Here is a 57671-nt window from a genome sequence, read left to right on the forward strand (position 1 = left end):
GAAGCTTTAGAGTAGTTTGAATATTCATTGCTGCTTCCAAACTTGACGCTGACACCGGCGTTGAACATGTTTTCCCCGCCGCCCATGCTGGTGCCGATGGAGAAGAGGACGTCGTTCGTCGGCCGATAAAAGGCGCCGATGGCGACGGCATTGGCCGATTTGTAATTGCCGTAACCGGCTGCAAAGTCCCACTTCGCACTGGGATCATAGTCCTGGGGATGAAGGGCCGCTAAGGCTGCGGAACCGGCACCGACGCGGTTGATGCGCGTATCGAGGTTGCTGACCCGACTGTTCAAGTTGGTCACGTTATTTGAAATGTTGGTGATAGATTCCGTGTTGGTTTTCACCTGACTATCCAAGACCGATAAGTTTTCAGCGGCAGAATTAGCCTGTTTTACGTATTCACCGTCTTTAGCCACGCGGGTTTCCTGGTACACCGTGTCGCCGGTGACGATGCCCGTATTGCCCGATTCTACCTTGCCGTCGGTCACGACGTCGAGGGTGTATTCCGTGCCGCCGTAGTCATTGGTTTTTTCCGTGTAGTCGATGTGTTTGCCCTTGGAAATGGTGTTCTTGGTATCAATGGCCGATCCGATTTTATCCAACTCGACGCTGCCCGACACCTTATTGCCGCTCGTATCTTCGATTTCCAGTTTCAACTTATTGCCGTTGAGGCTGAGAGCACTGTCGGAGTCCTTAAGTGTCGTATCCTTCGCGGTAATCTTGTAGCTGTTTTCCGTAGAGCCTTTTTCAACGGTAATATTATCACCCGCTTCAATAGTTGTCTTACCTTCCTTCACAGCATCTGAAATAGACTGTTGAACCTGTTTCAGCTGGGCCACGTTGACCGCATCCGTGTCAGCACTGCCGGCAGCAACATTGGTAATCTGGCGAGTCGCTTGCCCGGTTGTTCCATCACTATAATTAACTTGTCCACCGACAGATACGGCACCGAGAACGGATTTCCAAGCAGCCGTGTTGCTGGTGGATTCTTTTTTAGTCAACGGATCATAGCCAAAAATACCACCGACTCTATCAGCCGTGCTAAAGGAACCTAAAGCAACCCCTTGGGTGACTGTGGCTTTGGCTGCAGTACCTAAGGCAGTAGCATAAAATCCGCTTACCACACTACTGGTTCCCAATGCGAGTGCCGAAGTATTCGTAGCTTTCGCATTAGTACCAAGCGCAATGGCATATGCACCTTGAGCCATTGTCGTTGTTTCATCACGATTATTATTACCAATCGCAATGGCCCAATCGCCATCAACCTTGGCAGAGTTACCCACCGCTAAGCCCATTTCACCTTTTACCGTCAAATAGTTACCTAAAGCAATGCGCAATTGACCGCCTTCCAGCATACTGCCTTCAATGGAGTTCCCATGACCAAAGGATGTACCTAAGGTATTTACATGAGAACTTGTACCGACAGCAATACTGCCGCCACTTACGGTATTCAATAACCCTACGGCAACGTTCTGATCGGAGCCGTAATCATTCTTTGTATAGGTCCAGCTATTTCCATTTTGCACAGCCGTATAGCCGACCAAGTTACCGACGCCGAGAACGGTATTCTGCTCGCCAAATACTTTAGTCGTTTTATAATCGCCATTTTCGTAATCCGTAGCAAACACGGCATTATGCGTACCGTCGACATCGATATTTTGACCGACGACGATGCTGCTATTAAAATTATTTTTGTCCCCTACGACACTGACATTATTGCCTAAAACAGTACTGTTATTCCCGCTCGACTTAGAAGAAATACCGATAACGATACTGTCTGTACCGGTTGCCCCATCGTTTGCGTAATTCGTGCCGGTAGAAGTTTGAGAACTCTTGGTAGAGAAATAATGAACGGAATTAGAATCAAGCTGTGTCTGAACTTTCTTCAGCTGGGCTACGTTGACGGCATCCGTATCGGCGCTACCGGCCGCAACATTGGTAATTTGACGAGTTTTAACATTAGCACTATCGGTGCTGTCCCCAACAGAAACAGCAGCTAAGGTCGATTTCCAAGTACCGGTTGTATCCGTCGAAGCATCTTTAGTCGCCGGATCATAACCGGCTTTACCGGCTGCCGTACTGGCTACCGCTTCAGCCCCTAAGGCTACACCGCCGCTTTGGGTTACATCTGTATTGTAGCCGAGCATGACGGCGTTTTCGATGTTATCCGTATGTTTGGAAGTCGGTGTGCGTTTTGTTACCTCATATTCGGCATCAAACAATGGATAATACGGCGAAGAGTACGTTATAGTTTCTTTCGTTTCTGTATAATCACGAGAGCCTAGAATTACATTGTGATTACCACCGCTCATTTGATGATAATCACCTAAGATAACATTATCCTCACTATTCGTTACAATATTTCCAGTACCTACAATAGCAGTGCGTTTAATATTTGTACCAGTATTTTCATAGCCACTCATCATATTATAGGCACTAATGCTGTCAGAACTCCCTTTTATAATATTACCGGTCCCTATAATTTGAGATAGATTAGAATAATCCGATTGATTCGCATTCCCGAATACTACCGTAGAGCCACCAGTATATTTAAGTGCATCAAGGGCCGTATTTCGAACGGTATCATAGTCAAGAGCTTTACCGGCAGACATATTTGTAGAGTCCATGGCTAACCCAAACGCGATATTGCTTAAATTACCAACATCCCCTGCCCCCACAGAATTCGTAACATCATTCCCCGAGCCTAAGATAAGGGTTCCTCTCGCATTTTTAGTATCATTAAAAGTACCTACAACACTATTAGCGGTACCATCAATTCCTGAATTATCAGTGCTGTCATCGAAACCATATCTTGATCGGTTAAATGCGCCATATATTGTGGCAAACTCAGCTGACATACGCTGATTACCACCTTCGATAATGGAATTAAATCCACTAACTGTTTGGAACATGCCACCAACATAAGAACTATTCCCTAACAATACACTACCGCCACCTTCTGATAATGTATCATATCCAAGAATAACATTAGCACCAGCGGAGGCTTCACCGGTATATGGTTGAGCAAGCGAACCAATAACGATAGATTTACTCCCAAAAATATATTGATTGTCCCCAATAATAATGGCCGAAGTAGGATTTCCTAATCTATTATTATTTCCAATGATAGTCAATGATTCATTACCGGTCATATACGTATCATTGCCAGTTATTTTATTTCCCTTACCGATAAGTATATCCATTACGGTATCAGTTCTGGTTTCTTGTTTACCGGATACAGTTCCCTGATTTCTATCCTGAACAATATTTTTATCGCCAATAACAACTTGGCTCTTACTGTTAGTTACGGTATTTTCATCACCAATTATCGTAGAGTTATCGGCTCCTGAGACTGTATTTACGGTTCCATTATCCGAATTAATGACAATTGGATCCGCTGCCAACGACTGGGATCCTAAGGACAGGCTCAATCCCGCCAAAACCAAAGCCGTCAAGGCCGTCCTTCTGATACCACGGCTTCCGCTGCCGTTACTTTTAGTCCGACTTTTGGCCATTTCCGATACGACGACGTAGCAATGTTTGGCCCGACTCCAAATGACGCGATAAATCTTGTTCATAAAAAAGCTCCTTTCCATTCCGTTATTATTTTCGCTTTATATATAAGTATATATAATTTATAAACAATAGTAAATATTGTCGTTATTTTGTCGTTTTTATAATATTTTCGAGCCATTTTATCGGTTATCGGCGAGAGTCCTCTAAATACTTTTTTTCATATAAAAAAGAACGACAGAAACTTCACTCTTTCCAGTGACGATTCTGTCGTTACTTTATACGGTTTACCTTCAATCATAAAACATGTAACATAGCCTTAATCCACGTATCCGCCAAATTAACGGCCCCTTCCGCCGGCCTCATCAACACACGAAGTGCTGCCATCTATGCGGCTGAATAGGATGCCCGGCATAATATCGCGATTTAACTCCATTTATCACAGTTCAGCCCTCGTAGAATAAATTGCAGGATTCTTTTTTGCAGGCGATACCACTCGTTTTCTTTTAGTGCCAATAAATTTCGGTTAACCGCACTGCTTCCATTGACGATAAATTGAAAAAGGAGTTCTGCCTCATCTTGGCTCATATGCAGCTCTTTCATGAGTACCGGAACAATTTTAGGACTTTCATGCTGATAGATTTTCTCAACGATCATCGGAGCTACATCCCGATCCTTTACCAGAAAGCGATAGTCTTCAAGTTCCAAATATTTATGGCAGGGAGGGAACAGAGACCGATCCCTCGGTAATTCGGCATCATTCGTTTGGTTTAACATGGCTTGCAATTCTTTAAGAGAACCCTTCTTTTCATTTGGCGTCATATGATCGATGAGATGGAGGCTATCGTTAATAATCTCCTCTAATAAGTCATCAATCGTGTTGTAATATAAATAGAAAGTACCTCTGGCAATATGTGCTTCTTGGCAAAGGACGGTAATACGGATGTCCCGGAAAGGCTTTGTTTTCAACATACGCAGTAATGTTTCTTTTATGTGATTTCGAGTATAGCTGGATACGTGTCGTTTCGTTTCTGTCTTTTTATTTCGGCTTTGAGTCAATGTGTTTCTCCTTACTGTTGAAATCATAGATGAATGATTATCTTTTATTTTATCACGGAGAATAGGGTTTCTGTAAAAATAGAGACCAACTCTAGACACATTTCAATTTCTGTATATTATTTTGAGAACCTATCATCTAACTATATACATATTCCAATTTCTGTATATTGTTTTCGAATATAGCCATTATTATAATCAAGGTGTAAGGCTTACTTATTGATGGTTGTTTTAGACGAAAGGAGATTACTATGGAACTTTACAAAAACTTTGATGGAAAAGCCCCCATGATTGACGTGAATGATGCGGCCATGCTGCTCATTGACCACCAGAGCGGTTTATTCCAATGTATTGGCGATATTGATTTCCTGCGCATTCGTGACAGAGCCATTGCGCTGGCTGAAGCGGCGACGTTAGTAAATATGCCCGTTATTACCACCGCTTCCGTCCCCCAAGGTCCAAACGGTCCGTTGATTCCGGAACTCCATGAAGCCGCTCCCCATGCGGTATATGTAGCTCGCCGCGGAGAAGTTAATTCTTGGGATTGCAAAGAATTCGTAGACGCCGTAAAAGCAACCGGCAAAAAGACCTTAATCATTGCCGGTACGGTAACCAGCGTTTGCATGGCCTTACCGGCTCTTTCCGCGGTAAACGAAGGATACCGTGTATTTGCAGTGCCCGACGCTTCCGGTACGTATTCACAAGAAGCAGCTATCGCTACCATGATGCGCCTTACCCAAGCGGGGGTCGTTATAACTGACGCCGGTGCCGTATTAGCCGAATTACAGCGCACCTGGCATACACCAAAAGCCGACGCCTGGGCTCAGATTTGGGGCCGTATTTTCACCAACTATCGGCTGCTGTTAGAAAGCTATGCCAAAGCCGTAGAAGTAACGAAAACAGGCGAACCGATGGATAACGAACGGGAAGACTAATCTTTTACTCGTTCACCATTGATTGATAAAATGTAAGCCTCTCATAAAGTAAGGCCGACGGAGCTAGTTTGTACTAGTTCTGTCGGCCTTTTGTGTCTTTCTGCTACTCCTTGAGCAGTCCTTTCGATACTAAGTACGCCCGCGCTACGTCGGCGGCCGGCTTGCCTTCGATATCGACTTCGTAATTCATCTTGAGCATTTCTTCCGTCGTAATCATGTTGGCCAGCTTATTCAACACCGGTACCAATTGAGGATACTTTTTGATGGTGTCGGCCCGAAGGAGAGGTGCTCCCTGATAGGGCGGGAACAGGCCTTTGTCGTCTTCCAGCATGACTAAATCATGAGTTATGATTTCCGGGTCTGTCGAGAAGACGTCGATGACGTCGACATTGTCCTTGTCGATGGCTTCATAACGAAGGCTCGGCTCCATGGTGACAACGGAAAGATTCAGGTCGTACAGGGATTTCAGGCCCTTATTGCCGTCTTCGCGGTCGTTAAATTCTAAGGAGAAACCGGCTCTGGCCGTGTTTTCCACCTTTTTCAAATCGGAAATCGTCTTGAGGCCGTACTGCTCGGCATAGGAGCGTTTCACGGCAATGGCATAGGTATTTTGGTATTCCATCGGTTCCAGCAGGATCAAGTCATCTTGTTTCAAGATTCCCGCTTTAGCCGCTTCATAAACGGTTTCCGGATTGTTCGACAAGCCCGTCATAGGCGGCTTAATCAAGGACGACGTGACCGTTCCCGTAAATTCGGGGTACATGTCGATGGAGCCGTTTTTCAGAGCTTCATATAAGAAGCTGGTCTTCCCGAAACTGGGCTTTACGGTCACCTTGATATCCGTTTCGTCTTCGATCAGGTCTTTGTACATGTTGATTAAAATTTCCGGTTCCGACCCTAATTTTCCGGCCGCGATGAGGGTATTCCCGGACAGGCCGCCGATGTTGACTGTCGATAAGACCAAGAGGGCCAAGGCCGTCACGAAGGACAGGCCGATGACTTTTAACGAGCGTTTTTCTAAGAACTTGATGAGGGCGCTGACGACGACAGCCAATAAGGCCGCCGTAATGGCCCCGATGAGGATGAGGGCCGAATTGTTCCGATCGATGCCGAGGAGAATGAAGGTCCCCAATCCCCCGGCACCGATCAAAGCTCCGAGGGTCGCCGTCCCGATGAGCATGACCGACGACGTGCGGATGCCGCCGATAATAGACGGCATGGCCAGGACGAGTTCAAATTTTTTCAGCTTTTCCATACGGCTCATGCCGAAGGCTTCGGCCGCTTCCTGAAGGAGGGGATCGATGCCCTGAAGGCCCGTAATAGTGTTCTGCAAAATGGGAAACAGGCCGTAGATGACCAAGGCCACGATGGCCGGCACCTTGCCGATTCCCAGGAAAGGAATGAACAGCCCCAACAGTGCCAGGGACGGGATGGTCTGTAAAATTCCTGCTAGCTGCAGGGTTACTTCCGAGGCTTTCTTATACTTTACGACAAAGATGGCAAAGGGCACGGCCAGTAAGATGGCCACAAAGAGGGCAATCATCGAAATCTGCACGTGTTCCAACAATAATTGTACCAATTCGCCCTGTCGTTCACTAAATGTACTCATTAAGTTTTCCATAGTTTACCCCTCGTAGAAAAAACGTTTGACAACTTCATGGGCCGGATGGTCCTCGACCGCCTGCGGCGTGTCGAGCTGTACGACTTCACCGCTGCTCATGACGCAGAGGCGGTCGCCGAGTTTTACGGCTTCGGCCATATCGTGGGTGACAAAGACGATGGTCATTTTAAAGGTTTCGTGGAGGTGCTTGATGAGCTCCTGCAATTGATTGCGGCTGATGGGATCGAGGGCGCTGAAAGGTTCATCCATGAGGAGGATGTCCGGTTTGGCCACGATGGCCCGCAGGATGCCGACGCGCTGCTGTTCGCCGCCGGAAAGGTCACGGGGATAGCGGTTCATATACTGATCGGCATCGAGGCCGACCAAGGACAGATAGGCGCGGATTGTCTTCTGCCGCTCTGCCTTGGGCCAGCCCTTCATTTCCGGGATGATCTCGATGTTTTCATAGACCGTCAAATTGGGAAAGAGGGCCCCGGTCTGGAGGACGTAGCCGATGTTCATGCGCAGCTTTCTCGGCTCGAGCTGACTGATGTCGCTCCCATCGATGAGGACCGTCCCTTCCGTCGGCGTCAAGAGGCGGTTGATCATCTTTAGGGTCGTCGTCTTGCCGCTGCCGCTGGTCCCGACGATGACAAAGAACTCGCCGCTCTTAATGGTTAAGCTCATGTGCTGTAAGGCCGGTTTCTTGTCGTAAATCTTACTCACATTTTTAAATTCAATCATGGTAGTCACCTATATTCCTTGCCAGTGCATCATTAAACTTACGACTAACGCGTAATAAAAGATCTCGCTCATCTGGTGTGAGCTCACTCATGGCCAGCATTTCCGCTTCTTCCAATAAGTCCAGGACCGACGCCGCGTAAGCTCGCCCTTCTTCAGTCAGTTTGATTCGTTTGATGCGCTTGTCGCCGGGATTTTCTTCAAAACGGAGGTAGCCCTTTTCTTTAAAAGACTTGATCGTCGCATTGACGACTTGCTTCGTCGAATAGGTCTTTTGGGCAATCTCATTTTGGGGAATCCCTTCGGGATTGTAGTAAATCCACATCAAGATGAGCATGGACTTGCTCTGAAGGCCCCGTTTTCTGGCGTAATTCTCAAAAATCGACAGTTGATGGTCCCGAATCCGAGAATAGGCCTTCGTCTGTTGATAAATGTCAGTCATTGATTACCACCACCTTACCGAAACTTTTGGCACTGTCCAAATAAGCCTGAGCCTCTCGAATGTCCCGTAAGGAGAAGATTTTCTCCGGCGCCGCGTCGATATGGTATTTCGCAATCATGTCGAACAAGGCCTGCAAAGCCCCTTCATCGACGAGTCCGGAATAGAAGCCCGTAATGTACTTGCCGCTCCCCAATTCCATAATGACGTCGAAATCGTCGAGGGTCCATTTTCCGCCCAAGAGGCCGGTATTGCAGAGAATTCCGTCATCTTTCAGATGGGCCAAACTGTCGGCCATGGCGGATGGACCGACTAAGTCGGCAATTTTATCAAAGGATAATTCCGTATCGAGGCAACCGCTATGGTCGACGATGACTTCGTCAAATCCGGCTTCCATCAGCCGGTCGGTCTTGCCGGCATTGCGCGTCGATCCGTACAAGTGCGCCTTTGGGTATTTCCCTTTCAGGAGTTTGGCAAAGGCCACGCCTACGCCGCTTGAAGCACCGCGGACGAGGACGGCATCGGAGTCTTCGATCTTCAAATTTTTCAAGGTTCCAAAAGCCGTGTGGTACGTTTCCGGAACGGCGGCCATGGTCGGCCAATCTAAGTCGGTCTGCACCTTGTAAATCTGTTCGTTCGGCAAAAGAACGTATTCAGCGTAAGAGCCGTCAAAGGCCCGCCCCATTTCCCCCATAATAGACACGACTTTCGTCCCTTCGGGAATCCTTTCCGGTTCCGTGCTGTCGGTGACGATGCCGACACATTCAATGCCCAAAATCCGCGGAAAGTGCACCGATTCCGAATAGCCCTCTCGGGTGAATATTTCCGAGCGATTGATGCCAAAGCCCTTTACCTTCACCAAGGACCAGCCCGGTTTTACCGTCGGCGTATCGACGTCCTGATAGATGAGCTTGTCGACGCCGCCGGCTTCATAGATGACGACCGCTTTCATGACATTCCCCCCTTATGTTCCAAGCTATCCCGACGCCTTTCATCACCCGGGATTTTAAATATGAGTGGATGAGTCCAACATCGGGATATAATTAGTCAAAACTTTTTACTATTTAACTATAAAACAAAAGGAGCCCATTAGTCAAATGATTTGACCAACAGACTCGTTGACGATTTTGCAATTTTAAGTCAACTGCTCACCACCTAACACCTACGGTGTTTGAGGTGGGAGCTTGTAAGTCGGAGTTACATAGGTATTAGCGATATTATCTCCCTAATTCCGCCTACATCATCGGGCAGTTGACAATGCCCGTTTTGCCAAGGAGTTTACTCCGAGGCAGTTGTTATTCTTTCGTATCGAGGGTTGTTGTCTCCAGAAATCCACAGTGTACCAAGAAGTTGAATATTCATAGCTCCGATACGATCATCGTTGGACCGATATCCACACTGACAACTATATAGATGTCTGTGATGGTCACGGTTTTCTTTGTGGATAGTTCCACACTTTGGACAACGCTGTGAAGTGTATTTTGCTGAAACTTTTAGCACTTCTGAACGATTTTCGTGCGCTTTGTAAGTTAGAAATTGTTCTAATTGGTAAAATGACCAGCTTCGTAGATCGTATTTCTGTTTTGCAGTTCTGGATAGATTCGATTCCTCGAAACTCACGCCTGTTAAATCTTCAAGTACAAATAGCGTATCTTTACCATATTTCTGAACGAGTGTCTTAGAAATCTGATGATTTACATCAGACATCCAACGGTTCTCTCGTCCTGAAATAGCTTTTAGTTTACGCTTTGCTGATTTCGTGCCTTTGGATTGAAGCTGGCAACGAACTTCCTGAAATTTATGTCGTTTTATGGCAACCTTTCGCCCAGAAATAAATTCAGTTTTGCCCTGTCCATCGTAGCTGACAGTTAAAAAACGCAATCCACGGTCAATACCGACAACGTGGCGGACGTTCTCTGTCTGAAACTCTTCGACAACCTTAGTAGCAGGAATATGCAGATACCATACTCCTTTGAGTTCAACTAGTTTTGCCGTTCCAAGGCTCCACGAACCGTCAAGATATTCGGCGAAATGCTCACCTCGAAATGTACATTTCGTTCGTTTGTTAAGGGTATTAATGGACAGTGTTTTCCCATCATCAACAAAGCTATAGTCACGATTACGAACTAAATCAGCTTGCGGACGGCTGAACAATACAGGTTTCCAAAGCCACTCAAGTGTCTTGGTACTATATTTCCAGTTGCCATTTTCATCCTTGTATTTGTATGGATTTTGGAAAAGCTGTTGCTTGACTGTCTTATAGCGGGCAATAGTTGTCTTGATTGCAGACTGTGCTAGCTGTGACTTTAAACCAAACTGACTACGAAGGTTACTGTATAACTCTCTATTAAGGCTTTGGTAAGCCAAATTAAATTGATTATCAAAAATATGCTTTGACACAAAGTTACAAGCCTGACGATATTGTTCAGTCATCTGTCGAAGAAGGAGTTCCTGTTCTGGAGAAATATTGATGCGAAGTTTTATAGTTTTGGTTAGGTCGGACATTTTATCACCTGCCTTTCTAAAGTTATATTACTTTCATCAAAAATATTATACAATATATTTTGCTGATATCATAGTATTTTTAGAAAGTGAGGTGAGGGGGGCATTCCTCCCCGACCTAAGAGGTCGGAGTATCCTGCCCGCATTTTAGATGAAACCGAGGAGATAATGCAGATGCTAAAAGAGCGACGCCTCGAAACGTTCTCCTTCACGGGTACGGCCCTTCCCATGGGATATTTCGGATTACGTTTTAAGGAGCGTTAATACCGCGTCAAAAACTGTGGCTCTACCCGTTTCGTCAGCCAGACACCGTTTACCGAGCGGTAAAAGACAAGGCCTTTTCGATGCATGTCGCCGCTGCTCACGCAAAAGATGACGGGTCTTCCATGGCGGCGGCCGACGTTTTCCGCCGTCTTCACGTCGCCCGAAAGGTGGACGTAGAGCCGTGACTTCGGTACCAAGCCTTCTCGCTCGATAGCCTCGGCGTATTTTTCACCCGTCCCGTGATAGAGGATGTCCGGCGGCGTCACGATGGGAAGCTCGACGTCGACATCGATGGAATGGCCTTGATTGGCCCGTATCTTAGTCTTGTCTTCGTTGAAAGAATACCGCTGCTTGTTGTCCGTCCTGACGATTTCTTCTAACATCTGCCGGTCGAGAGGATATTTTTTCCCCACGCCCTGTATGAGTTCATCCACATCGGCCCAGCCATGCTCGTCGAGTCGGACATCGGCCGCCCAGGGTTTATGCCGCAACACGAGGCTGATAAAGCGGCTGGTCTTGGTCAAATCCATGATAGAAACACTCCTTTCCCTACTCCTAAATTATAGCAAAGATGGGCATTTCCTGCATTCCCCTAAAAAAATGCTATAACAAATAGATATGATACTGTCCAATTTTTATCCGCTATGATACAATGAAAAAAATCAAAAAATTTATCGTTTCTGAAAGGAGTAGGCCTATGAAAAAAGGTTATGAATTATTAAATGATCCCTTCCTCAATAAGGGTACGGCATTTTCCATGGAAGAAAGAGCTGAACTCGGCCTTATCGGTCTCTTGCCGCCGACAGAGCAGACGATCGAAGTCCAGGCACAGCAGGTATACGGCAATTTTCAGACGAAGCCCAACGTCAGCGAAAAGCGCCATTACCTCATGAATATTTTCAGCCGCAATCGGACGCTCTTTTACTACGTCTTCAAACAGCACATCGCTGAATTCATGCCGATCATCTACGACCCGGGCATTGCCGAAAGCATCCGCGAATACAGCCAGTTTTTCATAACCCCGCAAAATGCAGCCTACCTTTCCGTAGACCATCCCGAACAAATCGAAGAGTCCCTGAAAAATACCGCCATGGGCCGCGATATCGAACTCATCGTCGTCACCGATGCCGAAGCCATCTTAGGAATCGGCGACTGGGGCACCAACGGCGTCGGTATCTCGACGGGGAAACTCATGGTCTATACGGGAGCGGCCGGCATCGACCCGGCCAAGGTCCTACCCGTCGTCATCGATGCCGGTACCAACCGTCAAAGCCTCCTTGACGATCCCCTTTATTTCGGCCTGCGCCATAAACGAGTCGACGATGACACGTACTATGCCTTCGTCGATAAATTCGTAAAACAAGTTGAATCGATGTTCCCCCGCCTCTACCTCCACTTTGAAGACTTCGGCCGCGGCCATGCTGCCGTCCTCCTCCAAAAATACGTCGATACCTATCCCGTCTTCAACGACGACATCGAAGGAACGGGCATCATCACCTTGTCCGGCGTCCTCGGCGCCCTGGCCATTACCGGCGAAAAACTGGCCGACCAGCGTTACATGTGCTTCGGTGCCGGCACGGCAGGCTGCGGCATTGCCAAACGGATTTATCAGGAAATGATCGATCAGGGCCTGTCAGAAGATGATGCCAAGAGCCGTTTTTACCTCGTCGACAAAGAGGGCCTCTTATTCGATGACATGAGTGATTTGACACCGGAACAAAAGCCTTTCGCCAGAAAACGCTCGGAATTTGCCGACGCCGCCTCCCTTACGACCTTAGAGGCTGCCGTCAAGGCCGTTCATCCGACCATCCTCGTCGGCACGTCGACCAAGAGCGGTGCCTTTACCGAAGCCGTCGTAAAAGAAATGGCCTCAAAAGCCGATCGGCCCATGATCTTCCCCCTCAGTAACCCGACAGAACTTGCCGAAGCCAAGGCCGAAGACCTCATCCGCTGGACTGACGGCAAAGCCTTAGTGGCAACGGGCATCCCGACCGATCCCGTCACCTATAACGGCGTCACCTACGACATCGGCCAGGCCAACAACGCCCTCATCTATCCGGGTCTGGGCCTTGGTGTCATCGCCTCAGGGGCCAAACTTCTGACCGATAAAATGATCTCCGTCGCCGCCCACGCCATCGGCGGCATCGTAGATGCAAATAAACCGGGCGCCGCCGTCCTGCCGCCGGTAACCAAACTCGACCAATTTTCAGAAACCGTCGCCATCGCCGTAGCTAAAGAAGCCGGAAAAGAAGGCTTGAATAGAAACGACGTCTCCGATCCCGAAGCCTGCATCAAAACCTACAAATGGGAACCGGCTTATAAATAAGATGACAGATAGTACGGAATCAGAAAACTAAATAGAAAGATAAAAAGCCATGGATTCATGTACAAACACAAATCCATGGCTCTCTTCTAATACACTACTTTACGTTTCATCCGTAATTACTTTTCTGCCTTCATAAATGTCCATGTCCATCTTGCCTAAGCGTTTGCCAATAATCGCTGTACCGACGAGATCACTCGTATTATTCAACAAGGTGTGCGGCGGATCAATGACCGGCCAAATAGCTGCAAAGATGGGGATAACATCGAGAGGCATACCAATCGCCTGTAAGAGTACGGTACTCATTACGATACCAGCCCCTTTTACCCCAGCAGCGCCAACAGAAAGGATAATTCCTAAGAATATGTAGAGAACTAATTTAGCAAAAGTAATTTCAACCCCATAAATATTGGCACAAAAGATGCATGCCAGACCAATAAATACAGCAAAACCATTCATCCCGCAAGTATTACCCAGAGGCAGTGTAAATCCATACACGTTTTCCGGCAAGCCCAATTTTTGCCCTGCAGTTTTAAGAGATACCGGCAAGGTAGCTGCCGACGATGTCGTAGTAATGGCAACTATCATAGGCTGCGAAATCTTACGGAAAAAGCGGATAGGGCCTAATCCGGCAAGACCTTTCAACATGGCCGGATACATGATTAGGAAGAAAATGATGCAGGTAATGTAATCAGCGGCAATCAGAGCGATTACATCCTTTACCGTAGCCCCACTGATAGTCGTAACCATCGTAGCCATGAGGGAGGCGATACCTATGGGAGAAAATGCCATAACAAAATCAGTAATTTTCAACATGACGAGAGCGCCCTGGTCAATGATTTTTACAAAATCATTAACCTGTTTGCTGAGGAATAAGATTGCAACCCCTAAAAATAAGGAAAAAACGATAATTTGCAACATATCTTGTTTGACAAAAGACTCGAACACATTCGCAGGAAACCAACTAACTACATTATTAATAAAATTATAGTCAACATTTTTGACATTAGCCCCAGCCTGGAGAAACTCGGTGGTTCCCGAACCAATGCCTAAGAACATTCCAACAAACGTCCCTAAAGCAGCTGCTAACCCGGATGTGATTAAGATATAAGCAACAAATCGAAGTCCGATACTGACTAATTGCTTGACATCCCCCATCTTACAGACACCACTGGTAATACTGAAAAAGACCAAAGGGACAATAAGCATCTTCAACATGCGAAGGAATACTTCACCTAAAGGGGACAACATTTTTGTTAGATCAGGAGAAGCAAAGCCGATAATAAAACCGATAACGATACCAATGAGAATGCGGGTACCTAACCCTAGTTTTTTGAGTAACATATTGGATTGCTCCCTTCTATATAATTACAATATCAGAGCTATAAAGCAGCCACTTCTTCGGCAACTTTTAAGAAAGTTACGATATCATCAGCACTGTTAACATGAAGAGGTGAAATACGCAAAACTCCTGGTGAATCAAACTGTTTCAACATGCGCCCGGAATAAATACTGGAGGCAAGGCGTTCAAAGGCAACGACACCACGCTTTTCCATTTCTTCTCTGGCCTTATCTGCTGACATATTATCGAACTCAATCCCTGTAATAAGGTCACGTTTCGTAAGATCAGGATCATCCATCTTAACCGTTACACCTTTCATCTGGCGTAGGCCCTTCATATCCTCAGTTCCATCAAGCAAAATGGAAAGAAGAGCTTGTTCATGGGAGGCAATGCGATTCATACCTGCTTCGTACAAGGTTTGCCGATCCATTTCATCCGGCAATACGTCTTTACCAATAGAGCAGACATAATCGACAATCGCTGAAATGGCTACAAACTGTGCTGTAGCCGGGCTGCCAATTTCCCAGTCATCAAGGGGTTTTCCGGCAAGTTTATGGTGTTCAAAGTCCTTTACCCTATCAGATAGATACATAGCGGAAAAACCGCGTATACCGAAAAATTTATACGGTGCAAAATTCATAACATCTACGCCCCATTCTTCCGGATGGAGAGCTCCATGTGGAGCATGTTGTACCGCATCACTTATGATAAATATGTCCGGATTGATTTCGCGAGCTTTTTTCGCAATAGTTTCGATATCCTGAATATGTCCGGATATATTAGAGGCTGTCATGATGCTAAGAATGGCCGTATCTGCATCGACATACTTTAATACGTCATCCGTATCAATAGCACCCGTTTGTTTATTAGCTGGAACCACTCGAAGGTCACGATCATATTTGGCGGCATACATGCTTAAAGAATCAAAAGATGACGGATGTTCCAATACTGAGGTAACAATATTTGTACCCTTGGCATGTTCACTAAGAATTCGCACCGCATCCATCATCAATTGGGAAGCAGTATAGCCGGTAGCAATAGCCCCTTTTTTTGCATTAAAGATAACTCGCAAATCCGAACGACCTTTATCTTCCATTTCCAAAAGCTTCTTGGCTAATACGTTGGCATGTTCCGAAGCATCTGGCATCGCATCAATTTGATAAAATACGTCCTCCGCCCGAATCAATCTCAGAGAACCGCCAGCGTTATCAAAGAACAGCCGTCGCTGTTTATTGCAGTCGACATCCACATATTTAAATTGACTGCGTAATTGATTCAATGTTTTGTCAGTAAATAACGTTCCATACTTTGTTTCCATAAACACATACCTCCAATATAAATTAATTATCATTAATACTTTTTCAATTATCCGGATATATTTTTCATCTTATATATTTTATATTTTATATAATTATGTTTTTAATCATTAATTCAAAAATTTATTTATATTTACTTTTACGAATATCTATATTGACATTATAGTATGAATTGTATTAAACTAAAAATTAATTATATTATTATTAAATATTAATTTTACTTATATTTTAAAAATCACATTTTCCAGAGGTATCTGATTATGGACTATCCGTTAATTGAAACCTTCATCGTTGTCAGTGAAGTTCGCAATCTAACCCAGGCTTCGCAAATTCTATATAAAACCCAACCAACTATTTCCAACCGTATCCGCCAACTCGAAAATATCTTAGGATACTCCCTTATCGTCCGCGACAAAGGGTACAAAGAAATTACACTGACAGAAAGAGGCCAACAATTTCTTCCCCAAGCCCGAAAACTCTACGATGCATATCAAGAGATGCAAAATGACAATGATATGATTGCTCATACATTACTCATTTCATCAATTGCCAGCTACCAAATCCCGCTTGTACATAGGACATGCGAAAAACTATTATCTCGTACTTCTGCTAATTTTTCGATTTATACCTATCAAACATCTGACGTCTACAATATGATTTCCAACAAAAAATTGGATTTAGCACTAGTCTCTGCAGCCCATAAAGTCCAAGGGGTAACTTGTGAGTTTTTGCTTAATCAGAAGTATTACGTCGTTATGCCGAGCAATAGCAACACTGATATCAGCTCTATTTCTACAACAGATTTAGACCCTGCCAAGGAAATATATCAACCGTGGGACGATGAATTCTTCTATTGGCACGAAAAAGTCTTCCACGGTAAAAAGGCCCGCATCATAGCAGATTCCTATGCCTTGCTACGGGAATTTTTTAAGAGTGGTAAATATTGGGCTATACTTCAGGAAAGTAACGCCTACGCCCTGCGTCAAGAAATCCCCCTGCAGATTTGCCGCCTGCTTGACCCACCGCCATTACGTCAGGGATATCTTCTGATGAATCGCTTCACCGACCGAAGCATTCGAAACCTCATCGCCGAATTCAAGGCGACCTTGATAGAAACAGTTGAAGAGTATAGGATAGAATAACGACTGACTGATATTCGCTTTATCTCTGCTATTAGATTAAATTGCATTTTAAAAACATCTATTTCATAAAACAAAAAATCTTGAGAATAAGGGATTTTCAAGACTTCAACATCGATTTTAGCTAAAGCACATACAAAGAACCCTGGGTTCATGTAAAAGCATAAATCCAGGGTTCTTTCGCGTCTAAAAGCAGGTACGATCAGAAATTGAGAGCTTTAAGGCAAAAAATTGTAATGGCCAGTACAATACAGTTTAACAAGCAATGCGGACAGGGGTAATTCCATGGGAGCCAATTAAAATCAATCGCCATCGTCTTCAATGCCAGCCATTTTTTCTTGTAAGGTCTTCTCCAAGAAAGCAAAAGCTGGAACAAACTCATCTCGAATGAGAACTAACAAGGAATTGATTTCTTCTTCATTGTAGATATATACCGAACGATTCCGTTGTTTCAGCATGAGCAGCCATGTCGCATCATCTTCTAAAAAGCCGATTTTATAGGCAAGCTGCAAGATTTCTCTGGGAGAACCGGTTTCAGCTTCAAAGACACCGTGTACTCTCAACACCTGTTGCAAGGCCTTCCAAGCCAATTCAAAAGTCAAATTGAATTGACCGACAATACCCGTCCGATAGATTTCATCATTATGACCTCGCATGAAATCGGCATTCTTCAGGATACGAAGACAATTTGAAAAATTATCCAACTTTTTCATACAGCGTAACCCCGTCCCTTTCCAATTCCCGTTTCAGCCCTTCAGAAACACCGGCGTCCAAATCCACAACATCAATCATCAAAAGAGAGTGTACATTCTCTTTAATATCCCAGTAAAAGCCGTCAAAATCCCCGCCACAAACGGCCAGATCAATATCACTGCGCTCCGTCTGCGTCCCCCTGGCACGGGAACCGAATAAGAGAACGCGACGAATCCCGTGCTTCTCAGCAAACCGAGAAATATCCTGCAAAACAGCATCCGGCAAGTTATAGGCCATATCCTCACCTCATTCGCCATCATGATACCTTTATTCTATCACATCGAATCAAATTAACGAAATCTCAATCAAATCGTCCCATAGCGGAAACGTCCCTTCTTATTGTTTCGTGGCAAAGGGCAGAATGATACCGTCATTGACGGTGGTATATTGGCCGTTTTGATAGGTCAGGAGAATCCATGCCGGAGTAGCTCCGCCGCCGGCACGTCGAACGACGATGCCTTTATAGCCATTAACGTCATTTCCGGTCAGCATAACAGGTGTATGGACGAGGGTCCATTTTTGCTGAATCTGCCACTTTCCCCTTTTGTCCGGCGAGAGCCAAAACATGGTGTTGCCGCCGCTTCCGGAGGTATAGGAGCCTACGGCAAGGACTAGGGCGTCGGTAACTCCATCATCATTGAGGTCAACATAATGATAGTAATAGGAAGTCTCCCTTTGCTGAATTGCCGTCATCTGGAGTTCATCAGCAATGACGTTTTCAATGACCTTATTGGAGAGGGCCGGCACACTTTCTTTCTGGGGCTTCTCAGAAAAGACCCTGGTCCCTTGAGTCGGCTGCAGTCCTGCCGTATGACTGGCAAAGGCAACACCGACCGTCATCATCAGACCGACGATCCATACGAGGGGAATGAATCGTTTCATTTTCATAGTATCACACCTTTTTTAGTAAATAGAATTTCTCCCGAGTCATCACTCTTAGTGCAGCGACACGAAATGGAGAGTCTCGACAATTTAGCCTTATCCTAAAAATAATTTCGTTACTCTCTCCGCAGGACACGCCCCATTTAGTGTAACCGTCCAAGTTTTATGACTCAAGAGATGTTTGTATGGTCATAGGATTCCTATTTAAAAATGCCTTTTCAATCCTTCCCAGTCTTTACGAGGTTATCGCAAAAGATATGCTGCGGCTGCTTTTTTGTATTCGTCCCACTGTTTATGCCAATCGTCGTGATCTTTCTCGGTAATGGGCCGAATGACGCGACAAGGGTTTCCGGCAGCGATGACGTGACTGGGAATGTCGCGAGTTACGACGGAGCCCGAGCCGATGACGACGTCGTCGCCGATGGTGACGCCTGGGTTGATGACGACGTTGCCGCCGATCCAGACGTCAGAGCCGATGGTGACAGGCTTGGCATATTCGAGGTTGGTATTGCGCACTTCGGCATCGATGGGATGGCCTGCCGTATAGATACTGACATGAGGCGCCAAAAAGACGTTGTCGCCAAAGGTGACGTCATGTTCATCCAAGATGGTGAGACCCGTATTGGCAAAGAAATGGCGGCCAAAGCGGATTCGATCACCGTGGTCGAAGTAGACCGGAGCCAACAAGACCATGTCGTCAGGAGCCTCGGCAAAACACTTTTTCAGCGCTTCGAACGCTTCCTTATCATTCAAGTCATCGGAGGCATTGAAACGGCGCTGGGCTGTATGGACGCGCTCGAAACTCCCGTCACCGACGTTAAAAGGATTATATAGTTTTTGAGCCATCATGCGATCCCATTCCATCTGATTCATCGATTATCATTTCCTTCCTTGCTTTTCAAGCCCTTGTAAAAGGCCTATAATTTTCCTAAATCTTTTAGGGCATAAAAACCGCAGCTGGCCAACTCTTCCAGATGAGACGGTTGCTGTACGCCAAAGGCCCATTGGTGCCAATGATCGTCGTCTTCCTGCTTCCAAAAGCCCCAATCCGAGTCGGGGCGGTTGTCATAGACGAAGGTATAGACAGCGCCGTCGTCATCAATAACATTAATGGCCGAACGGCTGTAAGACTTGACCATGCCGAGATTGACGGCCGACGTCAGGTCGGCATGATAGGCTGAGGCCATGCTCCCGATCAGTAAGGCCGCCGAAAATACGCAGGCCCGGAATATATTTTTTATCATAAAGTTTCCCCTCACTTTCAAAAAGTGGACGAGGCCTAAAAGCTCCCTCGTTCGGTAACGGCGTCTTGCCGCCGGACATCTCACGGCCGCTGGGTTCCGACGTAGTCATAGCCTATCCATTGATCGGCTTCGGACCACTTCAATTTATAATAAACCGGCGGCACCTGTGATCTTACATCCCAATCGATGAACCACACATAGAGTGATCCGTCTTTTTCAAAAAGGCCCGATTGCAAGTGTAAATCTCGGTGCTCCCTGAAATTGTCGCTGTTGATATATTCATTCATCTTTGTCCGTTCCTTGTTGAGGCCCAATAGGTAGCTTCGATAGCGGGTATCCATCGAGTTCCAACATAAGACTCCATAGAAATACCGTCCCGTCTCTTCATCCTGATACTGGACGATGGTAAAAGCGCGATAGGCATCGGACGATTCTAAGGGCGTATCCATAGACCACCAGACGACATCGCCCTTTTTGGAGCCGCCCTTATTGACGCACATGAAATGAACGGACTTATCGCCATAGACGCGGCCGCCGGCAAAGCGCACCCTCTGTTTCCCTTCATAAAAATCAACGTGTGTCGATAGATTCGCCGTCTTGGGAATCTTCAGCACAGCACGATCCACCTCAACCATATTCCCGGCGAAAACACTCATCCCATAGAAGGTCAACATCACCAACAGCAAGACAATTTTCCGAAACACCATCATCCACCTCTTTCGTAAAAAAAATAAGCCGGTCTCCCTCATTCCATATACCTCACAATTTCGACAGCCAGTCGTAAAATCCTGCCCAAGGTAAATTGATATTTATGAATCGATGCAGGCTACTCAACCCTTTTCGGACTTTATAAAAAAATAGTCTTGCGACCATCGGTTCACAAGACTCCTTTTTTGTATTCTAGCCAAATTGTACATTGTACATTTTTTGTAATCTCAGAAAAATGAAATAGTAAAAATGGCCATTTTTATAATCTCGCAAAATTGAAATTATAAAAAACGCAGTTTTTACTATTTAGACGATTCATAGGGAAAGTAGGAGTTACAGAGGAATAATAAAGAAATCATCAACACGGACCATTTTCGTGATGCCGCGAAAATGGTCCGTATCGCTTTCTACTGCACCTGGCCAAATCACAAATGTAGCCCCCATAGGCGATGGTCTTAATGGTATCGGCCATTACAAAAATCCCACACGCAAAAACAGCGCTTGTCCCATTTATAGAAATGAGGCAGGCGCTGTTTGCTGTTTTACTTGTTTTATTCTTCGTCTTCCGGAAGTTCTGCGTTATGGTACACGTCCTGGACGTCGTCGATTTCGTCGAGGGCGTCGATGAAGCGTTCCATTTTTTCGGCATCTTCACCGGTCAGTTTGATCGTGTTTTCCGGAATCATGGTGATCGACGCATGGTCCGTTTCGATGTTGTTGTCAGCCAGGGCTTTTTCAACGGCATCGAAGGCTTCCGGCGTAGTGATGATTTCGTAGTCTTCGTCGGAGACTTTTACGTCATCGGCACCGGCTTCGATAGCGACTTCCATGATCTGATCTTCGTCAGCCTTATCGCGGGCGACGACGAAGAGACCCGTGTTGTGGAACATCCAGCTGACGCAGCCTGTAGCACCGAGGTTGCCGCCGGATTTAGAAAATTCGTGGCGAACGTCGGCAGCGGCGCGGTTGCGGTTATCCGTGAGGACATTGACCGTAACGGCAACGCCTGCCGGGCCGTAGCCTTCATATACGATTTCTTCGTAGTTCTGGCCTTCCGTAGCGCCGGCACCTTTTTGGATAGCCCGCTTAATGTTATCTTTCGGGATATTATTTTCTTTTGCTTTTTGGAGGGCCAATTTCAGACGCATATTGCCGACCGGATCGGGACCGCCCATGCGGACAGCAATCGTAATTTCACGGCCGATCTTGGTCGTAATCTTGCCGCGGATGGCGTCGTTTTTCCCTTTTTTACGTTTAATATTTGCCCATTTAGAATGTCCAGACATTCAAATGCCTCCCTTTATGTCCACCAATCCTCGCCGGCCAGTCGGTCTAAGATGATCGCCGCTGCCGAGCGGACGGATAAGTGATTATATTCCCCAGCGCCGTAAATTGGTTCCAGGATGAAATCAAATTTTTCCATCGTTTCTTTCGTCATACCATACCCTGTACCAAAGAGCAGCAGAATCGGCGTATCCTCTTCTTCCCGCTTTTGGCGCAGTGCCTTATAGGAAATGGTGTTGGAATAGGTCCGGGCATCGGTCGTAACGACGTAAGGCTTCTTGCCTTCTGCCTCGGTTACGGCTTCGACAGCCGCTCCGATGGAAGGGCGGATATCGACGATGTCGAAGGCCTGAGTGCGATAACCGTTATAGTTACGGCCCGTATCGCTTTCCCAAAAGCCCATGATTTTGCGGACCATGTCCAGCTGTCCCGGCACATCATGGATGATGAAATATTTTTTTATGCCATAGGTCTTTGCCGACCGCGAAATATCATGCAGGTCGTAGTTGGTAATGGCCGTCGTAATGACGTTAAAGTTCTTATCATATATGGGATAATGAACCAATCCTACATATAAAGGAGATTTTTTCATCGCTTGTCTCCCTTTAATTTGTTCAGTATTTCCACATCTTTCGGTGACAACTCGCAGTGTTCGAGAAGGTCCGGCCGAAGGTCCAAGGTCCTTGAAAGGGACGCCTTTCGGCGCCATGCTTCGATCTTGGCGTGGTCGCCGTTTCGCAGGACTTCCGGCACGGCCATACCGCGAAAGACGGCCGGCTTCGTATACTGCGGGCATTCGAGGAGCGACGAATAGAAAGAATCGTCGGCTGCTCCCGAGGCGGCACCGAGGACGCCCGGTATCATGCGGGCTACAGCGTCGGTGACGGTCATGGCCGGAAGTTCGCCGCCGGTCAAGATGTAGTCGCCAACGGAAATGGTTTCATCGGCCAGGTCTTCTTCGACGCGGTAGTCGACGCCTTCATAGTGGCCACATAGCAAAATAAGCTGGTCGTATGTCGCCAGCTCGCGTGCTTTCGCCTGATCAAAGGGCTTTCCGGCGGGACCCATGAAAATGATACGCCGCCGCGGGACCTCTCTCCGCACGGCTTCGACGGCCGCATAGAGCGGAGCCGCTTTCATGAGCATACCGCAGCCGCCGCCATAGATGGTATCGTCGACCATGTGGTGACGGTCATACGTGAAGTTACGAGGATTGGTCACACCCAGATCCAACAGACCGGCTGCCCGGGCTCTGCCGATGATGCTGTGCTGAAAAAAGGCTTCGATCAGCTCCGGAAAGAGTGAGATAATGTCGATTCTCATTCGTCCACCCACTCCGGCGGATCGACGACGATTCGCTTCGCTTCAGTATCAACGGATTTGACGACGTCGGGGATAGCCGCAAAAAGGGTTTCCGTTCCGTCATCAGCAGTGACGACGTAGACATCGTTGCTGCCCGTGCGCAGGACGTCTGTAAGTTTTCCCAGTTCATGTTCTTCAAGATCGTACACGACAGAGCCGATGAGATCGTAGATGTAATGTTGCCCTTTTTTTAGGGGTACCAAGTCTTCCCGCGGTACCTGGAGGTCTTTTTTGAGGAGCCTTTCAGCGGCATTGCGATCATCGACACCGACAAATTTCATGAGGACGACCCGCTTATGAAGACGAGCGGACTCTACTTCATACTTTTTGCCGTCGATATAGCCGTATTTCATCTTGAGGAATCGGTTCGGAAAGTCCGTATCGGGATAAATACGAACATCACCCCGCACGCCGTGCGGGGCAACGATTTGACCGATTGTAAAAAAATCTAAGTCAGCCATCGTATTCTATTGGCGGATAGAAATGATCTTGCCGTCTTCAAGCAAGATTTCAGTTCCCATCAATTTTTCCAAATCATCGCCGACATTGACAACGACAGTCTGTTCGAGTGTACCTTGTCTGATTTCGGAATCGATTGTAAGGTGTTCTGCTTCTTCGCGGTCGTGCTGAGCTTTAGCTCGAGCCGAGACGAGACGCTGTTTCTGTTCTTCTACTTGCGCACGCAGGGAAATAAGTCCCTGGGCATCGATTTTGGCCTGTTCGGTCATCATGCGTTTAGCCTGGAATTCCAGGTTCTGCATTTCCCGATCGATATCACTCAGGGCCTGATCGGCATTCTTGAGGATACGGTCCTTAAGAGACTGTGTGACTTTTGCCTTAACGGCAACGGGAATGCGCAATGTAATCTGATCCATGGTACCTCCTATACGATATCCACTGATACTTTCTTATTCGCCTTCACTGCCGCAGCCTTGACAACAAGGCGCAATGCTTTCGCAATTTTACCTTGCTTGCCAATGACTTTGCCCATATCTTCGGGTGCGACATGAAGCTGATAGACTTCGAGGCCTTTTTTTTGAATCTTGGTAACTGTAACCGCTTCCGGATTCTTTACCAGAGACCGGGCGATACACGCAATCAATTCTTCCATAGTATCCAGCCTCACTTACTTTTTGGATGCTTCAAACTGGGCCATGATGCCAGCTTTCTTGAAGATAGAACGGATCGTATCTGTCGGCTGTGCGCCTTTACCGAGCCAAGCTACTGCAGCTTCTGCATCGACGGTCAGACGAGTATCCATGTCTTTGGACGGATCGTACATGCCGAGGGTTGCAACGGGACGACCGTTGTTACGAGCATTGCGGGAATCAGCAACGACGACGCGGTAGATTGGTTTCTTTTTAGCACCTAAACGGGCCAAACGAATTTTAATCATTGAAAATCACCTCCTTGTCAGAATATCTTATTTCCACGATAAATCGGGAAATCCATTTAAAAAGGCAGACGCGGCATAAAACCCCGTCGTTTACTCTTTTGTGCTTTCTTGGCCTGCTTCATCATCTTCTGCATTTCCATGAACTGCTTGATGAGGCGGTTGACGTCTTGGACACGAGTACCGCTGCCCTTAGCGATGCGGCGCTTACGGCTGTCCTTGATCAGCATTTTAGGGTTGGCACTCGACCGTTCTTGAGCCGTCATGGACGTGATGATGGCTTCGATTCGCTTGAATTCCTTGCCGTCCATATCGACCTTGTCGAGTTCTTTCTTGTACTTCCCGATGCCGGGAATGAGGCTAAGTAAGCTGCCCATGTTGCCCATCTTCTTAATCATCTGAAGCTGGGAGAGGAAATCATCGAAGGTGAAAGACCCGCTCTTCATGGTCTTCTTCATGTTTTCCATGGACTCTTCATCGAAAGCAGCCTGGGCTTTTTCGATGATCGTTTCGACGTCGCCTAAATCGAGGATACGCGACGCGTAGCGATTGGGATGAAATTCTTCGATGCCGTCGAGCTTTTCGCTGACACCGATGAATTTGATGGGTTTGCCCGTGACAGCCTTGATGGACAAGGCGGCCCCGCCGCGGGCATCGCCGTCGAGCTTGGTCATGATCATGCCGTCGATGCCGAGAGCTTTATCGAAGGCCGAAGCCGCCGTAACGGCATCCTGACCGGTCATGGCGTCGACGACCAAGAGGATTTCATGAGGATGAACATTTTCTTTAATGTGAATCAATTCATCCATCAAGGTTTCGTTGATATGAAGGCGCCCGGCCGTATCGATGATGACGACGTCGCGCAGATGGCTGGTCGCATAGGGAATGGCGTGCTGGGCGATGGCGACCGGGTCCTTGCTGCCTTCTTCGGTGTAAACGGGCATATCCAGTTCCTGACCGAGGACCTGCAGTTGGGTGATAGCCGCCGGGCGATAGACGTCGGCTGCTACCATGAGCGGGCTCTTGCCTTGAGACTTCAGTTTTTTGGCGAGCTTGGCTGCCGTCGTCGTCTTACCGGCCCCTTGGAGACCGACGAGCATGATGATCGTCGGCGGTTTCGGCGCAATGGTAATCCGGCTCTGGGTCCCGCCGAGGAGTTCCGTCAATTCATCGCGGACGATTTTGATAACCGTCTGCGACGCATTCAAGCTGCCGAAGACTTCTTCACCGACGGCTTTTTCTTTGACCTTCTTGATGAAGTCTTTGGTGACGGCAAAGTTGACGTCCGCTTCGAGCAGAGCGCGGCGCATCTCTTTCAGCGCTTCACTGACATCCTCTTCAGAAAGCTTCCCTTTGCCGCGAAGCTTTTTAAAGGCCGCCTGGAATCGTTCGGACAGACTTTCAAATGGCATGAGGGGCCTCCTTTTATAAATCTATTTCGTGTAAAAGTTGTTTAGCTCTTTCAATATCGCCGGGTCCTTGACCTTCAAGCAGGCCCTGGACTTCATCGATCTGTTCCCGGACCGCATCGAAGCGGGCCAGCAACTGAAGCCGCTGTTCATAGCTTTCCAGCGAATGGGAAGCGCGCTTGAGCATGTCGTAAGCGCCTTGACGGGAAATCTGCAGTTCTTCCCCGATTTCACTCAAGGACAGGTCCATATCGAAATACATTTCCATACAGCGCCGCTGCTTCTCCGTCAATAACGGCCCGTACAGATCGAGGAGCCGTCCCTTACGGACTACGTCTTCAAGCATGGCTTCACCGCCTTTCAAACAGCGTACTGTGACAGTATACCCGAAAAGGGATGACCTGTCAAGTATTTTTACTTGTCAGATCGACGCGGACGTCGTAAAAAGTACTGCCCCGGCCTTCATCGGTCAAACGCTGGCTGGTAAGGACATTGACCGACGGGCCGCCGTCTTTGACCCGTTCGCGCCACCATACACCTTCACTGACGACCTGGCCCGGTACGGTGCGGTCACTGATGCGGACCGTAAAATCGGCCTGCCCCCGTTTATTGCTGAGGGTCACGGAATCACCGTCAGCAATGCCGTAGCGGTCGGCATCCTCAGGGTGGACGAAGAGGTCCATCGTATGGCTCGCCGTCAGTTCATCCCGTTCATTAAAGGACGAGTCGAGGATGCGCATATCGGCGCCGTTGACGAAGGCCAGTTTTCCCTCATCGGGATCGAGGGGTATATAATCGGGAAGGGCCGGTGTCAGGGCATCGTTTCGAATTTCGATCTTTCCCGACGGCGTCGCAAAAGTCGTCTGATAGTCTTCCGGCATGGGAAGAGGTGTCGGCCGGCCTGAGCGCAGGCAGTCCTGATCGACGGGAAGGGGCCATTTCACCGTCGAGGCCACGAGTTTATCGACAAGGTCCCGTTCCGACTGATTGTAAAAGGGATCGGTAATGCCGAGAGCCTTGGCCAGATCACAGGCAAGACGCCAGTTGGACCGGCTTTCGCCGAGAGGTTCGATGACGGCATAGCTGCACTGGATCGTGTAATTGCCGTAGGAATAATAGGCGTCGTCGTGCTCCAGGGACGTCGTCGCCGGCAGGACGATATCGGCGTAGCGGGCCGTATCGGTCATGAAGCGTTCGTGGACGACGGTAAACAGATCGTCTCGAGAAAGGCCGGCGAGGACTTTATTTTGATCCGGCGCCGTACAGGCCGGGTTCGACGAATAGACGAAGAGGCTCTGGATGCTGTCGTCTTCCGTCAGGGCCTGACCGATACAGCACATGTTGACCAGGCGTCGGCCGGGTTTCTTCCAGTCGGGACGCGTGACGATGCTCTTATCATAGGCCGAAGACGCGCCGGCTGAGGTCAAGATGCCGCCGCCTCGTTTTCCCCAAGCGCCGACGACGGCCGGAAGGCAGGTAATGAGACGCGTCGTCATGGCGCCGTTGCGGTAGCGGGACTGGCCGCTTCCCAGGCGGATGAAAGGCGCTCTGGCTTTGCCGTAGGCCTGAGCCAATTCTTCGACGACAGCTTTCGGGACGCCGGTAATTTTTTCCGTTTCTTCCGGCGTATAACGAGGGATTACTTTTTCTTTCAATTCATCCCAACCGCGGACTTTTTCAGACAGAAAGGCTTCGTCGGTCAAACCGTCGCGGACCAGGACGTTCATCATGCCGAGAGCCAGTGCCCCATCGGTACCGGGCCGAATGGCGATGAAGTGATCGGCCAAATCGGCCGTCTTGGTCCGATACGTATCGATGCACCAAATAGCAGCCCCTTTTTCACGAGCAGCGTCGACGTCGTGCTTGAAGTGGATATTGGTGGCCATCATGTGAATGCTCCACAAGAAGATGGCGTCGCTGTTTTGCGCTTCCTGGGGCGCCGTCGGCAAGGTACCGCCCATGATGTCTTTGAACCCCTGCCCCTTGGCCGGTGCGCAAATCGTCCGGTCGAGTTCCGACGCACCTAGCCGATAAAACAAGCCATGCAGAGCATCGTGCTGGACGATGCCCATGGTGCCGGCGTAGGAGTACGGCAAGATGGCTTCTGGTCCCTCTTCGGCAATAATTTTTTTCCACGAAGCTGCGATTTCAGCTAGGGCCTGATCCCACGAGATGGGCTCAAATTTCCCGCTCCCCTTCGGTCCCGTCCGCTTGAGCGGCGTCGTCAGCCGCCGCGGCGAATAGACCGTCCGTTCATAGTGAGCCATCTTCGGGCATATCGTCCCCCGCGTAAAGGGATGGCTTTCATCGCCCTTCACCGAGACGACGCGACCGTCTTCAACGTCGACCAAGAGGCCGCAGGCGTCGGGACAGTCATAGGGGCAGACCGACCTATATTGTGTCATAGAATTCCCTCCTTATTTATCTATATAATATATGTTCATTATATCGCCGCAGAGGAACCTTGGCAAAATTATCTAAAAAAATGCGATCCCCCCTTCTTCATCATCGAGCATAATGGTACATACAGCAAGGGCCCACGATGACGACGGGAAGTCTCACCATGGGCCCAAATCTGCGAAAACCTATCTTACAGTTGCCGCAAGGGTATTTTGTTTAATGATGGAAGAGGCGCAGGCCGGTCATAGCCATGGCAATTCCATATTTATCGCACGTTTCGATGACATTGTCGTCGCGGATTGAACCACCGGCCTGGGCGATGTAATCGACGCCGCTGCGATGAGCCCGTTCGATGTTATCGCCAAAGGGGAAGAAAGCATCACTGCCAAGGGCTACGCCGTGGAGCTGGGCAATCCAGGCTTTCTTTTCTTCCCGCGTAAGGGGCTGCGGTTTTTCCGTAAAGAGATCCTGCCAGATACCGTCAGCCAAGACGTCTTCGTAATCGTCGGAGATGTAGACGTCGATGGCATTGTCCCGGTTCGGACGACGGACGTCGTCGCGGAAGGGCAGGTTCAAGACTTTCGGGTTCTGACGGAGCCACCATACGTCGGCCTTATTGCCGGCCAGACGGGTGCAGTGGACGCGGGACTGCTGACCAGCGCCGACACCGATGGTCATGCCGTCTTTTACGTAGCAGACGGAGTTGGACTGGGTGTATTTTAAGGTAATGAGGGCGATGATGAGATCGCGCTGAGCGGCCGCCGGGATGTCCTTGTTCTGCGTCGGGATGTTCTGCAGCATATCGGCCGTGATCTTGGCTTCATTTCGTTCCTGTTCAAAGGTGACGCCGTAGACTTCTTTCGATTCGACAGGCTGGGGCTTGTAATCGGCATTGATCTGAAGGACGCAGTAATTGCCCTTTTTCTTAGTCTTTAAAATAGCCAGGGCTTCGTCGCTGTAGCCGGGCGCAATGACGCCGTCCGATACTTCGCGCTTCAAGAGGGTTGCCGTTTCGACGTCGCAGACATCGGAGAGGGCAACGAAATCGCCGTAAGAACTCATGCGATCGGCACCGCGGGCGCAGGCATAGGCCGTAGCCAAGGGCGACAAGGGCAGATCATCGACCCAATATATCTTCTTCAGGGTATCACTCATCTCCGTGGCAACGGCGGCGCCGGCCGGGCTGACGTGCTTGAAGGAAGCCGCTGCCGGAAGGCCTGTCGCTTCTTTCAATTCCTTGACCAACTGATAGCTGTTAAAGGCGTCGAGCAAATTAATATAGCCGGGACGGCCGCAAAGGACCGTAAAAGGAAGGGCGCTGCCATCCTTCATATAGACCCGGGACGACGACTGGTTCGGGTTGCAGCCGTATTTTAATTTCAGTTCGTTCATCGTGATACCTCCTGATAGACCCAAAATAAAAAAATACCGACACTTCTGGAACGTTTCGCCCAGACGGTCGGCTCTTATGAATCATGCTCCCCGTGGTAACTCCACTTCCGTCAGTCACATGCTTCACCTTATTATACCGTCCGCCGATTCAGGCTGTCAAGAAAAAGGAGCTGCCGTCAGCAGCCCCTTTCAGGTCGTACCCTCTATGATTCCTCTTCCGGAGGCTGCGGCGAAATGTCGCGCACGGTAATCTTGAGGATTTCCACAGCCATGCCCGTCGTATATTCCACTTCGTGCTGGATATCGCGGCGGATACGGCTCATGAGTTTCTTTATATTTTCTCCGTAGGCAATGGTCAGGGACAAGATAATAGCCAGACCGTTGCGCGTCGAGTTATAGTTGATAGCCACCTTCAGTCGGTTGATCTTGGTCACGCCTTCATTTTGACTCAAAGCATGGCGGACCAGGCTTTCAAGGACGTCGTTGGAAAACGTCAGTTTCCCATAATAACTGAAGATGGGACGAACGACGGAACGCTCGAAGGGCGACAATTTCTTGCCGTTGTTGTCATAAAAGAAAGAACGGATCGAATCCAGCAGATAGCCGCGAAAATGGGGTTTCAGCTCCATCGTCGGCACGGGGATGATATGCGTTCCCTCTTTGATGCGGATACTTTGAGCCTTTTCGATTTCCTCCGAGCACGAGACGTCTTCGATACGGATGAACCGCGCCGGTTCCGGAAGCTCGAGGGCTTCGCAGATGCGGTGAATCATGTGCCGCGACGTTCCCAGGATGAGCAGTTTTTCAGGAGCTGCTTTGGCTAAGGCTGCCTTCATGGCAGCGGCGTCGTCCGGGTTATTGAATACGGCGCGGCGCACAGCCTTGAGGCGATTCGTTTCGTCCTTGGCCGACCGGCCGGCAACGATGCGGTTGTGATCGATAAGGAGTCCGTCATCAATGATGGTCTGAATATCGTAATCGTAGGCGACGACCAGGGCATGGTGGCTCTTCCCCGTCCCGCTGGCGCCGATAAAACCGACAACTTCCATGTCTGTCACCTGCCTTTATTAGGGTACGTGAGACAACAAAGCCTGTACCTTTTCAGCATCGACGGTAAAGATGCCGAGCTTTTCTGGGAAACGGCCGACGGTCCCGTGAAAATCAGAGCCGCCGCTGATATACCAATTGCGTTTTTTGGCTAATTCCAAAAATTCGTCGAAACGGCCGCGGTTCTTTGGATGATAGACTTCGACACCGTCGAAATCATGGGTCAGGACTTCATCCAAGGTCCGCTTCAAGAGGCCCGGATGGGCTAAGACGGCCAGTCCCCCGACCTTGCGGATGAGGGCCACACATTCATCGATGGTCCGCCGCGTATAGGGCACATAGAGGGGGCCGCCATGATACAGAACCTTGTCAAAGACCGTCTTTACATCAGGGAAATAGCCCTTTTCGACGAGCATGCGGGCAATATGGGGACGGCCGATGGTACCGCCCTTATGAACCATGTCTTCGACGACCTTGCGGTCGATGTCATAGCCGTTTTTCAGGCAGCGGTCGACGATTTCCATGGCCCGGTCAAAGCGCCGCTGCTTGAACTCGCGGCAGTATTCCTGCATGGCTTCATCGTCGGGATTGATCCCGTAGCCTAAAATATGGACATCTTCGCCGTCGTATTCAGAGCTTATTTCAATGGCCCGAATGATGCGGACGCCCGGATTCAGCTCATGACTGCCGTCGTAGGCAGCCACCGTATCGTGGTCCGAAATAGCGATGACGTCGAGCCCGGCATCGACGGCCATCTTGGTCAGCTGTTCCGGCGTATAGACACCGTCCGAGCAGGTTGTATGCATATGAAGATCGACTATCACGGTACACCTCCCTGCAGTAAGTGCAGAATCGATTTAATGCCGACGCCCGTGGCGCCGACAAATCCCGTTTCATCGGCCTTTTCCCGGAAAGCAGGACCGGCGATGTCGAGGTGGATCCACGGCGTCCCGTCCTTTACGAACTGCTTCAAGAAGAGACCGGCCGTAATCGCCCCGGCTTCAGGACCGCCGACGTTCTTCATGTCGGCTACACTGCTTTTCAAAAGGCTTTCATATTCTTCATCAGCCGGCAGCTGCCAAATCTTTTCATGGGCTTCCGTCGCGACTTTAAAGAAGCGGTTCATCCATTCCTGATCGTTTCCGACCATGCCCGTCCGCACCGATCCCAAGGCCGTCACACAAGCCCCGGTCAGGGTCGCCAGGTCGATGAGGCGCGTCGCCCCTTTTTCCTGAGCATAGGTCAAGGCGTCGGCCAAAATGAGCCGCCCTTCGGCATCGGTATTCTTGACTTCAACGGTCTTGCCGTTATACATGGTCAAGATGTCGTCGACGTGATAGGCCATGCCGGAAGGAATATTTTCAACGAGGGGCAAAACGGCCAGCACATTGACGGGATAGCGAAGCAGCATGAGGGCCCGAATGACACCGACAGCAGCAGCCGCCCCGGCCATATCGCTTTTCATAAATTCCAGGCCCTTGTGGCTCTTTAAGGAGAGACCGCCGCTGTCATAGGTAACGCCCTTGCCGACGATGCCCAGGACTTCCCGGCTGTTAGGATCGCCCTGATAGGCAATGGATACCAGCTGGGGCGGATTCATGCTGCCCTTGCCGACGGCGACGATACCGCCCATGTGGCGTTTTTCCAAGGCCCATTTATTCAGCGATTCAATGAGGATGTGATCGCCCTTCAGCGTATCGGCCACGATATCGGCAAACTTCCTCGGCGTCAAATCGTTAGACGGCATATTGATCAAGTCGCGGGCTTCATAGACGCCTTCATACATCGACGTGTAGCGATAGCACATGGAATTGAATTCCTGAGCTCTCATGCTGCGCGACAGAATATTGATACTGCTGACGGTTCGGCTGTGTTTATCGCTCTTATAATGGGTAAATTCATAATTGCGGTACAAAAGCCCGTCGAGAAGAGACGCCATATCCATTTCCAGGGTATCGGCCATGATGGCCAGCTCGCGGACGCCTTCTTTCATGGCCGCCGCCATCAGCCGCTGGGCCATGCGGAAATCTTCATACGTCGAATAACGGACCGGTTTCCCCTCCAGACCGATGAGGAAGTACGTTTTCGGCTCCCCGTCTGACAGGCAGTGAAATACGTGGAGAGACGTATACTGTAAAAGTTCCGGGTGTTGCTCCGTATAGGCCCGGATCAGGACGACGTCATCCTGGGGCAGCTGACGCAGGGTCGACAGCCTCTTATCGAGGCCGACTGCCAGCGTATTCAGACCGCCTTTGCCATTATAACTAATCATGCACATCGCTCACTTTCACACTACTCTAAGTCACCATATATTAAAGAATTAATCATAATGATATTATTAGCCACTATTATTATACAATCGCCCTATTGACAAAATCAAGAATTCGTAAAAACAATAAAAATTAAGTACATTGCTTGGTCAGAATCATAACGTCGACGATTCCTGCAATGTACTTAAAATATCTCTCCTTATTAAATTCAGGCCTTCTATGAAGATGTAAAGATTACTCCGGTGCCAGGAGCTGTCCTTCCAGTATACTGCGCCACCGCGACTTCTTTGTATACCGATAGAGAACCCGTTCATTATTCCTGGCATAGCGGGCTAAGGACCGGTAAGCAGCATACTTTTTAGCACCGTGACGATTGGCAAGGCGCAGGCCGACAGACGTCACCGGAATAAGCCACCACGTATGGGTAAAAGCGCCGACGGTCACGCCCAATACATGACAGACGTAAGAAAGGAGCGAGCGGCGGCCAAATTCTTTTCCCTTCTTGTACTCAGACAGATCTTTTTGTTTAGCCACTGAATAGGCGATGATGGCATAGGGAATGATGGACGGCAGGAAACTTTCATGACTGACATCGGCACCGACCATGACCGTATCCTGAACGTACTGGGTCAATTCCTCATTGGATATGCCGCTGTTGATGACGTGTTCGGCCATATCGCCCATGGTCACTTCGCTGTACACTTCCTCTGTCGAGACGATATCGATGTAAGGATACCGTTCCAGCGCATGACCGATGTATTCGGCAGACTCCGTCGCCTTCAGCTGCAGCACCTCATCGACATTGCCGTCGGCGTCGCGAATGGCAATATCCCATCCGGGTTCAGTCGCCGACTGCGCCATTTCCGCATGGTACCCTGCCGGTAGCCTCCCGTCATTGAGGTAATCGGTGTACTTGATTTCAAAGAGCTTGCCCTTGACGCCACTGATAAAGCCATCCAGCTGGTCTTCATCGAGATCGTTCACGGCCTCCTTAAAATCCATGGCCGCCGCCTTTTGCGGATACGCCATTTCATAGGCCTGCTGTACATCAGAAGGCACATGCCAGCCCATGAGGCGGCTCAAGATACTGCCCGTGGCCAGCCCCAGAGAATCGAGGAATAGGATTTTTCTCGTTTCCACCGATAACTCAGCCGCTGCCAACGCCTCTCGAACCGTCGCATAAGCCACAGCCTGCTGCTCAATGCCGGTCAGCAAAGCTTCAAAATCTTTCTGACGATAAAAGACGCCGCGGGTATTTTTGAATAAATCCACTCCGCTCTGCGCCGCTCCCACCGATACGCCGGCCACGGTCTTCGCAGCCTTCTCGGCCATTTCCATCTTCTTACCCTTACTCCAGCCCTTCACCATATGTCGCTCCATTCCCGGTTAAACAGGCCTGAAAAAGGCTCGTTCAACCGACAGTTTTTTTACGAACACACGCCCTGTTCCGGTATACAAGACAGACAATCCACCAGCGATGCCACACCATCTTTCCTATTCAGCCTTATCGGCCGCCATGACCAACTTTTTAACGACATCAAAAATATCGGCGATCCATTGTTTCATTTCTTCAGTCGTGCCGTCCCGATCATCGATCATGTTTTGGAAGTCATGAAAAATGAGGTCATAGCCGATTTTCCGGCACTCCAGCAGATACTGGCTGTATGAAAGCTTCTCGCCATTTGACAGCGAGTCTTCCTCCCGTTTTCCCATCAAAAGGTCCCGATACAGCTGCTCATTATTTCCATTCAGGGACCGACTCTTTTCATCCATTTGCGCCTTAGACTCACTCCAGCCCCAATCGGCTGCCAAATAGGAACACCGGGCCAGTAAACGGTCTTTAGCCTCTGTGTCCCCTTTCCGCATGGCCTGATAATCCTGCAGAATCTCCGGAATACTTAGGGCCGCAAACCTACTGCAGACGGCATAGCACTTGATAGCCATCGAAACATCTCCTTTCAAGTAAAAGGTGATTCCCATGGCATTGTAGCCCTTCATCGAACCATAGACATCCTCGTCGTGCATAGACAAGGCATATAATTTTAAAGCCTCGTCAAAATCTCCGGCACAAAGCTTTTCCGTAGCCTCCTCATATAACTTTAAATTTCTATCTGAACTTTCCATTACGCTCATCCTTTCATCACTTTATATATCTATAATAATGCCAGACATCCGTCGAACACGAAGACTGGGAAATAGCCCTTAGCCCCCTGTTTCACGCCGCTTCCGATGTCAAAACGTATTTATGAACACGAATCCATTTTTTATCTTACATTACAACCGATACTTATATATTTCGCTGTAAAACAGAATTATCCTGCCAACTGAGAGGTCCTTCTCAGAAAGTTTTAATAAATGCCCTATTGCGGAAGGCTTCGACATATTTATCACGGCTTTCGGCCTCTTTGGAAAAATTCACAAAAAAAAGCTTGCAATTATTTTACATTTGGTGTATTATAACAAATGTGCTCACGAGGTCAGCACACCAACAACAAACATGGACCATTAGCTCAGCTGGCAGAGCACCTGACTCTTAATCAGGGTGTCCAGGGTTCGATCCCCTGATGGTCCACCATACGAGAAAGCTGATAGCCATCGCATTTGTGCGGTGGCTATTTTTATGTGACCCCCAAAAGTCAGATGCCTTTGACCCCTTTTTGACCCCCTGAATAAAAATTATTCCCCACCATTTACGACGGTGCTGTAAGGAATATGAGCTGGATAAGGATTCAGTTGTAAAATACCATTTTATAACTGAATAGGATAATAATAATCACAAAAACGCATTCTGCAATCTTGAAGCTATTTTAACTGTCAGCATTTGCAAAAAAAGAATACCTGTTCTATATTTTTCCCAACGATTGACAACTAACTCGTCCTATTTTATACTACAATCAACTTGAAAATCATATTATATATGGTTTTGGATGGGACGTGTTACGACATGTCCCTTATTTTTTATCTTTTTCCATATTCAAAAAAAGTGGTTGTTGCAAAAATCGCAACAGCCACTCATCATGACGCTATGCCTCAGAAAACGCAGAAGAAAAGCGTTTTATACTACAACTTAGCGGATATTATTTCCGCTGGATATCCGATAAAACGATTTTAAACGCAAAAACATCCCTCACTACTCAAACGGTAGCGAGGGATGTTTGCTTTTCACATTACAAGTGATACGGTTCATGTCGGGATATTTTAATAGCCCGGTAGATTTGTTCAATCAGGATCAGGCGTATCATCTGATGGGTCAAGGTGATGCGGCCAAAGGAGATGCATTTGTCGGCTTTTCTGCGGACGATGTCGCTGAGGCCGAAGGGACCGCCGATGATGAAGGAGATTTCACTGCAGCCGTAAAGGGCCAGTTCTGAAAAGGATTCTGCCAGTTCTTCCGACGATACGAGCTTGCCGCCTACGTCGAGGGCCATGAGGTGCGATCCTTCCCGGACGTGGCGCAGCATCTTTTCCCCTTCTTTATCGAGGACCTGTGCCTTTTGGGCCGGCGATGGGTTGTCAGGCATCTTTTCTTCGGGCAGGACAGTCACGGTGACGTCGCCGTAAGGACGGAGGCGCTTCAAGAATTCATCGATTCCGGCCGTAAGGTACTTCTCCTTGATTTTTCCGATGGTGATGAGATGGTATTTCATCAGTTGCCGCTCACATCGTCGTCAGCCGAATCGGTCTGCGGGCTTTCCTGGAGAACGATGGTGGCTTCACGGTTCATGCCGTTCCGCGTGTAGTCAACAGTGACGGAATCACCGACTTTATGCTTATCCATGACGCTCTGGAGGGATGCAAAGTCCTTCACGTCCGTGCCGTCCAACTTAACGATGACGTCACCGTGCTGGAGTCCGGCCTGATCGAGAGGACCACCGGGAACGACGCGGTAGACGTAGATGCCCTGAGCATTAAGCTGCATGCCGAAGCGAGCTGCCATCTGCTGGTCAAGGCCGTAGAGACCGAGGTACGGGCGGACAACTTTACCGTTGGTGATGAGGTCCTGTAAGATCGGACGAGCTGCATTGATCGGAATGGCAAAGCCTAAGCCTTCGACGCCTTCCTGAGAAATCTTGGCACTGTTGATGCCGATGACCTTGCCGTCTGCATCGACCAGGGCGCCGCCGGAGTTACCGGGGTTGATTGCCGCGTCGGTCTGGATGAGCTTCATGCTCTGGCCTTCCGCACCGATGGTGCGGTTGAGGGAGCTGATGACGCCGACCGTAACCGTTCCCTGGAATTCAAGGCCCAAGGGGTTGCCGATGGCAATGGCCGGTTCGCCGACCTGAAGAGAATCGCTGTCGCCAAATTCAGCTACCGGCAGATTATCCATATTGATTTTTACAACGGCTAAGTCCGTTCTGGCATCGCGGCCGACGACGGTCCCTTCCGTACTCTGACCGTCCGCCAAGGAAACGATGACCGTCTTAGCCGTGCCGACGACGTGGTTGTTGGTAACGATATAGCCGGCCTTATCGAAGATGACGCCGGAGCCGACGCCTTCGCCGACCAATACTTTACGGTTGAACATGTCGCGGTTATAGACCTTGGTCGTGATGCCGACGACAGCCGGGCTTACCTTCTTAGCCGCCTGAACGACAGCCGTATTGCGGGCATTCGAAATGGATTCAGACTTTTCCGGTTCCTGGAGCTGATTCGTCGTCCCTTGGTAGGTCCCGTTCGGGGAAAAAAAGGTATCGCGAAGCTTAAAGCCGCCAAAGACACCGCCGGCGATGAGGACTACGGCAACGATGGCCGTAAGGATACGTTTGTGCTGCATACTTAGTCACTACTCCTTTCCTGAAAGCGGACGCTGCCGTCTTGGCAGGCCAGCCGCAATAAAATATCTTGACCCATGACGCGGCCGGACTGAGCGAGCACCGTGCGCATCGTATGGAGAGCCAGAGACGGGGTGTTGTTCTTCTCACTGCGGTGAGCCAGAAGGACCCGCATGAGGCCTTTCGTCGGAAGGGATGCCAAAAAGGCTGCCGCCGTCTTGTTGGACAGGTGGCCCCAGCGTCCGAGTATCCGCTGCTGAAGGGCATAGGGATAAGGACCGTTTCGGACCATCTCTTCATCGTGATTGGATTCTAACACCAGGATGTCGGCATAAGCCGCAGCCGCTGCCACATCGGGGCTGACATACCCCAAATCCGTCGCCAAGGTGATTTTGGCATCGCCGTGGCGAAGGCTGTAGCCGACGGGACGGGCCGCATCATGGGAGATGGCAAAAGGCGTCACCTCTATATCTTTCAAGGCCACGCGCCGCGTCAGGCGGACAAAGCGATGGTCAAAGCCATCGGTCTTCCGTCCCATAGCCTGCCACGTTTCGGCCGTCGTGTAGACTGGCATATCAGTCCGCTTTAACAGCGTCGCCAATCCTCCCACGTGGTCTGAGTGTTCATGCGTAATAAAAACAGCATCGAGGTCACCGAGAGCGCAGCCGTAACGCTTGAGACCTTTCTCAATACGGCGGCAGCTGATACCGGCATCGATGAGGATATTCGTCTTTCCGCAGCGAATATAAGCCGCATTGCCCTTGCTGCCGCTGGCCAGCATACTGACCAGGCAGTCGCCGGACCTCGCTTCGCCGCCGAGATTGGGGATGGCATCCATCGACGGTTCCGGCGCCGTTACGTTTGTTTCACAGCCGGCTTCCCGCCTTGCCTCCTGAATGGACAAGGCCATTTCCTGGAGCTGCCGTTCACATTCAGTCATTAAGTCCCTCCTTCCCATGATTCAAAAAAAACCATCGTTCCGGAATAATTCCAAACGATGGTCTGTGTGGTGGGCCTAGGTGGACTCGAACCACCGACCTCACGCTTATCAGGCGTGCGCTCTAACCAGCTGAGCTATAGGCCCATGTATGGGATGACGTTTCCTTATCCCCGATTGTCAGTCATAAAGAAATGGTGGGCCTAGGTGGACTCGAACCACCGACCTCACGCTTATCAGGCGTGCGCTCTAACCAGCTGAGCTATAGGCCCATTTCCTAACGACTTGTTTAGTATACCACAGATACAGAACGTGTCAAGAAAATTATTCCAAATCCTTTACATTTTATTTATCCTATGTAGTCAAACGGCCCTCTCCCTTTAGATAACCGACCGTCTTCAGCGATACTGGGCCATGAGCTTTTCAAAGGCCGCAAAGGAACGCCGAATCATATCGGGATCGACGCAGTAAGAAATGCGGACGTAGCCCGGGCAGCCGAAGCTGTCTGCCGGCACGATGAGAAGGTTCAGTTTCTTGGCCTTATCGGAAAAGGCCTTGGCATCCGGTTCCGGCGATTTGACGAAGAGATAAAAGGCACCGCTGGGATAGACGCAGTCATAACCCATTTCTTTTAAACCATTATACAATAACTTCCGGTTTTGGTCATAGACGTCGACGTCGCTCGTTTGGCCCATACATTTCAAGATGACGTCCTGGAACAGATGGGGTGCGCAGACAAAGCCCATGAAGCGGCCGGCACCGCAGACCGCCGTATAGACCTCTTTAGCGCCGGTGACGCAGTCGGGAACGAGGATGTAGCCGATACGTTCGCCGGGAAGGCTGAGGGACTTACTGTAGGAATAGCAGATGATCGTGTCGCGGTAAAACTTCGGTACGTACAAAATGGGAAGGCCGTCATAAATGATTTCCCGGTACGGTTCATCGGAAATGAGATAAATGGGATGGCCGATTTCCTTCGATTTCCGTTCGAGGAGAGCCGCCAACTTTTCATACGTTTCGGCCGAATAGACGACGCCGGACGGGTTGTTGGGCGAATTGATGATGACCGCCCGCGTGTGCGGCGTAATCGCCTTTTCCATGGCATCGAGAGAGATTTGAAAATGCTCCGTATCAGGCGGCAAAATGACCGATTTAGCCCCGGCATTCTGCACGAAAACCGTGTATTCCGGGAAAAAGGGAGCCACCAAGATGACTTCATCAGAAGGGTCTTCGACGATGGCTTTGAGACTGATGACTAAAGAAGCCGCAGCCCCGCAGGTCATATAGAAATTGTCGGCCCGTACATCGGCGCCATATGTCTTATTCATAAAATCAGCCAAGCCCTGACGGACGGGACCGTCGCCGGCTGCCGCCGTATACCCGTGAATAGCTGCCGATTCGCGTTCGCGCAAAATATCTTCAATCGCTTCACGGACACAGGACGGAGCCGGAACGGTGGGATTTCCGATACTGAAGTCAAAGACATTGTCCTTGCCGACGACGGCTGCCTGTTCCTGGCCATAGGCAAAGAGGTCGCGGATGACCGAAGCCTGAGAACCGAGGGCGTACATTTCTTTTGATGCCATACTCACACAACTCCTTTAGCAATAAATATATTCTATTATATATCGCCAAAAAAAAGAAAACAATCTTGTGTTATAATAATAACGATAAAAAAACGAAAGGAAGACCTTCATGAAAAAACAAAGCCCCTATGTCTATCTCTTTACGATGGGCCATTTTTCCGTCGACTGGGCACAAGGCGCCATTCCGGCCCTCCTGCCCTACTTCATCACGACCTGTAACCTCAGCTACCAAGACGGCGCGACCCTCATCTTTGCCAATATGCTCTTATCCTCGGTGTCGCAGCCGATCTTTGGATATTATTCCGATAAGATTTCAAAACCCTGGTTCGTCCCCTTAGGTCCCATCCTCTGCGGGATTTGCCTGACCCTTCTCGGTTTTACGCAGAACTACTGGCTCATCTTCCTCTTCTCCATGTTCAGCGGCTTCGGCTCCTCCATCTATCATCCCGAAGCAGCCCGCATGGTCAATAGCATCGCCGGCGACCAAAAAGGCAAGGCCTTGGGATCCTTTTCCGTCGGCGGCAATGCCGGCTTTGCCGTAGGACCGATCGTCGCCGGTGCCTGTGCCTATGCCTTTGATATCCGCGGTCTTGTCATCTTCGGCATCGTCAACACCATCCTGGCCCTCATCATCTACAACCGTATGCCCCACATCCTGTCCCTCGTACAGGAATCCAAAAAAGCAGAACAAAAAGCCCATCCCGGCGAAGTCAAGGAAAACGAATGGGGTGCCTTCAGCCGTCTGTCGGTCATCATCTTCGTCCGTTCCATCGGCTTTACACTCTGCAACGCCTTCATTCCCCTCTTTTGGATCAACGTCCTCCACGCTGCCCCGACGACAGGGAGTCTCGCCTTATCAATCCTCTTCTCCATGGGCGTCGTCATCACCTTCCTCGGCGGCATCCTGGCCGATCGCTTCGGCTTCATCCGCATTCTGCGCGGGGCCATGCTGCTCATGATTCCGTCCATGTTCTTCCTGGTCAACAGCACCAATATCGTCACGGCGACATTACTGCTCCTGCCCGTCGCCTTCTCCCTCTTTGCCGCCTACAGCCCTATCGTCGTCTTAGGACAGACCTACCTTGGGAAAAACGTCGGCTTTGCTTCCGGCGTCACCCTGGGCCTTACGACGACCATCGGCGGACTGGTCTCACCCCTTGTCGGCTGGGGTGCCGACCAGTGGGGCCTGACGACAGCCCTGCAAATCCTCTGGATTGCCGCCGTCATAGGCTCCATCTTCGCCTTCCTCATCCCCGTACCGAAGGCTTGGAAAAATCTGCACAGTTAAGAAAACCATTGAATCTGTCCCTTTAAGCAACAGATTATCCCCCTGACATTGGACAAAAAATCCAAAGTTTAGGGGGATTTTTATAGTAGATGCCCTTTTAAGGCTAAGCTTCATGCAGCTCAACCGATACGTAAGCACCCGAGGAAACACACGGCAGATTCAGTCCGGCAACCTACGTACTTAGCCATGCCTCTGCATAGAAAAACCACCGCAGCCTGTTTGCTGCAGTGGTTATATCTAACTTTTTTGGGCACATCATTTTTAGCCGTTCATATGCGTCTTACCATAGTTTTGTTCTAGCCGAGCCGGTACTTCATCCAAACGTTGGCAGCATTGCCAAGCCAACTGCTGCACCTCTTCGGGAATCGTCACAAGGTCCGGGATCCATACGGACGGGATTCCTGCGGCATGAGCTGCCAGGATGCCGCTTTCTGAATCTTCCAGAACCAGGGCATCTTCCGGTGCAATGCCGGCCTTGTCACAAGCCATGAGAAAGATATCGGGTTCCGGTTTTCCATGGGCTGCTTCTTCTCCGCTTTGGACGACGGTGAAGAAGGAATCAATAGCCGTCTTTTTCAGCAGATACTCAATGAGTTTCAGCGGTGACGACGAGGCAACAGCACAGAGGATGCCCTGTTCTTTCGCGTATTCCAAGATATGGAGTAATCCCGGTTTCATAGGAATATCATGGGTGTGGTAGTACTCCAGCTGCAGTTCTATCTTCTCCTTGCACACCCGGTCATAGGGATAGGTCGGCCCAAAGGCATTTTCACAGGTAGAGCGGACGCGCAGGTTGTCACGGCCCAACATGAGATCAAATACATCACGTCCCATTTGGAATCCGTAACGGGCCGATACGTCCCGCCAACACTGATAGGAAATAATTTCCGTATCGAACATAGTTCCATCCAGGTCAAACACAAATAGCTTTCGTCTATCCATATATCCTCCTCAGCCACGATACCCTGGGGCATCGAAATTACGAAGAGCCTGTATACAATGAGTAATCTCACGTTGTACAGACTCTTTCTTACTGTACAATGGACAATTTATTTTGTCAAATCAAGGGAACGTATTTTTTCACGCAGGCCCAGCACAGCCGATGGACTTACAGAAAGCTCATCGACCCCCATGCGAAGAAACAGTTCGGTCAAGGTAAGATCTGCCCCTAATTCACCGCAGATACCAACCCAGATGCCAGCCTTATGGCCGTTTTGAATGGTCTGTTCAATGAGACGCAGTACCGCCGGATGATGGGCATCAAAGAAGGAATCGAGTGTCGTCTGCTGACGGTCGATAGCCAGTGTGTACTGAGTCAGGTCATTGGAGCCGATGCTGAAGAAATCGACTTCCTTTGCCAGCTCGTCACTCATGACCGCTGCCGCCGGCGTTTCAATCATGATGCCCACTTCCATATGGCGATCATAGGGTAGTCCCTGTTCATCCAGTTCTGCCCGAACGTCTTGTAAAAGGGCCTTACAGCGCTTCACTTCATCTACCGAGATAATCATCGGGAACATGATGGCAATTTTTCCGAAGGCGGACGCCCGGCAGAGGGCTCGGAGCTGAGTTTTAAAGAGATTAGGCCGTGTCAGGCAGATGCGGATGGCCCGCATGCCCATGGCCGGGTTTTCTTCCGGCGCCAAGTTAAAATAATCCACCTTTTTATCAGCGCCAATATCGAGCGTCCGGATGACAACCGTTTTGCCCTCCAAGGTCCGGGCTGTCTTTTTGTAGGCTTCGAATTGTTCTTCTTCCGTCGGATAATCCTTGCGGCCGAGATAGAGAAATTCGCTACGGAACAGCCCGATGCCTTCCGCATCATTTTGGAGCACTTGCGGCAGGTTTTCCGTATTGCCGATATTGGCAAAGACATTGATTTTTTTGCCATCAAGGGTCACCGATTCAAGTCCCCGTACTTGTTCTAATTTAGCATGCCGTTCGTCTTCTTCAGCCTTCTTCGCCTTCATCTTTTCCAGGGTGTCGTCATCGGGATCGATATAAACCATGCCCGTAGTCCCGTCGATGATTGCCAACATGCCGTCTACGTCCTGATGAAGCTGTGTTCCCGTGCCTACGACAGAAGCAATACCCAGTGTACGGGCCAGGATAGCCGTATGCGAGCTCGTGCTTCCGCCGGAGGTGACGAAGCCAATAAGCTTATCCGTATCGAGCTGGAGCGTTTCGCTCGGTACGAGGTCATCGGCTGCAATAATGACTTCACCATACTTACTGAAATCGACGCCCTGACCGCCGCACAATTCCATCTGTACGCGACGGGAAATATCGAGGACATCGGCCGCACGGCCCTGCATGTAGGCATCCTCCATAGAGCGGAACATTTCGGCAAACAACCGGGCCGTCTGTTCTACCGCAGCTTCGGCATTCATATTTTTATCCTGAATCAGTCCTTCAATGGATTCGATATAGTCGTCATCTTCCAGCATCATTTGATGGACTTCAAAGACGGCAGCCTGCTCTTCGCCTACCTTTTGAACGGCCTTGTCATAGAGCATGCGCAGTTGTTCCACAGCCTTTTCTCTAGCTCCATGAAAGCGTTTGACTTCGTCTTCAACACTTTCTATTTCATGGACAGCTGTAGATATCGTGTTTCGATGAAAAAGTGCCAGCGGTCCAATGGTGATGCCGCGAAAGACGCTTTTCCCCATTAACGTAATCATACGAAATTACCTCCTCCAAGGGGTACATAAAAAGAAGAGGAGACCTATACAACAAGGCTCCTCTTGTTCGTTACTTTGAGAGGTTTGCCTTAAAAGAAGGGCCCCTTCTTAGTAAACCTTCCTATTACATTCCCAGTGCATGGACCAATTCATATTCGTTTTCATCGATACCGAACTGAAATTGGCCAGCTTCCTCATAAGGCGTGGCAACGATGTTGTCGTGGATAAGACCGACGACGGCCCCCGTACCGCCAGACAGCAGATATTCTACAGCCTTCTGTCCAAAAAGGCTGGCCATCTTCGCATCGCGGGCACTCGGTGCGCCTCCGCGCTGGAGATAGCCCAAAACGGTCAGGCTGGGATTCATTTCCGGATGATGCGCCTTCATATACTGAAGGACCTCGGCTCCGCTCACAGCGCCTTCCGCCGTAATGATGATGCTGTTCTTTTTCCACTGCTTATGAGATGCTTCCAGATGGTGGGACACTTCTTCCATGGACATCTTCTTTTCCGGTATCAAGACGATTTCAGCCCCACAGGACAGTCCCGATTCCAAGGCGATGAAGCCTGCATGGCGCCCCATGACTTCGATGATGGCCACGCGGTCATGAGAAACAGCCGTATCCCGGATTCGGTTCACTGCCTCTAATACGGTGTTGACAGCCGTATCATAGCCCAAGGTATATTGCGTTCCTGCCATATCGTTATCGATAGTGCCGGGAATCGTAACCGTCGGCAGCCCCATTTCACTCAGCTTTTCAGCACCTTTCATGGAGCCGTTGCCGCCAATGACGACAAGGGCATCGATGTGATTCTGCACGAGCCAGTTATAGCCTTTCAGCCGCCCTTCTCGGGTCATGAATTCTTCAGAACGAGACGTCCGTAAATGCGTACCGCCGCGATGGATGATACCGCCTACAGAGCGACGATTCAAAGCCAAGCTTTCGCCGTGGATCAAGCCTTCATAGCCACGCTGTATGCCTTCCACCGTCAGGCCCTTATAGATGGCATACCGAGTCACGCTGCGGATGGCAGCATTCATGCTGGGAGAATCGCCGCCGCTTGTCAATACTCCAATTTTATTAATCACTGTCGTCAGATCCTTTACGTATCCATTTCCTTAACCATATTGAGCCGTTCTGCATGACGGCCGCCGTCGAAGCCGGTCGTGAGGAAAAGACGGACGATTTCGATGGCCAATCCCGGACCGATGACACGGCCGCCCATGGTGAGAATGTTGGCATCGTTGTGGCGCCGGCAGTATTCTGCAGAAAACATGTCGTGGCAAAGAGCCGCCCGGATTCCATGAACCTTGTTGGCTGCAATACCGATGCCGATGCCCGTTCCGCAAAGGAGGATACCTCTGTCGTATTCACCGGCGGCTACGGCTTCGGCTACTTTTTTTGCAATAACAGGATAGTCGCACCGTTCCGACGTGTGGGTACCCGCATCGGTATAGGCAATACCTTCTTTATCTAAATACTCTATAATTGATTTTTTTAATTCAAAACCGCCATGGTCGCTGCCAATGATGAGTTTCACCGCTATCTGCCTCCTAATCACATACGTAGTATGAACTTATTTCGTTTCAGCCGCTTTTACGATGGCCGCTGCTGTAAGGCCATATTTTTCTAATAATTCTGCCGGTTTACCGGACTGGCCAAAGCAATCGTCAACGCCGATAAAGTCCTGCTTGACCGGGCAATGGCGTACTAATACTTCACTGACAGCCGATCCCAGTCCACCGATGACGCTGTGTTCTTCGCAGGTAACGATATGGCCTGTCATCTTAGCCGTTTCTATGACGAGTTCTTCATCCAAGGGTTTCAGCGTATGGATGTTGATGACCCGGGCATGGATTCCCTTGGCTTCCAAGGCATCTGCAGCTTCCAACGCTTTAGCAGCCATGATGCCCGTCGCGATGATGCCGACGTCACTGCCTTCACGTAAAATTTCGCCTTTCCCCCACTGGAATTGATAGGAATCATCGTGGATATCAGGCACTTCGGCACGGCCGAGACGAATGTATACAGGGCCTTCATAGTCGACAGCGGCTTTCAAGGCTTCCTGCGCTTCTTTCGCATCGGCCGGATTGATGACAGTCATATTGGGCAGGCTGCGCATGAGTGAAAGGTCTTCAATCGCCTGATGGCTGCCACCGTCTTCACCGACGGTAAGGCCGGCATGGGTTGCAGCAATCTTAACATTTAACTTAGGATAGCAAATAGAATTGCGGATCTGTTCAAAGGCACGGCCCGTTGCAAAGATAGCAAAAGTGCTGGCAATGGGAATCTTGCCGGCTGTCGCTAGTCCTGCTGCCGTCCCCATCATATCCGCTTCAGAAATGCCCATATTGAAATAGCGTTCTGGAGCTGCCTTCTTAAACGAAGCTGATTTCGTCGCATTCCCTAAGTCCGCGTCCAATACGACGACGCGGGGATTTTTATATAATTCAGTTTCCAGCAGCTTCCCATAGGCTGCCCGAGTTGCCATAGCCATTACGCTTCGCCTCCTTCTCCCAGTTCTTTCAGAGCCTGGGCGCACTGTTCCGGTGATGGAGCCTTGCCGTGCCATCCCACTTGATTTTCCATGAACGAAACGCCTTTGCCCTTGACGCTGTGGCTGATGACAGCCGTCGGTTTATCCTTGACGCTCTTGCCGGCAGCAATAGCTCCGCGGATTGCCTCGTAATCATGACCGTTAATTTCGATGACATTCCAGCCAAAGGCCTTAAATTTGTCACTGACAGGATTGACGGTCATGACTTCGTCGTTGGTACCATCGATCTGAAGTCCGTTGCAGTCGACGAAAAGCATGACATTGTCGAGATGATAATGGGCTGCGCTCATGGCAGCTTCCCAAATCTGACCTTCCTGGATTTCACCGTCGCCGGCAATGACATAGACCTGCCATGGGGCCTTATCCAGTTTTGCTGCCAGTGCCATTCCGTTAGCTGCTGAAAGGCCTTGCCCCAGCGATCCTGTTGACATGTCGACGCCAGGAACCTTTTTCATATCCGGGTGGCCCTGCAGCATGGCGCCGGTCTTACGAAGCTTCCAGAGCTCTTCTTCGGCAAAATAGCCGCGTGCCTGGAGCGCTGCATACAACGCCGGTGCTGCATGGCCCTTGGAGAGGACGAAGCGGTCGCGGTCCGCCATTTTCGGCTGTGCCGGATCGATATGCATCGTTTCAAAATAGAGGACGTTCAAAATATCGATGATGGAAAGGGATCCGCCGGGATGACCGGATCCGGCCTCGGTCAGCATGCGCACGATGTTGCGGCGCAACTGACGAGCGCGTTTTTCCGTTTCCATTTTCACGGTACTGCAATCTATGTTCATACGAAAACCTCCTGAATGGGATATTACGTCATAACACGCCGGCCCAGACCGGCGTGTCTACGACTACTTTTTTCTATTAGCCAATCGGATGCATGACGATTTTTGTGGCTTCGCCGCTCTTCAGCATTTGATAGGCTTTATCCCATTCGTCGATACCTACTTCATGGGTAATCATCTTATCAGCGTTGATTTTGCCTTCGCTCATGAGCTGCAGCGTCGGTTCCCAATCGTGCGTATTCTGGCTGCGGCTTCCGTATACGACCAATTCTTTTTGAATGATCTTGGAGAAGTCTACGGGTACTTCGTCTTTGGCAAATAAGCCAATCTGTACGTACTGCCCTTTCTTACGGAGCAAATCCATGCCGGACTGCATGGAGGGAACGGCACCGGTGCAGTCATAGCAGACATCAGCGCCATAACCGTTGGTCAGTTCATTGACAAGAGCTTTGACGTCATCTTTCTGTACATCGACGATGTATTCTACGCCAAATTTTTCCTTGGCAATCTTCAAACGGCCCATATCTGAAGTAAGGCCGGTCATGATGACACGGCCGCCGCGGGCCATGACGACTTGTGCCGTCAAGAGACCGATCGGCCCGGGACCCAGGACGAGGACGATATCTCCCGGTTTTATATCGGCTTTATGTACGCCATGGTAAGCGCAGCAGGCAGCTTCCGTAATCGAGGCCTGACGAGTGGTTACATTTTCCGGCAGGATGTGGCAGCTCTGGGCACGGGCCAGGATATACTGTGCCATGGCACCGTCCTGCTGTGTCCCAAGGCCTTTGCGGTGAGAACAAAGGTTGTATTCGCCAGCCTGGCAATATTCGCAGGTACCGCAGACTTCAAAGGTCGTTTCACTGGTAACCCGGTCGCCTACCTTGACGTTGGTCACGCCGGGGCCTACTTCTGCAACGACGCCGGCAAATTCGTGACCGATAGTGAGGCCTTTGGCGTTGACGTTGTAGTGACCTTCATACGTGTGAATATCACTGCCGCAAATGCCGATATATTCTACCTTAATTTTTACCTGGCCTTCGCCGGGATTCGGTTCCGGTTTATCGATAACAGCCCAATTACCTGCGCCTTCTTGCATCTTAACGAGTGCTTTCATGATAACTACCTCCTATAAAAATACACTTTTATGAATTTAAATTCTAATTTTAGTGGAAAATATCTTAAAAATAGTCAAAAAAATAGATGCAGGGCGGTTTTACGCCCTGCACGGGCATATAATTATGCAAACAATGCAAAGATCTGGAAGATGATGAAGTTGACGAAGTTACCTGCCTGGTCAATGGAAGAAATGAGAGCGGCGCCGTCAGGCATCTTAAACTGTGCCATGAGGCCCATGGACGTCTGGAATTCAGCCATAAACGAAGCAATGAGTAAGGATATGCTGATAACAACGACGCCGGCGATGACGGAGTGAATGATGTTGCCGCGGGCTGCAGCTACGATCATCGCAACGAAGAAGGGAATGGTCGCCAAGTCGCCAAAGGGCAGTACGATGTTTCCGGGAAGGATGACCGCCATTAACAAGGTAAGCGGGACGAGAATCAGGGCCGTTGCGATAACAGCAGGATGGCCGGTCGTAACCGCTGCGTCGAGACCGATGTAAATCTTAGCATTTTCCGAGTCTTCGCCAAAGCGTTTCTGTAAAAATTCACGAGCCCCTTCCGAGATGGGAATCAAGCCTTCCATAAGAAGCTTAACCATACGCGGCATGAGAACCATGACGCCGGCCATAGCCATGCCGACCTGGATGATTTTACCGGGATTATAGCCGGCAAGCGCACCGATGATGATACCTAAGAACAAGCCCATGAAAATCGGTTCGCCGAAGATACCGAAGCGTTTCTGAATAGAAGCCGGGTCCGCTTTGAGGTCTTTGATGAAAGGAATCTTCTGGATAAGCCAGATAAGCGGAACGCCGAGGGTGGCATAGGAAGCTGCCGAACCGGTCGGAACGGAAATCCCTTCGAGGCCGAAGTATGTTTCCATATACGGTGCCGTCCAGTCAGCAATTTTCAAGATGGCGATTTCGAAGAGAACAGCGGCAAGGATAGCCATGATGAAGCTGTTCGACAAGGCATAAACGCAAGCACCGCAGAAAGTGAAGTGCCCGTAGTTCCAAATATCGACGTCCATCGTCTTCGTCGTCTTGGTGACGAGCATGACGAAGTTTACTAACAAACCGATTGGGAGAATCGCAGCGGCGATCGGCGATGCCCAAGCAATACTTGCCGATCCCGGCCAACCGACATCGATAGCCGTCAGCTGGATGCCAAAGTTGGCAACCATAGCCTGTGCTGCCGGTCCCAAGTTATCAACTAACAAGGCGACAACTAAGTTGATTCCTACAAAACCAACGCCGATAGTCAGGCCGGAGCGGAAGGATTCTGCCGGTTTAACACGGAACAGTAAGCCGATGAAGAAAATGAATACTGGTAAAATAACGGTAGGCCCAAGAGCTAAGAATGCTTGTACCATGGGTGTTAATTGTTCCATTTTATGAAACCTCCTTTATAAGACACCTCTATTAACTTTTTAATTCTTCGATAATTTTTGCAATGGCTTTGTCTTTTCCAATTCCCGTAAGGAAGGGGCGGCCATCGATGACGGGGAATTTATACTGGTCCTTATCGACGACGGTCGTCGTGATCAAAAGATCAGCCCGATCGGCATAGCCGGGTACTTCCATCATTTTGCACTGAATCATATTGATGTCTAAGTTGTGTTCCTTAGCAATTTTCTGTACGGCGCTGTTGACCACCGTAGAGGTAGCAATACCGGTACCACAAGCAATTAAAACTGTTTTTTTCGTATTCATGATAAGTTCCTCCTTATACACTATTATTCTGCTGAGTTGTTAAAGACACGTTCTTTTATGAAGTTTACGATGCTCTGTTTATCATTTTGCGTTTTCAGATAGGTCAACGCATCTTCATCTTGGAAAACCCCCATGAGGTTCTGCAGGAGATCGATTTGTGCGTGCGGCTCTTTCATAGCTAACATGACAACGAGATCGACGGAAACCGTTTCTTCATCGTCACCCATGATGACAAAGTCGACGGGCTTCGTTAAACGCGCGAAACAGATAGCCGGTTCATTTACGTGTTCGGCATCCGTATGGGGAATCGCTACCCCTCCTGCGACAGTCGGCAGGCCGGTAGCAAAGACTTTTTCCCGGGCAATGACAGCGTCTTTATAGCTATCCTTGACATACCCCAGTTTTTGCAAATGACATGCTAACTGTTCTAATAAATCAAATTTGTCTTTGGCTTCTACATTGAGGAGAACGAGCTCCTGCTGTATTGTACTATCCATATGCATCCTCTTTTCTTTATGTGATAATTTTTATGGTTCTGTATTTGTGTCTTTCTCTTGAGCTGACTACAGTATACCAAGTGAGAACTTTCCCTCATAGTTATAGTTACTTCCACGCATGCGGAAATTTTTCATTCTTCATGGGCCGATTTATTTCCTAAATCGAATTGCGGAAAATTCTTACCAGTAATACCTTCCTGGAAAAATAAAAAAGAGAGACGGTTTTAACACCATCTCTCTTTTCAAAAAGTATTTCGCTATAAAATTATGCTTTGAGGACTTCTACAATTTCCGCAATTACCTTGTCTTTTCCGATTCCCGTAAGGAAAGGTCGACCACCGATGACAGGGAACTTATATTGATCCTTATCGACGACCGTCGTCGTAATCAAGAGGTCGGCCCGGTCTGCATAGCCCGGAACTTCCATCATCTTGCACTGGATAATATCCACGTTCAAATCGTTTTCATTGGCAATTTTCTGTACAACCGTGCTGACAACCGTAGAAGTGGCAATGCCGGTGCCACAGGCAATTAAAACAGTTTTTTTCGCATTCATAGTAACATCTCCTTACGTTTTCAAATATTATAATTTATATAGGACGCAGCCCTGTAGCAGGAACTTCGTGATCCTTATGGTATCACCTCGGCAAAGAGGCTCATAAATTGTTCAAAATCCCGAATTTTCCGCATTTGCTCGGCACCATTTCCGTCTTTGATGAAATTATATAACCGCAAGAATACCTTTTCCCACAGTGCCGATTTTTCTTGTTCAATAGTCAACAAAAAGACGATCTGCACCTGCATGTCCCCCCAAGGAATGGGCTTTTGCAAGGTCAGCACGGAAATATTGGATTTGACATGTTCCGTATCCATGGCATGAGGCAAAGCAGCCAAGTTACCGACGGCCGTCGAGCTAAGTTGTTCCCGTTCAAAGACGGATTGCTTGCTCTGTTCATCCATATAGCCGCCTTGAACGGCTTGATCCGTGAGAAATTCCAAGCATTCTTCCCGTGTTTTAAAATCTTTATTAAGAAAGAAGGAGTCACCATGGAAAAAGCCTTTCATCAAATCATCACTGCCGACTTCATCTTGGCGATGGAAAACGACGCGTTGGATTTTTTCGATGTCTTCTTTTTGCAGCATGTGATTGACGCTTAAGATTTTCGGCGATTCCATCGGTAATGGTACCGTAGAGAAGATAAAGTCGGCATCATCGATGATATCCTGGGTCACCTTGTATGCAGGCAGGACATCGACGACTTGTATGCTGTTGCGGAAATGTTCCCGAACCTTGGCCTTTAAGAGCATCGAAACCCCCAGTCCTGCAGAGCAGACGATATACACTCGTTTTACTTCATCGAGATCCATCATGCTGTTCCGGCTCATGGCAGCCCCAAAATGGAGCGCAATATAACCGATTTCATTTTCATTAAACTGGACACCTTCGATATCGTTCACAATCTTTGCGGCATAGACGGAAATCTGGAAAGGCACGGGATAGTCATGCTTTACCGTTTCTAGAAGTTCATTCCGTATGGCCATGTGGAACTGGACGCGGGCAATAGCAATGCGCAGATGCAGCATGAGCCCTTCTTTCAAGTACGAATCGTCGCTAAAATCGAGACCGAACTTTTCATCGACCCTGTCCAGTATGGTTTCTACCAATTGCCGGATGTGATCATCATTCAATCCCGATTCACCATCGTGGAACTTTTTCCCCGTCAAGAGGCACTGAGTCAGATAAAACACCTCGCTAAAGGGCAAATCGATGGACAGCTTTTCGTTAATACTGTTGGCGATTTTCTTTGCCGTATCGTGTTCAAAGGAAACTTCCAGTTTTTGAGCCAGACTAGACGTAATAGCCAAGGTATGGCCCCGTTGTGACCGCAATACAGATAAGGCAACCTGTACGATAAGGTTATGCTGTGCCGTATCGGTAAAAGGCAGATTGCGAACTTCAGAAATATTGAGCAAAATATCTTGATACTGTACATCAGACGTCTGTGAAAAAATCCGTTCTTTAACGAGGGGATTCTCTACTTCTTGAAGATAATCGACGATAAAGCTGCGGATATTTCCCTCTTCACCGGCGATTCGCAAGCCTTCTGTTTTGTACTGTTCCAGTGTCAGGTTCCATTCCTCTAGTTTCAGCCGCGTTTCGGCAAGGTATTTTTTTATCGTTGAAATACCAACATGCATCTCTTCAGAAAGATGCATCTGCGTAACCGAATCATCATCGAGACACGCTACGATAAACCGACCGATAATATAATTCTGTTGTGATACAGACTGTAACATTCCTACCTGAGTTTTAGATTCATCGGAAAGTTGAAGAAGCACTTCTCTCGGTTCCTTCACTTCCAATCGATAGCCTTTATTGGGGGCAGCAATGATTTCGCTTTTAAAGGACTGCAACCGTTCCTGTAACTTTTTCATATCCGATCGGACAGTACGGGAAGAAACGCCGATCTGCGTGGCAATGTCTTCCCCAGTCATGCCTTCCGGACGGGTAATGAGAAGCTCTATAATTTTTTTCTTTCGTGACTTTTTGTCCATACAACTATTTCCCCCTTTTGTATGGAAGTTTCGTATCGGTATATACCGAAACAGCATATATACGGCAATATCGTATATACCGCAACGCTGTGTATACCGTAATATTATGATATATATACATAATATTGTTCACTTTATTATAACAGTTTCCGTATTTACATCATAGACGGATTTATTTCCGCAATTTACGGAAACGGCGGTCATCGAAACGCATAGGATTTTCACTTTCAATAAATCATGAAAACCTTTGCCGCATCTGCTTTAGGATGCTGAAAAAAATACAAAGCCACTGTATCGTGAACGGTTAATCGTCAAGTATACACTTGAAAAAATATAATACACATTATTTTTGATGCCGGTTTCCGATGATATCTTTTATACGGCCAACCAATCGCCGGCCTGCCCTTTCAGAGACGTGAATACTCCCGTAGCCGTATTCCACAGATTCTTCTATGGTGTCAATCAAGAAGGCTCGGTCTGTAACACGACGAGCATCGTAACCTTCGCCCTTCAAGATTTTCCAAAGACCTCCTGGACCCTTGTCGCTACGGTCACACCAGCCATGATTCGTCTCCCTCCGACGGTCTTCCGTAGGTATATAGAAAGCCTTTCCTTATTTCACATAAAACAAGCTCTCCTTTAGGTCTGCATGAGATATCATCCCATCTCATGCAGACTTAAAGGAGAGCCTGTCAAAATCTATTTTTCTCCCGATTTAAGATCTATACGGTTATGCTTCCAATCGGTTTGCCAGCCCATCGGTCTCAAGAAAGGTAATCACGTTGTCTCCAGGTACAGCGATTATTGGCGGCTTTTCCCGATTAGCCACTGGGAAGCTATGATTAGGGCGATGCCGAGGAGGTTCGTCAGGTTCAAGATGTCGCCGGTGAGATTCATGCCCAGGATAACGGCAGCGGCTGTTTCTAAGGAGGCCAGGACGGGGACGCGGCTCAGATTTTCGATTTGCTGGAGGCCCAGGTAATATAGGATATAGCCCAAGACGGTCGGGATGAGTGCGTAGAAAAAGCCCATTCCTAAAACGGACGGCGTCATGACCATGGGCCCTCCTTGCCACAGAATCCAACCGAGAAGGCAGAGGGCAGCCCAAAAGAAGCTCCACAGGCTCATGACGAAGGCGTCGGTACCGTAACCAGCTACCTTGCCGATGATAGCTGTCAGGCCATAACAGAGACCGGCCATGATGCCCCAGCCAAGGCCCCACAGGGAAAGGGCCGTCAAGTCGAAGGTGCCGCCGGTAACGGCCAGGACGCAGCCGACGATGTTGATTACCAGCGCCAGCCCCTTCAAAGGTGTAATCTTTTCCTGAAAGAAGAGGGCTGAAAAGACGGCCGTAAAAACGGTGGCCACATTGAGCAGGACGGCGCTGAGGGACACGCCGATGGAGGTGACGGCCAGGCTGTAAAAGATATTATAGATGCCGTGACAGATGAGGCCTAACAGGGCGCAGTAAGCCATGATTTCAGGCTTCACCTTCATCGAGGCCGGACCGTTTCGCCAGCAGACGAAGGCTACTAAGACGAGCCATGAAAACAACACCCGTAAGAAGCTGATCCATTCGACGGATGCCCCGGCCCTTTCCATATACCAAATGAAGATGCCGATGGTCCCCCACAGGATACCGGCCAGCATGACTTGTCCGTTTCCGTTGACCTTCATGACGATACCTCCTTTTCTGTACATTATTATAGTCATCGATTATACTTAAGTAAATCTATAATTCTTTTATATTTCATACAGTATTACTTAATGAATAAGGTACAGGGGGTAGGTACTATGGATACGGCACGTTATAAAGCCTTTTTAGCAGCCGTCGAAACGGGAAGTTTTGCCGCTGCGGCCAAACAACTAGACTACACCGTATCCGGTGTCAGTCAACTCGTAGCGGCTCTTGAAAAGGAAGTCGGTTTTCCCTTATTGCTCCGCAGCCGCCATGGCGTCACCTTGTCGCCAAATGGCGAGCGCCTATTACTTCCCATCCGACAGCTCCTCAGTGAAGAGAAACGAATCGAGGAACTCTCCTCAGACATACGCGGCCTATTGACGGGCAGCCTCAACATCGCCGCCTATTCCAGTGTCGCTACGCACTGGCTTCCTAAAGTCATCGGCCGCTTTCAAAGGGATTATCCCCAAATCAAGATTCACTTGATGGAAGGCATCCGTCAGGAGGTCACGGCCTGGCTCGACGACGGCACGGCCGACATCGGTTTTCTCAGTTATCAGGAACCCATGCCTTACGACTGGATTCCCCTTTCTGACGATGAAATGGTGGCCGCCGTCCCACCCGACCATGAATTGGCCCCCAATGGCCCCTATCCTCTTTCCCGCTGCCAAAAAGAAACGGTCATCATGCCGGCCCTCGGGAAGGACGACGACGTTTTGCATCTCCTAAAAAAAAATAATCTCCAGCCTCGTATCGGTTATACGACGCTGGAGAATGCAGCTGCTATTTCGATGGTCGAAGAAGGACTCGGCATCTGTATCATGAACCGCCTCATTACCCGGAAACGGGTGACGTCAGCCGTCCTCCTGCCCCTCGATCCGCCGGCATCCATTACTCTCGGCATCGCCTTTCTTCCCGGCAATGCCGCCTCTCCGGCGGTTCGAAAGTTCGCCCATTACGCGACAAAAATTACAAAACGTCTACCAGGAGCTGAATGATGAGATTGGCTTCGTGGGCCGCACAGATGGCGACACGAGGGGCCATGAGTCCCCGGCCGGGTTTGGCATTTCGCGTCTGATCGCCGCATACGTAGAAACGGTCCATGATTTTCTTGGTCTGGATTTCATTGCTGTCGCCGTAGCCGGCCATGCCCGAGGCGGAGACGATATATTTATCGGGACACTGTTCCAACACGGTGTGAACCAACATCGTCTTAGCATCGGGGTTGTCAAAGGCTTCGCAGACGATCTGGTCATCTTGTAAGAGGTCGGCCGTATTGTCTTCGGTCATGCGCACGAAGTCCGTACGGACGTCGATAAAGGGATTGATATCGGCAATCTGCCGAGCTAATGCATCGGTCTTACGCTGCCCCAAGTCGCGGACCATGTAGGACTGGCGGTTCAGGTTGCTGGCATCGACCGTATCGAAGTCGATGAGGTGCAGGTGCCCGACGCCGGTCCGTGCCAAATAGACCGCCGCATTAGAACCGAGTCCGCCGAGACCGCAGATGGCAACCCGGCCGGCACTGACCTTTTCATGGACTTTCGGCGTGTGGCGGGAACACATCATGGCCTCCAAGGCTTCTTTCGGCGGCAGCCGGTCTTTAGGGATAAAATAGATTTCATCGCCGTCTTGTAAGGGTAAATTTTCTGTCGTCGCAAAACCGTTGACGATGGTGATTTCCTGGCCCTTACCGTGGGCATGTTTCAATTCTTCTAATGAAGACCAAGGGCCGTCGACGCGGGCCCCATTCAATAATAATTGCATCGTATCCACCTCTCGTGAGCAAAATAAAAACGCACGACGATTGACACCTTGCGTGGTGTCCCCGTCGTGCGTTTGCGTTCTATGACTGTAGTGTACTCGTTTTTATCGTACGTGTCAATCTTTCTTTTCAGCCTTATCGGCCTGTGCGCCCTCTTTCAGCCGTTTCAGTTCGCGCTGTTCTTCCGGCGGAAGGGACACGCCGCAGCATCCGCCTGTCGAATTGCTGGTATAGCCTTTCATAACTTCGCTGACGACATTTTTTAATTTTTTAACGGAATCGACTACCATAATAAGCCCCCCTCAACGTCTGTTTGACGTTACAAATGCAAGGAAATAAGAACGTCTATTTATACTTATTATATCAAGAAAGGCTTACGGTGTAAATCATATTAGCCAATACTCATTACTTCTT

Annotated in this window: 57 protein-coding genes, 3 tRNA genes, 1 pseudogene and 1 riboswitch; of the genes and pseudogenes, 7 read left to right on the forward strand and 54 right to left on the reverse strand. The window is 49.1% G+C overall.

Translation table 11 applies throughout. The features are described from left to right. Positions 1–2225: YadA-like family protein (locus tag UCI88_RS02010; RefSeq protein ID WP_330023951.1), on the reverse strand; the 2225-nt coding region annotated here is incomplete at its 3' end. Between the two features lie 1159 nt (positions 2226–3384). On the opposite strand from UCI88_RS02010, the gene UCI88_RS02015 reads away from it, so the two are divergent. Further along, on the forward strand, positions 3385–3537 hold the full coding sequence (locus UCI88_RS02015) for a hypothetical protein (protein ID WP_302356883.1): 153 nt from the start codon (positions 3385–3387) through the stop codon (positions 3535–3537). Here the strand turns inward: UCI88_RS02015 and UCI88_RS11420 are convergent. Then, positions 3501–3599, reverse strand: a pseudogene (locus UCI88_RS11420) (ESPR domain-containing protein); the annotation flags it as partial. The gene UCI88_RS02015 and the pseudogene UCI88_RS11420 overlap by 37 nt on opposite strands. A 343-nt stretch (positions 3600–3942) precedes the next feature. After that, positions 3943–4488 (reverse strand): TetR/AcrR family transcriptional regulator, encoded by a 546-nt coding sequence (locus tag UCI88_RS02020; RefSeq protein ID WP_154651881.1) that lies wholly within the window; start codon positions 4486–4488, stop codon positions 3943–3945. 335 nt (positions 4489–4823) lie between these two features. Here UCI88_RS02020 and UCI88_RS02025 point away from each other — a divergent pair, with 335 nt between their 5' ends. Beyond that, positions 4824–5507: an isochorismatase family protein gene (locus UCI88_RS02025; RefSeq protein ID WP_225069825.1), complete on the forward strand. Its 684-nt coding sequence runs from the start codon at positions 4824–4826 to the stop codon at positions 5505–5507. Between the two features lie 103 nt (positions 5508–5610). On the opposite strand, the gene UCI88_RS02030 is transcribed toward UCI88_RS02025, so the two are convergent. The 6 genes from UCI88_RS02030 to UCI88_RS02055 all read right to left on the reverse strand — a co-directional run bounded on the left by UCI88_RS02030 (position 5611) and on the right by UCI88_RS02055 (position 11583). Further along, positions 5611–7128: an ABC transporter permease/substrate-binding protein gene (locus tag UCI88_RS02030; RefSeq protein WP_256179838.1), complete on the reverse strand. Its 1518-nt coding sequence runs from the start codon at positions 7126–7128 to the stop codon at positions 5611–5613. A 3-nt stretch (positions 7129–7131) separates the two neighbouring features. Then, entirely contained in the window at positions 7132–7851 is a 720-nt protein-coding gene (locus UCI88_RS02035) for an ABC transporter ATP-binding protein (RefSeq protein WP_330023952.1), read from the reverse strand. Further along, positions 7844–8290, reverse strand: coding sequence for a MarR family winged helix-turn-helix transcriptional regulator (locus UCI88_RS02040; RefSeq protein WP_256179840.1), 447 nt, complete (start codon positions 8288–8290; stop codon positions 7844–7846). Before UCI88_RS02040 ends, UCI88_RS02035 begins: the two co-directional genes overlap by 8 nt. Continuing rightward, positions 8283–9239 (reverse strand): zinc-binding dehydrogenase, encoded by a 957-nt coding sequence (locus UCI88_RS02045; protein ID WP_256179841.1) that lies wholly within the window; start codon positions 9237–9239, stop codon positions 8283–8285. The genes UCI88_RS02040 and UCI88_RS02045 overlap by 8 nt, the downstream gene beginning before the upstream one ends. A 326-nt stretch (positions 9240–9565) precedes the next feature. Further along, positions 9566–10792 (reverse strand): transposase, encoded by a 1227-nt coding sequence (locus UCI88_RS02050; RefSeq protein ID WP_256179842.1) that lies wholly within the window; start codon positions 10790–10792, stop codon positions 9566–9568. Between the two features lie 257 nt (positions 10793–11049). Then, positions 11050–11583, reverse strand: coding sequence for an RNA 2'-phosphotransferase (locus UCI88_RS02055; protein ID WP_256179843.1), 534 nt, complete (start codon positions 11581–11583; stop codon positions 11050–11052). A 167-nt stretch (positions 11584–11750) separates the two neighbouring features. Here UCI88_RS02055 and UCI88_RS02060 point away from each other — a divergent pair, with 167 nt between their 5' ends. Further along, positions 11751–13379 (forward strand): malolactic enzyme, encoded by a 1629-nt coding sequence (locus UCI88_RS02060; RefSeq protein ID WP_302356886.1) that lies wholly within the window; start codon positions 11751–11753, stop codon positions 13377–13379. Between the two features lie 99 nt (positions 13380–13478). Here the strand turns inward: UCI88_RS02060 and UCI88_RS02065 are convergent, their stop codons facing one another. Together UCI88_RS02065 and UCI88_RS02070 are read right to left on the reverse strand one after the other, a co-directional pair. Then, positions 13479–14720 (reverse strand): dicarboxylate/amino acid:cation symporter, encoded by a 1242-nt coding sequence (locus UCI88_RS02065; protein ID WP_044504333.1) that lies wholly within the window; start codon positions 14718–14720, stop codon positions 13479–13481. Positions 14721–14758: 38 nt separating this feature from the next. Beyond that, positions 14759–16036 (reverse strand): aminotransferase class V-fold PLP-dependent enzyme, encoded by a 1278-nt coding sequence (locus UCI88_RS02070; RefSeq protein ID WP_044504334.1) that lies wholly within the window; start codon positions 16034–16036, stop codon positions 14759–14761. A gap of 258 nt (positions 16037–16294) precedes the next feature. Here UCI88_RS02070 and UCI88_RS02075 point away from each other — a divergent pair, with 258 nt between their 5' ends. Then, complete coding sequence (locus tag UCI88_RS02075) at positions 16295–17176, forward strand: LysR family transcriptional regulator (RefSeq protein ID WP_256179845.1); 882 nt, start codon at positions 16295–16297, stop codon at positions 17174–17176. A gap of 299 nt (positions 17177–17475) precedes the next feature. On the opposite strand, the gene UCI88_RS02080 is transcribed toward UCI88_RS02075, so the two are convergent. The 22 genes from UCI88_RS02080 to UCI88_RS02185 all read right to left on the reverse strand — a co-directional run bounded on the left by UCI88_RS02080 (position 17476) and on the right by UCI88_RS02185 (position 35441). Continuing rightward, the gene (locus tag UCI88_RS02080; protein ID WP_256179846.1) at positions 17476–17886 is read right to left on the reverse strand and encodes an HI0074 family nucleotidyltransferase substrate-binding subunit; all 411 of its coding nucleotides are present in this window, start codon (positions 17884–17886) and stop codon (positions 17476–17478) included. After that, complete coding sequence (locus UCI88_RS02085; protein WP_044504337.1) at positions 17870–18163, reverse strand: nucleotidyltransferase family protein; 294 nt, start codon at positions 18161–18163, stop codon at positions 17870–17872. The genes UCI88_RS02080 and UCI88_RS02085 overlap by 17 nt, the downstream gene beginning before the upstream one ends. A 99-nt stretch (positions 18164–18262) precedes the next feature. Continuing rightward, positions 18263–18814 (reverse strand): hypothetical protein, encoded by a 552-nt coding sequence (locus UCI88_RS02090; RefSeq protein ID WP_256179848.1) that lies wholly within the window; start codon positions 18812–18814, stop codon positions 18263–18265. Between the two features lie 237 nt (positions 18815–19051). Continuing rightward, complete coding sequence (locus UCI88_RS02095) at positions 19052–19672, reverse strand: sugar O-acetyltransferase (protein ID WP_288160224.1); 621 nt, start codon at positions 19670–19672, stop codon at positions 19052–19054. Between the two features lie 53 nt (positions 19673–19725). After that, entirely contained in the window at positions 19726–20052 is a 327-nt protein-coding gene (locus UCI88_RS02100) for a hypothetical protein (protein WP_256179849.1), read from the reverse strand. Positions 20053–20132: 80 nt separating this feature from the next. Further along, the gene (locus tag UCI88_RS02105) at positions 20133–20762 is read right to left on the reverse strand and encodes a hypothetical protein (RefSeq protein ID WP_302356894.1); all 630 of its coding nucleotides are present in this window, start codon (positions 20760–20762) and stop codon (positions 20133–20135) included. Between the two features lie 549 nt (positions 20763–21311). Then, positions 21312–22046 carry a YebC/PmpR family DNA-binding transcriptional regulator gene (locus tag UCI88_RS02110; protein WP_256179852.1) on the reverse strand — a complete coding sequence of 245 codons (735 nt, stop codon included), beginning with the start codon at positions 22044–22046 and terminating at the stop codon, positions 21312–21314. A gap of 14 nt (positions 22047–22060) precedes the next feature. Further along, a complete protein-coding gene (locus UCI88_RS02115) occupies positions 22061–22636 on the reverse strand; it encodes an RNA methyltransferase (RefSeq protein ID WP_256179853.1) in 576 nt (191 codons plus the stop codon). Then, the gene (gene trmD / locus UCI88_RS02120) at positions 22633–23367 is read right to left on the reverse strand and encodes a tRNA (guanosine(37)-N1)-methyltransferase TrmD (protein ID WP_256179854.1); all 735 of its coding nucleotides are present in this window, start codon (positions 23365–23367) and stop codon (positions 22633–22635) included. The genes UCI88_RS02115 and trmD overlap by 4 nt, the downstream gene beginning before the upstream one ends. Beyond that, positions 23364–23867: a ribosome maturation factor RimM gene (rimM, locus tag UCI88_RS02125; protein ID WP_256179855.1), complete on the reverse strand. Its 504-nt coding sequence runs from the start codon at positions 23865–23867 to the stop codon at positions 23364–23366. Before rimM ends, trmD begins: the two co-directional genes overlap by 4 nt. A 6-nt stretch (positions 23868–23873) precedes the next feature. Continuing rightward, entirely contained in the window at positions 23874–24281 is a 408-nt protein-coding gene (locus tag UCI88_RS02130; protein WP_044504352.1) for a YlqD family protein, read from the reverse strand. Between the two features lie 8 nt (positions 24282–24289). Next, on the reverse strand, positions 24290–24517 hold the full coding sequence (locus UCI88_RS02135; protein ID WP_044504353.1) for a KH domain-containing protein: 228 nt from the start codon (positions 24515–24517) through the stop codon (positions 24290–24292). A gap of 15 nt (positions 24518–24532) precedes the next feature. Beyond that, positions 24533–24802, reverse strand: a complete 270-nt coding sequence (gene rpsP / locus UCI88_RS02140; protein ID WP_044504354.1) for a 30S ribosomal protein S16 — start codon at positions 24800–24802, stop codon at positions 24533–24535. Between the two features lie 56 nt (positions 24803–24858). Continuing rightward, on the reverse strand, positions 24859–26211 hold the full coding sequence (gene ffh, locus UCI88_RS02145; protein ID WP_256179856.1) for a signal recognition particle protein: 1353 nt from the start codon (positions 26209–26211) through the stop codon (positions 24859–24861). A gap of 13 nt (positions 26212–26224) precedes the next feature. After that, entirely contained in the window at positions 26225–26554 is a 330-nt protein-coding gene (ylxM, locus tag UCI88_RS02150) for a YlxM family DNA-binding protein (RefSeq protein ID WP_256179858.1), read from the reverse strand. Positions 26555–26612: 58 nt separating this feature from the next. Then, positions 26613–28613, reverse strand: a complete 2001-nt coding sequence (locus tag UCI88_RS02155; protein WP_256179859.1) for a molybdopterin-containing oxidoreductase family protein — start codon at positions 28611–28613, stop codon at positions 26613–26615. Positions 28614–28824: 211 nt separating this feature from the next. Further along, positions 28825–30000, reverse strand: coding sequence for a phosphoribosylaminoimidazolecarboxamide formyltransferase (locus tag UCI88_RS02160; RefSeq protein ID WP_044504357.1), 1176 nt, complete (start codon positions 29998–30000; stop codon positions 28825–28827). Between the two features lie 50 nt (positions 30001–30050). Further along, positions 30051–30128: riboswitch (ZMP/ZTP riboswitch) on the reverse strand. Positions 30129–30203: 75 nt separating this feature from the next. Continuing rightward, positions 30204–31049 carry an Asp23/Gls24 family envelope stress response protein gene (locus UCI88_RS02165; protein ID WP_256179860.1) on the reverse strand — a complete coding sequence of 282 codons (846 nt, stop codon included), beginning with the start codon at positions 31047–31049 and terminating at the stop codon, positions 30204–30206. Positions 31050–31067: 18 nt separating this feature from the next. After that, positions 31068–31871, reverse strand: coding sequence for a PHP domain-containing protein (locus tag UCI88_RS02170; protein ID WP_256179861.1), 804 nt, complete (start codon positions 31869–31871; stop codon positions 31068–31070). Next, on the reverse strand, positions 31868–33319 hold the full coding sequence (locus UCI88_RS02175) for a leucyl aminopeptidase (protein ID WP_256179862.1): 1452 nt from the start codon (positions 33317–33319) through the stop codon (positions 31868–31870). The genes UCI88_RS02170 and UCI88_RS02175 overlap by 4 nt, the downstream gene beginning before the upstream one ends. A gap of 232 nt (positions 33320–33551) precedes the next feature. Then, entirely contained in the window at positions 33552–34697 is a 1146-nt protein-coding gene (locus UCI88_RS02180) for a hypothetical protein (RefSeq protein ID WP_302356897.1), read from the reverse strand. Positions 34698–34811: 114 nt separating this feature from the next. Next, a complete protein-coding gene (locus UCI88_RS02185) occupies positions 34812–35441 on the reverse strand; it encodes a hypothetical protein (protein WP_256179864.1) in 630 nt (209 codons plus the stop codon). A gap of 375 nt (positions 35442–35816) precedes the next feature. Between UCI88_RS02185 and UCI88_RS02190 the strand changes: the two genes are divergently transcribed. Next, positions 35817–35892 (forward strand) — tRNA-Lys (locus tag UCI88_RS02190). A gap of 592 nt (positions 35893–36484) precedes the next feature. On the opposite strand, the gene rlmH is transcribed toward UCI88_RS02190, so the two are convergent. From rlmH to UCI88_RS02220, 6 genes are all read right to left on the reverse strand, one after another. Then, the gene (gene rlmH, locus UCI88_RS02195) at positions 36485–36964 is read right to left on the reverse strand and encodes a 23S rRNA (pseudouridine(1915)-N(3))-methyltransferase RlmH (RefSeq protein ID WP_044504364.1); all 480 of its coding nucleotides are present in this window, start codon (positions 36962–36964) and stop codon (positions 36485–36487) included. Continuing rightward, complete coding sequence (locus UCI88_RS02200) at positions 36964–38094, reverse strand: S1C family serine protease (RefSeq protein ID WP_256179865.1); 1131 nt, start codon at positions 38092–38094, stop codon at positions 36964–36966. The genes rlmH and UCI88_RS02200 overlap by 1 nt, the downstream gene beginning before the upstream one ends. Before the next feature lie 2 nt (positions 38095–38096). Beyond that, on the reverse strand, positions 38097–39032 hold the full coding sequence (locus tag UCI88_RS02205) for an MBL fold metallo-hydrolase (protein ID WP_256179866.1): 936 nt from the start codon (positions 39030–39032) through the stop codon (positions 38097–38099). Positions 39033–39099: 67 nt separating this feature from the next. Beyond that, positions 39100–39176 (reverse strand) — tRNA-Ile (locus tag UCI88_RS02210). 48 nt (positions 39177–39224) lie between these two features. Then, positions 39225–39301, reverse strand: a tRNA-Ile gene (locus UCI88_RS02215). Positions 39302–39427: 126 nt separating this feature from the next. Further along, complete coding sequence (locus UCI88_RS02220; RefSeq protein WP_256179867.1) at positions 39428–40615, reverse strand: pyridoxal phosphate-dependent aminotransferase; 1188 nt, start codon at positions 40613–40615, stop codon at positions 39428–39430. Between the two features lie 109 nt (positions 40616–40724). Between UCI88_RS02220 and UCI88_RS02225 the strand changes: the two genes are divergently transcribed. Then, on the forward strand, positions 40725–41903 hold the full coding sequence (locus UCI88_RS02225) for an MFS transporter (protein WP_256179868.1): 1179 nt from the start codon (positions 40725–40727) through the stop codon (positions 41901–41903). A 261-nt stretch (positions 41904–42164) separates the two neighbouring features. Here the strand turns inward: UCI88_RS02225 and UCI88_RS02230 are convergent, their stop codons facing one another. From UCI88_RS02230 to UCI88_RS02290, 13 genes are all read right to left on the reverse strand, one after another. After that, positions 42165–42845, reverse strand: coding sequence for an HAD family hydrolase (locus UCI88_RS02230; protein ID WP_256179869.1), 681 nt, complete (start codon positions 42843–42845; stop codon positions 42165–42167). A 107-nt stretch (positions 42846–42952) separates the two neighbouring features. After that, entirely contained in the window at positions 42953–44584 is a 1632-nt protein-coding gene (gene ptsP / locus UCI88_RS02235) for a phosphoenolpyruvate--protein phosphotransferase (protein WP_044504370.1), read from the reverse strand. A 124-nt stretch (positions 44585–44708) separates the two neighbouring features. Then, positions 44709–45671 (reverse strand): ATP-dependent 6-phosphofructokinase, encoded by a 963-nt coding sequence (locus UCI88_RS02240; RefSeq protein ID WP_256179885.1) that lies wholly within the window; start codon positions 45669–45671, stop codon positions 44709–44711. A gap of 17 nt (positions 45672–45688) precedes the next feature. After that, positions 45689–46126 carry a ribose 5-phosphate isomerase B gene (gene rpiB / locus UCI88_RS02245; protein WP_044504372.1) on the reverse strand — a complete coding sequence of 146 codons (438 nt, stop codon included), beginning with the start codon at positions 46124–46126 and terminating at the stop codon, positions 45689–45691. 36 nt (positions 46127–46162) lie between these two features. After that, positions 46163–47083: a transketolase family protein gene (locus tag UCI88_RS02250; RefSeq protein WP_044504373.1), complete on the reverse strand. Its 921-nt coding sequence runs from the start codon at positions 47081–47083 to the stop codon at positions 46163–46165. Then, on the reverse strand, positions 47083–47925 hold the full coding sequence (locus UCI88_RS02255) for a transketolase (protein ID WP_256179870.1): 843 nt from the start codon (positions 47923–47925) through the stop codon (positions 47083–47085). Before UCI88_RS02255 ends, UCI88_RS02250 begins: the two co-directional genes overlap by 1 nt. A gap of 76 nt (positions 47926–48001) precedes the next feature. Then, positions 48002–49039, reverse strand: a complete 1038-nt coding sequence (locus UCI88_RS02260) for a zinc-binding dehydrogenase (RefSeq protein ID WP_044504374.1) — start codon at positions 49037–49039, stop codon at positions 48002–48004. 122 nt (positions 49040–49161) lie between these two features. Further along, positions 49162–50436, reverse strand: coding sequence for a PTS galactitol transporter subunit IIC (locus tag UCI88_RS02265; protein WP_256179871.1), 1275 nt, complete (start codon positions 50434–50436; stop codon positions 49162–49164). Between the two features lie 31 nt (positions 50437–50467). After that, entirely contained in the window at positions 50468–50758 is a 291-nt protein-coding gene (locus tag UCI88_RS02270) for a PTS sugar transporter subunit IIB (protein ID WP_044504376.1), read from the reverse strand. Between the two features lie 23 nt (positions 50759–50781). After that, positions 50782–51255 carry a PTS sugar transporter subunit IIA gene (locus UCI88_RS02275; RefSeq protein ID WP_065360198.1) on the reverse strand — a complete coding sequence of 158 codons (474 nt, stop codon included), beginning with the start codon at positions 51253–51255 and terminating at the stop codon, positions 50782–50784. 265 nt (positions 51256–51520) lie between these two features. Next, entirely contained in the window at positions 51521–51811 is a 291-nt protein-coding gene (locus UCI88_RS02280) for a PTS sugar transporter subunit IIB (protein ID WP_044504378.1), read from the reverse strand. Between the two features lie 74 nt (positions 51812–51885). Further along, positions 51886–53811 (reverse strand): BglG family transcription antiterminator, encoded by a 1926-nt coding sequence (locus UCI88_RS02285; RefSeq protein WP_256179873.1) that lies wholly within the window; start codon positions 53809–53811, stop codon positions 51886–51888. An 801-nt stretch (positions 53812–54612) separates the two neighbouring features. After that, positions 54613–55488: a DMT family transporter gene (locus UCI88_RS02290; protein ID WP_256179874.1), complete on the reverse strand. Its 876-nt coding sequence runs from the start codon at positions 55486–55488 to the stop codon at positions 54613–54615. Positions 55489–55605: 117 nt separating this feature from the next. On the opposite strand from UCI88_RS02290, the gene UCI88_RS02295 reads away from it, so the two are divergent. Further along, on the forward strand, positions 55606–56490 hold the full coding sequence (locus UCI88_RS02295; RefSeq protein WP_256179875.1) for a LysR family transcriptional regulator: 885 nt from the start codon (positions 55606–55608) through the stop codon (positions 56488–56490). Here UCI88_RS02295 and thiF read toward each other — a convergent pair. Both thiF and UCI88_RS02305 read right to left on the reverse strand, forming a co-directional pair. After that, positions 56462–57259 (reverse strand): sulfur carrier protein ThiS adenylyltransferase ThiF, encoded by a 798-nt coding sequence (gene thiF / locus UCI88_RS02300; RefSeq protein ID WP_044504383.1) that lies wholly within the window; start codon positions 57257–57259, stop codon positions 56462–56464. The genes UCI88_RS02295 and thiF overlap by 29 nt on opposite strands. A 114-nt stretch (positions 57260–57373) precedes the next feature. Next, on the reverse strand, positions 57374–57547 hold the full coding sequence (locus UCI88_RS02305; protein WP_176698850.1) for a hypothetical protein: 174 nt from the start codon (positions 57545–57547) through the stop codon (positions 57374–57376). Between the last annotated feature and the right edge of the window lie 124 nt (positions 57548–57671).

Origin of the sequence: Megasphaera massiliensis (assembly GCF_036305205.1) — a bacterium.
Taxonomy (GTDB): domain Bacteria; phylum Bacillota; class Negativicutes; order Veillonellales; family Megasphaeraceae; genus Megasphaera; species Megasphaera massiliensis.

Excerpts from the sequence above, each read along its gene's own strand:
- UCI88_RS02015 (WP_302356883.1), top strand. The coding sequence starts at position 3,385 with ATGACAATTGGATCCGCTGCCAACGACTGGGATCCTAAGGACAGGCTC.
- UCI88_RS02020 (WP_154651881.1), bottom strand. The coding sequence starts at position 4,488 with ATGTTGAAAACAAAGCCTTTCCGGGACATCCGTATTACCGTCCTTTGC.
- UCI88_RS02025 (WP_225069825.1), top strand. The coding sequence starts at position 4,824 with ATGGAACTTTACAAAAACTTTGATGGAAAAGCCCCCATGATTGACGTG.
- UCI88_RS02030 (WP_256179838.1), bottom strand. The coding sequence starts at position 7,128 with ATGGAAAACTTAATGAGTACATTTAGTGAACGACAGGGCGAATTGGTA.
- UCI88_RS02035 (WP_330023952.1), bottom strand. The coding sequence starts at position 7,851 with ATGATTGAATTTAAAAATGTGAGTAAGATTTACGACAAGAAACCGGCC.
- UCI88_RS02040 (WP_256179840.1), bottom strand. The coding sequence starts at position 8,290 with ATGACTGACATTTATCAACAGACGAAGGCCTATTCTCGGATTCGGGAC.
- UCI88_RS02045 (WP_256179841.1), bottom strand. The coding sequence starts at position 9,239 with ATGAAAGCGGTCGTCATCTATGAAGCCGGCGGCGTCGACAAGCTCATC.
- UCI88_RS02050 (WP_256179842.1), bottom strand. The coding sequence starts at position 10,792 with ATGTCCGACCTAACCAAAACTATAAAACTTCGCATCAATATTTCTCCA.
- UCI88_RS02055 (WP_256179843.1), bottom strand. The coding sequence starts at position 11,583 with ATGGATTTGACCAAGACCAGCCGCTTTATCAGCCTCGTGTTGCGGCAT.
- UCI88_RS02060 (WP_302356886.1), top strand. The coding sequence starts at position 11,751 with ATGAAAAAAGGTTATGAATTATTAAATGATCCCTTCCTCAATAAGGGT.
- UCI88_RS02065 (WP_044504333.1), bottom strand. The coding sequence starts at position 14,720 with ATGTTACTCAAAAAACTAGGGTTAGGTACCCGCATTCTCATTGGTATC.
- UCI88_RS02070 (WP_044504334.1), bottom strand. The coding sequence starts at position 16,036 with ATGGAAACAAAGTATGGAACGTTATTTACTGACAAAACATTGAATCAA.
- UCI88_RS02075 (WP_256179845.1), top strand. The coding sequence starts at position 16,295 with ATGGACTATCCGTTAATTGAAACCTTCATCGTTGTCAGTGAAGTTCGC.
- UCI88_RS02080 (WP_256179846.1), bottom strand. The coding sequence starts at position 17,886 with ATGAAAAAGTTGGATAATTTTTCAAATTGTCTTCGTATCCTGAAGAAT.
- UCI88_RS02085 (WP_044504337.1), bottom strand. The coding sequence starts at position 18,163 with ATGGCCTATAACTTGCCGGATGCTGTTTTGCAGGATATTTCTCGGTTT.
- UCI88_RS02090 (WP_256179848.1), bottom strand. The coding sequence starts at position 18,814 with ATGAAAATGAAACGATTCATTCCCCTCGTATGGATCGTCGGTCTGATG.
- UCI88_RS02095 (WP_288160224.1), bottom strand. The coding sequence starts at position 19,672 with ATGGAATGGGATCGCATGATGGCTCAAAAACTATATAATCCTTTTAAC.
- UCI88_RS02100 (WP_256179849.1), bottom strand. The coding sequence starts at position 20,052 with ATGATAAAAAATATATTCCGGGCCTGCGTATTTTCGGCGGCCTTACTG.
- UCI88_RS02105 (WP_302356894.1), bottom strand. The coding sequence starts at position 20,762 with ATGATGGTGTTTCGGAAAATTGTCTTGCTGTTGGTGATGTTGACCTTC.
- UCI88_RS02110 (WP_256179852.1), bottom strand. The coding sequence starts at position 22,046 with ATGTCTGGACATTCTAAATGGGCAAATATTAAACGTAAAAAAGGGAAA.
- UCI88_RS02115 (WP_256179853.1), bottom strand. The coding sequence starts at position 22,636 with ATGAAAAAATCTCCTTTATATGTAGGATTGGTTCATTATCCCATATAT.
- trmD (WP_256179854.1), bottom strand. The coding sequence starts at position 23,367 with ATGAGAATCGACATTATCTCACTCTTTCCGGAGCTGATCGAAGCCTTT.
- rimM (WP_256179855.1), bottom strand. The coding sequence starts at position 23,867 with ATGGCTGACTTAGATTTTTTTACAATCGGTCAAATCGTTGCCCCGCAC.
- UCI88_RS02130 (WP_044504352.1), bottom strand. The coding sequence starts at position 24,281 with ATGGATCAGATTACATTGCGCATTCCCGTTGCCGTTAAGGCAAAAGTC.
- UCI88_RS02135 (WP_044504353.1), bottom strand. The coding sequence starts at position 24,517 with ATGGAAGAATTGATTGCGTGTATCGCCCGGTCTCTGGTAAAGAATCCG.
- rpsP (WP_044504354.1), bottom strand. The coding sequence starts at position 24,802 with ATGATTAAAATTCGTTTGGCCCGTTTAGGTGCTAAAAAGAAACCAATC.
- ffh (WP_256179856.1), bottom strand. The coding sequence starts at position 26,211 with ATGCCATTTGAAAGTCTGTCCGAACGATTCCAGGCGGCCTTTAAAAAG.
- ylxM (WP_256179858.1), bottom strand. The coding sequence starts at position 26,554 with ATGCTTGAAGACGTAGTCCGTAAGGGACGGCTCCTCGATCTGTACGGG.
- UCI88_RS02155 (WP_256179859.1), bottom strand. The coding sequence starts at position 28,613 with ATGACACAATATAGGTCGGTCTGCCCCTATGACTGTCCCGACGCCTGC.
- UCI88_RS02160 (WP_044504357.1), bottom strand. The coding sequence starts at position 30,000 with ATGAACGAACTGAAATTAAAATACGGCTGCAACCCGAACCAGTCGTCG.
- UCI88_RS02165 (WP_256179860.1), bottom strand. The coding sequence starts at position 31,049 with ATGGAAGTTGTCGGTTTTATCGGCGCCAGCGGGACGGGGAAGAGCCAC.
- UCI88_RS02175 (WP_256179862.1), bottom strand. The coding sequence starts at position 33,319 with ATGATTAGTTATAATGGCAAAGGCGGTCTGAATACGCTGGCAGTCGGC.
- UCI88_RS02180 (WP_302356897.1), bottom strand. The coding sequence starts at position 34,697 with ATGGAGCGACATATGGTGAAGGGCTGGAGTAAGGGTAAGAAGATGGAA.
- UCI88_RS02185 (WP_256179864.1), bottom strand. The coding sequence starts at position 35,441 with ATGGAAAGTTCAGATAGAAATTTAAAGTTATATGAGGAGGCTACGGAA.
- rlmH (WP_044504364.1), bottom strand. The coding sequence starts at position 36,964 with ATGAAATACCATCTCATCACCATCGGAAAAATCAAGGAGAAGTACCTT.
- UCI88_RS02200 (WP_256179865.1), bottom strand. The coding sequence starts at position 38,094 with ATGCAGCACAAACGTATCCTTACGGCCATCGTTGCCGTAGTCCTCATC.
- UCI88_RS02205 (WP_256179866.1), bottom strand. The coding sequence starts at position 39,032 with ATGACTGAATGTGAACGGCAGCTCCAGGAAATGGCCTTGTCCATTCAG.
- UCI88_RS02220 (WP_256179867.1), bottom strand. The coding sequence starts at position 40,615 with ATGGCATCAAAAGAAATGTACGCCCTCGGTTCTCAGGCTTCGGTCATC.
- UCI88_RS02225 (WP_256179868.1), top strand. The coding sequence starts at position 40,725 with ATGAAAAAACAAAGCCCCTATGTCTATCTCTTTACGATGGGCCATTTT.
- UCI88_RS02230 (WP_256179869.1), bottom strand. The coding sequence starts at position 42,845 with ATGGATAGACGAAAGCTATTTGTGTTTGACCTGGATGGAACTATGTTC.
- ptsP (WP_044504370.1), bottom strand. The coding sequence starts at position 44,584 with ATGATTACGTTAATGGGGAAAAGCGTCTTTCGCGGCATCACCATTGGA.
- UCI88_RS02250 (WP_044504373.1), bottom strand. The coding sequence starts at position 47,083 with ATGGCTATGGCAACTCGGGCAGCCTATGGGAAGCTGCTGGAAACTGAA.
- UCI88_RS02255 (WP_256179870.1), bottom strand. The coding sequence starts at position 47,925 with ATGAACATAGATTGCAGTACCGTGAAAATGGAAACGGAAAAACGCGCT.
- UCI88_RS02260 (WP_044504374.1), bottom strand. The coding sequence starts at position 49,039 with ATGAAAGCACTCGTTAAGATGCAAGAAGGCGCAGGTAATTGGGCTGTT.
- UCI88_RS02265 (WP_256179871.1), bottom strand. The coding sequence starts at position 50,436 with ATGGAACAATTAACACCCATGGTACAAGCATTCTTAGCTCTTGGGCCT.
- UCI88_RS02270 (WP_044504376.1), bottom strand. The coding sequence starts at position 50,758 with ATGAATACGAAAAAAACAGTTTTAATTGCTTGTGGTACCGGTATTGCT.
- UCI88_RS02275 (WP_065360198.1), bottom strand. The coding sequence starts at position 51,255 with ATGGATAGTACAATACAGCAGGAGCTCGTTCTCCTCAATGTAGAAGCC.
- UCI88_RS02280 (WP_044504378.1), bottom strand. The coding sequence starts at position 51,811 with ATGAATGCGAAAAAAACTGTTTTAATTGCCTGTGGCACCGGCATTGCC.
- UCI88_RS02285 (WP_256179873.1), bottom strand. The coding sequence starts at position 53,811 with ATGGACAAAAAGTCACGAAAGAAAAAAATTATAGAGCTTCTCATTACC.
- UCI88_RS02290 (WP_256179874.1), bottom strand. The coding sequence starts at position 55,488 with ATGAAGGTCAACGGAAACGGACAAGTCATGCTGGCCGGTATCCTGTGG.
- UCI88_RS02295 (WP_256179875.1), top strand. The coding sequence starts at position 55,606 with ATGGATACGGCACGTTATAAAGCCTTTTTAGCAGCCGTCGAAACGGGA.
- thiF (WP_044504383.1), bottom strand. The coding sequence starts at position 57,259 with ATGCAATTATTATTGAATGGGGCCCGCGTCGACGGCCCTTGGTCTTCA.
- UCI88_RS02305 (WP_176698850.1), bottom strand. The coding sequence starts at position 57,547 with ATGGTAGTCGATTCCGTTAAAAAATTAAAAAATGTCGTCAGCGAAGTT.